Consider the following 55924-nt stretch of genomic DNA (forward strand, 5'->3'; position numbering starts at 1 on the left):
GGCACCCCTTACGATCCCCAAAAACACCCCGCCGCAAACGCCTTGCTCACAACAGGTTGACACAGGAAGTCTCATGCCGCCTGCCTTTCGCGCCGGTTGATGGCTTGGCGAAGCGCCGAGGCCGCCTCGAGCAGTCGTTCGATCAAGCCGGGATCGAGCCCGGCATCGCCGAACGCGGCCTGCCGGAACACGCCATAGCGTGCGCGTTCGGCCTCGGCCAGCAGCCACACGATGCGTACGCCGTTGGGCGTGATCAGCAATTCCTTGGCGCGCCCTTCGGCAAAGATGTCGATGTGGGAGGCGATCAGATCCTGCGGAAAGGCGACGCCTTTGCGGTCCGTCCTGAGCACCGCGTCGGCGGGAAAGCCGAGCACCTTCGGCAGCGTGTGTGGCAGATGGTCGAAATTGGAGAATGTCGTCGCCGAATTTGGCCGCATCATCATGTCGAAGACACCCCGTACCGCGACCGGCTCGGTGACCGAAACGCTGAGCCAGCGCGTCGGCAGCTTTCGCGTGGCCAGCGTGTCAACGATGGTGCGGACCTGAACGCGCTGGCCGTTCCAAGAGCCGGCCCAGGTAACGACGCCGGCGGTGCCGTCGGAGATATCGGCGGCATCGGGAACGACGCTGCGGATACTCGCCATATCGGCGGCCAGGGCCGCCTTCGCCCTGTTGCGGCTGGCGCGCGCCAGCCAGGCGATATGAACAGCGACCGCGAATGCGATCGACCCGGCAAGCAATACTGACGTCAATTCCGACATTTCGACACGCCATGGCCCGCCGGCGACAGGCGGGCCTTCACTCCACTCAATAACCCTGCGGCTTCGGCCACGGCATCGAGAACTGGTCGCCGCGCCGTACGAACTTGTAGCGGTAGAAGTGGAACCACAGCGAGATCAGGAAATAGAAGATAGTCATCGCGATCAGCTGCGAGCCGAAGCCCAGGAAGATGGCGAAGAAAGTGACCATGCACAGGCAGAACAGGACGATCGCCGGCAGCGGATGGAAGGGATGCGTGTAGCCCCGGCGGATCGAGCCCAGGGGCCACTTCTTGCGGAACATCATGATGTTGATGCTCATGAAAGTGTACTGAAGCACGCCCGACAGGATCGAGAAGGTGATCGCCTGGTTGAGGTCGGCGATGAAGGCGAAGGCCAGCGCGATCGGCAGCAGGAACAGGATGGAGCGATAAGGCGTGCGGTATCTCGGATGCACGGCGGAGAACCAGCTCGGCAGGTAACGGTCGCGGCCGAGCGAGAACCAGGCACGCGCCGCGTCGTTGATGCAGCCATTGGCCGAGGCAAGTGCGGCGAGCAGCGTCGCGATGAACAAAAGGTTCTCCAGCAGCGGGCTGCCGGTGAGCTTGCCGGCGTCCCAAAGGGGGTAATAAGTAATCCCGAGATACTCCCAGGGCATCAGCGAGGCGCAGACATACCAGGTCATCGCCGCTGCGATCAGAAGCGTGATCATGCCGGCCATGGTGCCGTAGGGCAGGGAGCGCGCCGGCGAGCGCACTTCCTCGGCCGCCTGGGTGGTGCCCTCGATGCCGAGATAATACCAGATGCCGAACTGGAAGGCAGCGATGACGCCGATCCAGCCATAGGGCAGCGCGTTGCCGGGCGTGACCAACTCGTTGAGCTTCAGCACCGCGCCTTGCGTCCACGGGCTCACCGAGAAGAACAGGATGACGATCGAGATATAGGCGATGGCGGTGATGACGAAATTGACGTTGAGCGTCATCAGCACGCCGCGATAGTTGAGCCACGCCAGCACGACAATGGTCGCCGCTATGAAGGAATTGTGCGTCAGTCCTTCAACCCCGGCCTTGGCGACGATGGTGTCGCCAAGCAGGATCGCGTCCGACACTTCCAGCATCGTGTAGGCAAACACCAGGAACAGCGCGACGTTGAAGGCCATCAGCGGCCCGACAATGTGCTTGGCCTGTGCGTACTGGCCGCCGGCGGCGGCTACGGTGGACGTCACCTCCGAGTCGATCATGGCGACAGAGGTGTAGAGCAGTCCGACGATCCAACAGACGATCAGCGCGGCCAGCGCGCCGCCCTTGTCGGCCGCGAAGTTCCAGCCGGTGAACTCGCCGACCAGCACGATGCCGACGCCGAGTGCCCAGACATGGGCGGGGCCCAGAACCCGAAGCAGCGAGACCCTGTCGCCGTGGATCGTAGTCGTTAGTCCCGTTTCAACCGCAGCGGTCATCGTCAGTCCCCACTCAGATCCGGTGTTTCTCGGATACGGCTTCAAGCTCACCCTCACGCGAGGACGTCAGCACGGCTTCGGAATAGGTCGTGTCGACCTTGAACCAGTCGTAGAGCATCCACGCCGCAAGCACGGCCGCAATTCCCCAGCAAACGTAAGACAATCCCATCCACATGATGTTTTCCCCGAGCTATTTGTCGTCGAACTTCTCGTTGATGACCTCGCGATATTCCTTGTCGGAGGCGCGGAACAGGAAGACGAAATAGGCGATCAGCACGATCGCCATGATGATCAGCGTCGGCCAGTCGATAATGTAGTGGAAGCGGTTCTGGATGATGTCGTGCGCCGTCTCCGGCGTGTAGCCGAGCTTCTCCCAGATCGAGGCCATGGTGGCGTTCTGGCCGAGCGCGTCCCAGGTCTTGGCATCGAGCGGGTCGATCGACTTCGCCGCCCCGGCGAGTCCGAGCTTCAGCGGCAGCCAGAGCGCCACGAAGATGGCGACCACTACGACTGCGATGTCGAAGACCTGTCCGGCCTTGCTCTGCTCCGGCGGGGTATAACGGGCCATGGGTTCTCCCTTCAGGATTGGCGGTTGCGAGCCGCGTCGGCGTTCTTGATGTCGAGGCCGTAGATGAAGTCCTTGTCTTCCTTGTAGTGGTTGAGCATCGCCAGGATGGCGGCGGTGTTGAAGATCAGCACCGCGGCAGCCGCGATCACCACCACGAGCTTGATCCCGCTGTCGGGGATGTAGGCCCAGGTCATCAGGAGGACGAAGAGGATCGTCGCCCACAGGCAAACAATCAGGAGCACGGATCCACGCACGTCGGAGCGGTACAGCGCTTCGATGCGCTGCTGCAGGTCGGACATCGGTTTTTCCCCTTCTGGCGACGTCCGGCCCCGAAATCGACCGGGCGTCCACTCTTTCAACAGAGTGAAATTTTTTTCATAGATTCCGCTCGATTCCCGAAATTGTCAAGCCGGATTTGCGCGCCACAAAGCGTTTGTCCACGGGCAGGAAATTTGCCTGACAATGAAATTATTTGCTTCAAGGGGATTGCAGGGCTTAGCCGTTTGCGGTCAATATTCGAGCAAGCTCCGCCACCAAGCAGGAGCAGGGAACAGCAACCGCTTAAAGCGACCTAATCGCACGGAGGACGATCGGATGACGGCATCCTGGAGATTCTCGACCCTGGCGGATCGCCATCGCGCGCTCGGCTCGAAGCTCGAGGACTGGAGCGGCATGGGCACCGCCTGGACCTATGACAAGGACGCCAACGAGGAATATGTCGCGATCCGCACCAAGGCCGGCCTGATGGATGTCTCCGGCCTGAAGAAGGTCCACATCACCGGGCCGCATGCCTCGCATCTCATCGACCTCGCTACGACGCGCGATGTGGAGAAGATCTATCCCGGCAAGTCGGCCTATGCCTGCATGCTGAACGAAGCGGGAAAATTCACCGACGACTGCATCCTGTACCGCATCAGCCCGAACTCGTGGATGGTCGTGCACGGCTCGGGCACCGGCCATGAGGAGTTGCAGCGCGCTGCCATGGGCCGCGATGTATCGCTGCGCTTTGACGACAATCTGCACGACCTGTCGCTGCAGGGGCCGACCGCCGTCGATTATCTCGCCAAGCACGTGCCCGGCATCCGCGACCTTCCTTACTTCCATCATATGCAGACGCAGCTCTTCGGCTTCCCGGTGATGATCTCGCGCACCGGCTACACCGGCGAGCGCGGCTATGAGATCTTCTGCCGCGGCCAGGATGCCGGCACGATCTGGGATACGATCCTCGAGGAGGGCAAGAGCGCCGGCATCATCCCGTGCCGCTTCACCACGCTCGACATGCTGCGCGTCGAGAGCTACCTGCTCTTCTACCCCTACGACAATTCGCAAAAATATCCGTTTGAGAACGAAGGCCCCGGCGACACGCTGTGGGAGCTCGGCCTCGACTTCACCGTCAGCCCCGGCAAGACCGGTTTCCGCGGCGCTGAGGAGCACTACCGGCTGAAGGGCAAGGAACGCTTCAAGATCTATGGCATGCTGCTCGACGGCAAGGAACCGGCCGATGAAGGCGCGCCTGTTTATCGCGACGGTAAGAAGGTCGGCGTGGTCACCTGCGCCATGTATTCGCCGCTGGTCGAGAAATCGATGGGCATCGCCCGCCTCGACGTCGACTGCGCGGTCAAGGACACCAAGCTCGAGGTGCGCAACAGGAGCGGCTCGATCAAGGCGACGGCGCAGCCCTTGCCGTTCGACGATCCGAAGAAGACCAAGCGCACCGCCAAGGGCTGAGACAGCATCACGGGGAGGGTTTTCGAGGCACTAGAGCATGATCCCGAAAAGTGGGAACCGGTTTTCGGAAAAGATCATGCTCCAACTGATCTAAGGTAGAATGGCAGCTAAGACGATCATCAGCCGGCCCATTTACGGAACGCTCTCTCCGCAGCCCGGCAAGCATCATCTCTTCATCGCCGATGCTGAAGGCGCGCTGGCGATCACTGATATGGCCGGCAAGGCTCCGCCCGGCTTTTTCGACGGCGCGGAAATCGACTTCATTCCAGGCCCGGAAGGTAAGCACATCGCGGCCCTGGAAGCATTGAAGCCGGCGCAACTCCATCTGTCGCCATCCTTCGCCAGCCTCCTGCCGCGTCTTAAGCAGACGCTGACCAACGCCCATATGGGATTGCGTCTCTATCTTGCGGGCACCGAGGGGCTGATCGGCCAGGCCATGCAGGTGGCGCTCGAAGCCGGCATGGACCACACCTCGATGCAGACCGAGCATCGCGGCTCGCTGGCGCGCCGCATGCAATGCGTGCACTGCAAGGGCATCACCGAGAATGTGACGACGCAGCCGGCGCTCTGCTCGCATTGCGGCCTGCTGCTTCTCGTGCGCGATCATTATTCGCGGCGCCTGGCCGCCTTCCAAGGCGTGTGCATCAACGCCGAGGATCGCTCGGAGATTCCTCCGATGGAGGAGACCTTCCCATGAGCACCGGCACCACCAAGCTCGATGTCGTAGTCAGCGATGTCGTCCCCGTCAACGAGCTGGTCACGCGCTTCCATTTCCGTCGCCGCGATGGCGAGTTGCTGCCGACTTTCTCCGGCGGCGCCCATGTCGTGGTCGAGATGCGCGACGGCGACCGCACGAGGCTCAATCCCTATTCGCTGATGGGCTCGCCGCTCGATACGCGCGAATACACGATCTCGGTGCGTCGCGACGATGTCGGCCGCGGCGGCTCGCTGTTCATGCACCGGCAGGTCAAGCCCGGCCTGGAGATGGTGATCAGCTATCCGGTCAACCTGTTCTCTCTGGATCTCAGGGCGAAGAAGCACCTGATGCTGGCCGGCGGCATCGGCATCACGCCGTTCATGGCGCAGACCTCGCAACTGGCGGGTGCCGGCGGCAATTTCGAGCTGCACTACACCTGCCGCACTGCTTCGCTCGGCACCTATGCCGATGTCTTGCAGCAGCGCTATGGCAACCGCGTCCATCTCTATCACGATGACCGGGAAGAGCGCATCGATCTCGACCGGCTCCTGTCCTTGCAGCCGCTCGGCACGCATCTCTATGTCTGCGGCCCGGCCGGCATGATCAACTGGGTGCGCGACCGAGCGGCGGCGCTCGGCTGGCCGCCGGAGACGGTGCATTTCGAGCACTTCGCCGCGCCCCAGCCAGGCGCGCCCTTCGACGTGACCTTGGCAATCAGCGACACGACGATTCGCGTCGGCGAGCAGCAGAGCCTGCTCGAGGCGATCGAGGCGGCCGGCGTCGATCCGCCCTATCTCTGCCGCGGCGGTGTCTGCGGCCAGTGTGAGACCAATGTGATCTCCTACGACGGCAAGTTCATCCATAACGATCACTGGCTGAGCGAGGAAGACCACCGTTCCGGCTGCAAGATCATGCCTTGCGTCTCGCGCTTCGAGGGCAAGTCGCTGGTCCTGGAAAGATAGGAGGCGTCAATGGGCATCACCTTTCGCAAGGAAACCTTTCGCGACGACTACACCTTCAGGAACAGCCCTGAGCACATCAGGCGCTTTCCGTTCCCGTTCAATGAAGACGCCTACATGTACGCGGTCAACATCGAGCCGCATGTCGTCGGCCCGAAAGGCAGCGTGCTGGAAAACCTGATCGATGTCGACGAGCACTATGTCGCCGAGATGCAGGATCGCGCGTTGGTGCTTGCCGAGGACCCGCTGCGCTGCCAGTCGCTGCCGCACATGACTTTAGCCGGTTGGGACCTGCTCGAGCTTCTGATGGAGCAGCAGGCACTCGGCTATCCGGAGCATTTCACGTTGGAGCGAAACGGCGACCGCTGGCGCTGGATCAACCGGCCGCTCGGCATCGACGACACCTTCACCTTCGGCGACACCTCGACGCTGCCCTACGGGCCGATGGAATACATCACCCGCCAGAGTCAGGGCGATTTCTGCATTCTCGACCAGCGCGACGGCAATCTGTGGATGGACGCCGGCATGGTCACCACCCAGGCCGACTGGTCGCTCGATTTCGACATCGGCATGAACTTCTTCGAGTGGCATGCGCCGGTGCCGCTGGCGCACGAGAAGGGCATCTTCACCCGCGCGCTGAAGTTTCTCACGAACATTCAGCAGGGCAAGCCGGCCAGGCGTCTCAACTGGACGATGACCATCAATCCGCGGCTCGACACCAGCCCCGAGAATTATCACAAATGGGGCCCGGACCGCGCCACGATCACGCCCGAGAATGTCGGCCAGAAAGTGCATCTGCGGGTCGAATTGCAAAGCTTCTGGCGGCTGCCGCGCTCCAACGCCATCGTCTTCCCGATCCGCTGCTACCTGATCAAGATGGACGAGCTGGTCACCCAGCCGAAATGGGCGCGCCGACTGCACCGCGTCATCCGCGACCTGCCGGAAGAACTTGCCACCTACAAGGGCCTGACGCGGTACAGGCCGACGTTGGTGGAGTGGCTCTCAAAGCTCGACGACGGCAGTCCGACCAGCCCGGGGTTTGGGCCGGATTGAACCGCTGATTTCCGCCTTGGCGCCCTCGGCGCCGACGTTGGACATTGGCCGAAACCCACGTGACGTCCTCATACTCGGGCTTGACCCGAGTATCCTTGCCGCGACCTCGGGCGCAGGGTGCAACGGCGCGGAATTCCGTAACCATTGCAACGCTTTAGCGTCACGGCATGGATTCTAGGGTCTGCGCGCGTCGCTTCGCTCCTTGCTTCGCCCTAGAACGACGAAGCGCGGTAAGGAGGAGACCAGCCAATCATCCAGCGCTGTTCTGCGGATAGCAGATGATCGACAGATACCGCATCGGCAGCTGCGTCAGCTCTTCCGGCCCGTGCGGCGCGTCGGCATCGAAGAACAGGCTGTCGCCCGGCTTCATCGGGTAGAGGTTGTTGCCGTGCCGGTAAACGACCTCGCCTTCGAGCATGTAGAGGAACTCCATGCCCGCATGCTGGAAGGTCGGGAACACGTCCGAATTCTCGGTCAGCGTGATGAGATAGGGCTCGACCACGACGCCGCTGGTGTTGGCGCCGATATGGCCCAGCAGATTGTACTGGTGGCCGGCGCGCGTGCCGCGACGCTCGACATCGACGCCTTCGCCCGCCTTGACAAAGACGGCGCTGTGCTCTTCCTCGAAACGACGAAAGAAAGCGGTCACCGGAACGCCCAGCGCCCGCGATAGCGCTTGCAGCGTCGTCAGCGACGGCGAGGTGATGCCGTTCTCGATTTTCGACAGCATGCCGAGCGAGATGTCGGTGGCTGCGGCGAGATCGGCGACGGTGATACCGAGCTTCTTGCGGAACGCCCGCACCTCATGGCCGATCGCCACTTCGAGTACCTTTTCGCGCGTGTCGCGGATGGCGTGCGGATCCTGCGTCAGCGGCGTGCGGATCGTGCGCCCGTTCGGGCCAATGCTCTTCAGCGATGGCTTGGTCTTGACCGCCACAGGGCTCCGACTAGGCTTGGGATCGGAAGTCTTTTTTGTCATGTCGTCTCCCGTGAGAATCTGCCTATTATTTCACTCTAGGTGAACATATTCATTGCCGATACAGGAGCGCAACGGGTGCGCCAAGCCCTTGTGGCGGATTAGGGCCGTTTTCTGCCGCGCCTCGCCCCAACCGTTCCTCGCAGAAAGTTACCTCGGCGCAAGGCTGTTTCGGCGCAAGGCCAGTTGACAGCGTAGAAGGGCCAATTACTCTACTGAGAGTGAAATTTGTTTCGCTGGGGAAATGAGAACGGGAGACCCGCCATGAAAAGTCGCGTTGCCGTCATCGGAGCTGGGCCATCCGGCCTGGCGCAGCTTAGGGCCTTCAAGTCGGCTGCCGACAAGGGCGCCGAGATCCCGGAAATCGTCTGCTTCGAGAAGCAGAGCGACTGGGGCGGGCTGTGGAACTACACTTGGCGCACCGGTCTCGACGAGCATGGCGACCCGGTGCATGGCTCGATGTACCGCTATCTGTGGTCGAACGGCCCGAAGGAATGTCTCGAATTCGCCGACTATACCTTTGAGGAGCATTTCGGCCGGCCGATCGCCTCCTATCCGCCGCGCGCCGTTTTGTGGGACTATATCAAGGGCCGCGTCGAGAAATCCGGGGTGCGCAAATGGGTGCGGTTCAACACGCCCGTGCGCATGGTCACCTACTCGGACGAGACCGGGAAGTTCACCGTCACCGCGCATGACCGCACCAATGATGTCACCTACTCGGAAGAGTTCGACAATGTCGTCGTCGCCTCCGGCCATTTCTCCGTGCCCAACGTGCCCTATTTCGAGGGCTTTTCCACCTTCAACGGCCGCATCCTTCACAGCCACGACTTCCGCGATGCCATGGAGTTCAAGGGCAAGGACATCCTGATCATTGGCCGTTCCTATTCGGCCGAGGACATCGGTTCGCAGTGCTACAAATACGGCGCCAAATCGATCACCACCAGCTACCGTTCCAAGCCGATGGGCTTCAAATGGCCGGACAACTGGAAGGAAGTACCGCTGCTGCAGAAGGTCGTCGGCAAGACGGCGCATTTCCAGGACGGCACCACCAAGGATGTCGACGCCATCATCCTGTGCACCGGCTATCTGCACTCCTTCCCCTTCCTTACCGACGACCTAAAGCTGAAGACCACCAACCGCATGTGGCCGCTGGGTCTCTACGAGGGCGTCGTCTGGGAGAAGAATCCGAAACTGTTCTACATCGGCATGCAGGACCAGTTCTACACCTTCAACATGTTCGACGCTCAGGCCTGGTACGCGCGCGACGTCATGATGGGCCGCATCAAGCTGCCGTCGCCAGAGGCGATGGCCGAGCACAGCGCCAAGTGGCGGGCCCGCGAGGAGACGCTGGAAGACGCCGAGCAGATGATCTGGTTTCAGGGCGACTACACCAAGGAGCTGATGGACCAGACCGACTATCCGGGCTTCGACGTCGAGGCGGTCAACCACACCTTCATGGAGTGGGAGCACCACAAGATGGAAAACATCATGACCTTCCGCGACAACGCCTACCGCTCGCTGATGACCGGCACCATGGCGCCGCTGCACCACACCCCGTGGCTGCAGGCGCTGGACGATTCAATGGAGAGCTATCTCGAAGTGAAAGGCGTCGCGGCCGAGTAGGACGGCGCGCCTCCGCTCACATTCGTCAAGTCGGCAAGATGGGTGTCCCGCGGGGCACCCCATCGGTCTACCAGCAGACGTAGCCGCCATCGACGATCAGGTCGAGGCCGGTGACGAAGCTGGACGCGCGGCTGGCCAGGAACACGGTCGGACCGACCATCTCCTCCGGCGCCGCCATGCGCCCCATCGGCGTGTCGCGCTTGAAGATCTTTATTTCCTCCGCTACTTCGGGCCGCTTGTTCATCGGCGTCAGCGTGTAGCCCGGACTGACGACATTGACGCGCAGGCCACGGTCCGCCCATTCCATGGCAAGGCTCTTCGACATGTGGATGACGGCGGCTTTTGAGGAGTTGTAATGCGCCTGCGTCAGCCCCCGGTTGACGATGGTGCCCGACATCGAGGCGATGTTGATGATGGAGCCCGCTCGTCGAGGAAGCATGACGCGCGCCTCAGCCTGACAGGACAGGAACACGCCCGCGACATTGACCTCGTGCACCTTGCGCCATTTTTCCAACGGCATGGTCTCGGCCGGTTCCGATCCGGCAATGCCGGCATTGTTGACGGCGACGGTCAGCGCGCCGAGTTCGGCTTCGAGCCGATCGATAGCCGTGGCCAGGTCGGCTTCGGACGTCACGCTGCCCGTTAGCACCAGCGCCTTGCGGCCGAGTGTCTTGATCTTGTCGGCAGTCTGCTCCAGGCCGCCGTTCGAGGTATGACCGAAACAGGCGACATCGGCGCCGGCCTCGGCTAGCCCGATCGCGATCGCCTGGCCAATGCCGCTGCCGGCGCCCGTCACCAGCGCCACGCCGCCGTCCAGTTTAAAAAGATCCATCGCACCCTCCCTGATTGCGGGAAGGTATGCGCTGAATGGCGCGTCGATCAAGCGGCCTGATCTGGCAGCCGGAGGCATCGAGGTTCAGAAATATCCGTCCGATGCCGCCGTCGCTTTCTTCGGGATATCCACGCCGTCGACCAGGACCTTGTCGACCAACTCGTGATGAAAGCACACGAGGCCCTTGATGCGCTCGGCGTCATCAGCGCCCGATCTATCTTGCTTACCCGGAAAACCCTGTATCTTCCGATGCTATCGACGTTGCGCTCACGGGCCTGCGTATGCTCGCCAGGAACCTGTCGAACGACCAAGCCTTCGCGGAGAGCCATGCGTAATCAAGAATCTAAAGCGCATAGAGCGATCTGACAGATCGCGTCGCGCTTTAGCGAGGCGGCGTTCTGACCAGGCTCACGCCGGCTCCATTGTCTTTGGCTTTTGCAGCCTTGCCAGCTCCGCGTAGGGGATGTGGCAGCGGATCGTGTGTCCGGGTTCGGCCTCGGAAAGCTCCGGCTCCTGCGTCTCGCAGATGGCGCCGATCTTGCGTGGGCATCTGGTGTGGAAGACGCAGCCCGTCGGCGGGTTGGCCGCGCTCGGGATTTCGCCGTCGAGGCGGATGCGCGAGCTCTCCGTCCGGTCGAGTTTTGGAACGGCCGACAGCAGCGCTTCCGTATAGGGATGATGCGGGCCGGAGAAGACCGCTTCCGATGGCCCGAACTCCATGATGCGGCCGAGATAGAGCACGGCGATCTTGTCGGAGAGATAGCGCACCACTCCAAGGTCGTGCGAGATGAAGATGTAGCTCACATCCTGCTTCGACTGCAGGTCGGCCAAGAGGTTGAGGATCGCCGCCTGCACCGAAACGTCGAGCGCCGAGGTCGGCTCGTCGCAGACCACGATGCGTGGATCGCCGGCGAAGGCGCGCGCGATCGCAACGCGCTGCTTCAAACCGCCGGATAGCTGGCGCGGCTTGACCGCCAGATGCCGGTCGGTGAGCCGGACAGAACGGACCAGCTCTTCAAGCCTCGTGTCCAGCGCCTTGCCACTGAGGCCGCCCAGACGCTTCAGGGCGCGGCTGAGGATATGCCGGATCGAATGCGAGCGGTTGAGCGCGGAGTCCGGATTCTGGAAGACGATCTGCACCGCCTTGACCTGGTCCTCCGAGCGGCTGGCAAGCCGTGGCGCCAGCTTCTTGCCATCGAGCTCGATCGAGCCGCCTTCGTCGGGCGGGACAAGGCCGAGCAGGAGCCTGGCGAAGGTCGTCTTGCCGCTGCCGGATTCGCCGACCAGGCCGAGCGTCTCGCCGGGCCGCAGGCTGACCGAGACATCCTTCACCGCCCTCAGCGGACGGCCGTGGCTGGCATAGGTCTTGTTCAGCCCTTCGACCTGCAGCACCGGCGGCGCCCGCTTCGGTGCGACGGCAGGGATCTCGGCAGGCGTGGCGCGCGGCAGCGACTGCGCCTTGTCGTGGTAGTGGCAGCGCGACAGCCGCCCGTCGCCAAGTTCATAGAGCGGTGGCGGCTCGGCGCGGCAGCGTTCGGTAGCCAAAGCGCAGCGTTCGGCGAAGGCGCAGCCGACAATAGTGGCGCCGATGCCGGGCAGGAAGCCGGGGATGGTGTCGAGCCGGTCCTGGTCCTTGCGCTGGCCGCCGCGCGGCAGGCAGCGCAATAGCGCCACCGTGTAAGGATGGCGCGGGTCGTTGAAGACGTCCTTGGTCGAGCCTTCCTCGACCAGCATGCCGGCATAGAGCACGCCGACGCGGTCGCACATGTTGGAGACCACGGCGAGGTTGTGGCTGATGAACAGGATCGAGGCCGACAGCTCGCGCCGCAACTGGCCGATCAGATCGAGCACCTCGGCTTCCACCGTGGCATCGAGGCCGGTCGTCGGCTCGTCCAGGATCAGCATCGAAGGGTCATTGGCGAGCGCCATGGCGATCGCCACACGCTGCTGCATGCCGCCGGAGAGCTGATGCGGATAGCGCTGCATGACGCTGGCTGGATCGGAGATGCGCACCCGGTTCAGCATGGCGAGCGCCTTGTCTTCGGCCGCCTGCCCGGTGGTGCCCGCAAGCTCGAAGATCTCCGTCAGCTGGCGGCCGATGCGCAGCGATGGGTTCAGCGCCTTGCCGGGATCCTGATACACCATCGACACGCTGTCCGCGCGAGCGCGCCGCAGCGCTTCCGCGTCGAGCTTCATGACGTCCTTGCCGTCGAGCGCGATCGACCCGCCGGTGATGGAACCATTGCGCGGCAAATAGCGCACCACCGAGAGCGCCACCGTGGATTTGCCGCAGCCGGATTCGCCGACCAGCCCATAGGCTTCGCCAGCCTTGATGGTCAGGTTGAGATTGCGCAGCACCGCGCGGTCGCGGCGGCCGACCCGATAGGCGACCGAAAGGTCCTTCAGCTCAAGGGCGTTGGTTGCTTGCCCGGGGTCAGTCATTGAACGCTCCGTGGACGCCGTCGGCCACCAGATTGACGCCGATCACCAGCGAGGCGATGGCCAACGCGTCGAACAGCACCGTCCACCAGAAGCCGCCCCCGATCATGCCGTAATTGGAGGAGATCGACAGGCCCCAGTCGGGCGAGGGCGGCTGGATGCCGAAACCCATGAAGGAGAGTGTTGCCACCGCGAAGATGGCATAGCCAAGCCGCACCGTGGTCTCCACCAGGATCGGCGGAATGACGTTGGGCAGGATTTCGACGAACATGGTATGCAGCGCGCCTTCGTGGCGCAGCTTGGCCGCCGCGACATAGTCGAGCTCGCGTTCGGCCAGCACCGCAGAGCGCACCGTGCGCGCGATGATCGGCGCGAAGCTCAGGCCGATGACGACGATAACGGTGATCTTGGACGTGCCGAGCGCGACGATCGCAAGCAGCGCGATGATGACCACCGGGATCGCCATGAAGGCTTCGAGCACCCGGCTGACGATGTCGTCGACGATGCCGCGGAAATAACCGATAACGAGGCCGAGCGCCGTCCCGGCGATGGTTGCCAGGATCGTCGCCAGCGGCGCCACCGTCAGGATGTCGCGCGAGCCGACGATGACGCGCGAGAAGACGTCGCGGCCGAGCTGGTCGGTGCCGAACCAGTGGTCGGCCGATGGTGGCGCAAGCGTGTTGATGATGTCCGCGTCGAGAGGATCGTAGGGCACGAAATGTTCGCCCAACAGTGCGCAGATGACCCAGAACAGCAGTATGCCCAGGCCGGTCAGGAACGTGGGGGATCTCAGGAGTGTATGCAGCACCTCGCCCCAGGGGCTGCGCTGGGCAACAGCATCGGGGACGGCGGGGAGGGGTGGGCTGTCCGTTGCGCTCATTGTTCTGCCCCCAGGCGGATGCGCGGATTGAGCACGGAATAAAGGAAGTCGGCGACCAGGGTCGCCACCGCATAGACGATGCCGATGGTGAGGATTCCGGCCTCCAGCATCGGGAAATCCTTGCCGCGCGCGGCGGTGAAGATCAGCGAGCCGATGCCCTGGTAGCGGAACAGCGTCTCGATCACGACCAGTCCGCCGATGAGATAGCCCGTCTGGGTGGCGATCACAGTGATGGTTGGCAACAGCGCGTTGCGCAGCACGTGCCGCCAGATCACCGTGCGCCATGGCAGGCCCTTGAGCACGGCGGTGCGCGTATAGTCGGAATCGAGCGCCTCGATCATGCCGGACCGCGCCATGCGGGCAATGTAGCCGAACAGCACCAGGAACAGCGGCAGTGAAGGCAGGATAAGGTAATAGATCTGAGTGAAGAAGCCGGCCCCTTTCGGCCACGCAGCGGCGATCGGCAGCCAGCGCAGCCACACCCCGAAGATCAGGATCAGGATGATGCCGGTGACGAATTCGGGCAGCACCGTGACCGACAGGCCGCCAAGGCTGATGATGCGGTCGAGCGGCCGGTTGAGGTTGAGCGCGGCGATGACGCCGCCCAGGATGCCGATCGGCACCACCAGCACAAAGGCGATCAATGCCAGCTTCAGCGAATTGCCCAACGCATCGATGACGAAGGGGGCGACCGGCGCGCGGAAAATGTAGGACGTGCCCATGTCGCCATGCAGGAAATTCCAGATCCAGGTGCCGTACTGGACGAGCAGCGGGCGGTCGACACCGAGCGAATGGTTGAGCGCATCTACCGCGCGCTGGTCGGCGAACGGCCCCAATATGGCCCGCCCGACATTGCCGGGCAGCACCTGGCCGCCGAGGAACACCATGACGCTGAGCAGGAACAGCGTGACGAGCGACAGGGCCAGGCGCCGGACGAGGAAGACGAGGATGGCGAATACTCCTATTGGAGCCGGCTCCCCGTGGAGAGCCGGCTGTCGCGGATATGCTTGTTCGCTCTCGTCAGGCCTTCGACGCCTTGTCGAGGAAAAGCTGCGACATGGCGGTGGGCTGCACGCCCGTAACGCCTTTCGCCGTCGCCGTCAGGTAATCGTAGAAATAGCCGAAGACCACCGGCGTTTCCTCGAGCAGCAGCTTCTGGATCTTACCGGCGGTGGCCTTTTGCGCCTCGAGGTCGAGGGCCGCGATATAGCTCGCCGCCATCTGATCGTAGTCCTTGTTTTTGAAGTGGGCGGCATTCCAGGTGCCGTCGCTCTTCAAGGGTGCCGCCAGATAGACATTGGGAACGCCGCGGTGGCCGTAGTCGGTGATGCCCATCGCCGAATCCAGCCAGTTCGACTTGCCGAACACGGCGTCGCCGTAATATGCGCCCTGGTCGAGGATGTTGAGCTCGAGCTCGATGCCGATTTCCTTGACCCAGTTCTGGATAAGCTGGGCGTATTCCGGGATTTCGAGATAGCGCTCGGTGGTGAGGGTCATCTTGAAGCCCTGGGCGAGCCCGGCCGCTTCCATCAGCTGCTTGGCCTGGGCGATGTCCTGCTTGCGCTGCGGCACGCTGGTGTCGGTCGAGGGGTAGACGGGGGCGAACGGGCTGTCGTTGCCGAGCGCCGAGCGTCCCTTCATCAGGCCGGCGGCGAGTTTCTCGCGGTCGAGGCAGAGCGCGATGGCGCGGCGAACACGCGCGTCCTTCGTCGGGCCCTCATCGCAGTGCATATGCAGCTGCTGATGCGCGGACGATTTCAGGCTGATGATCGCGAAATTCGGATCGTTGAGGAGGGCAACGCCCGCCAGCACGGGCATCTGGTTGATGATGTCGATCTGGCCGCCCTGCAGCGCCAGGATCTGCGGCTGGATGTCGGTGAAGAAGGTGAACTCGGTGCGGTCCGGCAGGGCCTTGTCGCCCCAATAGTCGTCATTGCGAACGAAAGAGGCGCCGACCTTGGGTGTGTACTTCTCCAGCTTGAACGGTCCGGTGCCGTCGAAGCTCTGTTCGTAACCGCCCTTGTAGCTCGCCGGGATGATGACTGCGTTGTAGTTGTCCGAAGACACCATGTAGGGGAAATTGCCGTTCGGCGCGTCGAGATGGAATTCGACCGTGTAGTCGTCGACCTTCCTGGTGTTTCCCTTCTGAAGAATGCCGGTGAACACCGACAGCGCGTTGGAAGAGTTCGCCGGGTCGGCGAGCCTGTCGATGCTGGCCACCACGTCCTCGGCCTTCATCTCGCCGCCGGAATGGAATTTCACGCCCTTGCGCAGCTTGAAGGTCCACACCGTGCCGTCCTTGTTTGGCGCCCAGCTTTCCGCCAGCGCCGGCTTCAGCACGAGGTCCGGGCCGTCGACGCACAGAAATTCGGCCACCTGCTGCATCACGACAAGGCCACCGGCATCGGCGATGGTGACAGGGTCGATCGCCGCGGCCGGCACGCTGCTGCCGACGCGGATGGTGCCGCCGGCAGCACCTGCGGCGCGCGCGAGCGAGGGCGCGGCGCCGAAGCCGGCCGCCATGCCGATGCGGCCGAGCAGCGGCAGCGACAGGCCGAGCAGGCTGCCGTGGCGCACGAATTCGCGGCGACTGATGCGGCCGTCGACAAGGCCGTCGATCAGATGGTTTTCGAGGGGCGTGCGGCCACGCCGCAGCAGATCGAGAATGCGATAGTTCTTGCTCATGGGTCTATGCCCTTTCCCCAGTTGTTGTGGTTGGCGAGTGCATTCCAAATGATGAGTTCCGTGGAGTTCTCCTGTCCCGGCACACATCAGTATCGGTCGATATACAGTAGCATGCGGCTCCGACCGATCCATCCGCTGGTTGTGACGGAAAAGTCAGATTTTCTTGATGAATTGTCTGTCGGTCAGGCGACTTGTGGCCGCCTTTTTCCGGATAAGTCCTGCTAGCTTTTCGACATCCTCCTAATTCAGCGGCAGTCTGCGGTAGGTCCCGGGCTTTTCCGGGTCGTGATATTTGTTGCAGGGGCCGTTTTCGACGAAATCGCGATGGCAGGCGGCAAGCCGTTGCTGAGAAAGCGTGACCCCGAGGCCGTGGCCTTCCGGCACCGGCACAACATTGTTCCTCGGCGAAAACGGGCCTTCCTCGATGATGTCCATCGGCTGCATGCGAAACAGCGACTGGTTGGGCTCCCTGATCCAGCCGAGCGCGGCGCAAAGATGCAGGTAGCAGGCGCTGCCGATGCCGGTGTCGCCGCTGTAGCACCAGTAGTCGATGCCGGCATGCTCGCAGGCGCCGACGAAGCGCAGCATGCGGTTGATGCCGCCATGCGCCGTCGGGTTGCCGACGAAGGCATCCGGCACCTTCAGCTCCATGGCCCGCCCAATGTCGATGTTATGGGTCGAGAATGGGATCGAGCTATGCCGGCGCAATTCGCGCATTTCCTCGATGGTCGCTACCGGATCCTCCCAGTTGCGGACGCCGAGTTCTTCCAGCGGCCGTGCCAATTGGCGGGCGGTGGCCAGCGAGTAGGCCTGGTTGGAATCGACGCGGATCATCACGTCCTCGCCGAGCTTCCTGCGGATCAGCTCGACTATCTTCATCGAGACCTTCGGGTCCTGCGTCGAGAACTTGCCTTCGAAGAAGCTCGTGCCGTGCCGCTCGCTGAGCTCGACGCAGTAGTCGGCGACTTCTTCCGGCGTCTTCTCGCCTTTCACCTTGGCTCCATCGCCCCGCAGCGAGAAATAATCGGTGAAGGGGATGTCCTTGCGCACCGCGCCGCCAAGCAACTGATAGAGCGGCTGCTTCCAGGCCTTCCCACGAAGGTCCCACAACGCCATCTCGATGGCGCCGAAGGCCATGATGCGGGTGCGGTCGTTGATCGACTGCACGCCGCTCCAGAACGGCAGGCAGACTTCCTCCGCGCCGGCGATGTCGAAGGCATCACGCCCAATGAGTCTCGGAGCCAGCACGTCGTTGATGACGGCCGCCGCGCCCGGCGTCGGCGCCTCGCCGATGCCGACAAGCCCGTCCTCGGTCTCCACCTCGACGATGGTCGGCGAGAAGCCGTCGAGCTCGCCGAAGACCCAGACATAAGGGGCCTCAAGCCTGTAGTTGATCGGAGTTGCCTTGACGCGCCTGATCTTCATGTCAACCGATCTCGAAGAAGGGTTCGCCGAGCAGGCCGGGGTCCACGTCGATGCCGAGGCCGGGGCCGTCGGGAACGCCCATATGGCTGCCGGTCACCGGTGGCGCGTTCTTTGCGGTGCGCACCGTGACCCATTCGTGGAAGGCGATGGCGTGCAGCCGTCGCTCCGCCGGCGTCGACAGCGACAGATGCGCCATTGCGGCGGTGTCGATCTCGGCGCCTCCGGTGTCTTCCACCGTAATCACGAAGCCGAGATCAACGGCGACGTCGCGGATCAGCCGTGTCTGCGTCACGCCGCCCAGCCGCGAGATCTTCAGCGTCAGGCCGTCGGCGGCCCCGCGACGGTGGATTTCCAGCGTTTCGCTCAGCGACGTGACGGATTCGTCGAGTACCATCGGCTTGTCGAGCATGCGGCGCACCGACATGTTCTCATCCAGTGTCGTGCAGGGCTGCTCGAACGTGTAGTCGATGGACCGCGTGGCGTCGGCGAACTGACGCGCCTGGTACGGCGTCCAGCCGGCATTGGCGTCGCAGAAGATCACCGTGCCTTTAGGAACCGCCGAGGCCACGGCCGTTACCCGCTCGATGTCGTCATGCACATTGCCGCCGACCTTGACCTGCAGGCGCCGGCAGCCTTCGGAAATGATCCGCTTGGCCAATGCCGCCATCTGATCGGGCGTGCCGTGGGTGACGACCCGGTAGGTCTCCGCCATATCGCTCTCGCGGCCGCCGAGCATGGTCACCAGCGGCAGGTCGGCTGCGCGTGCGGCGAGATCCCAGCACGCCATGTCGAGCGCGGATTTGATGTAGGGGTGGCCTTTGAACACCGTGTCCATCAGCCGGCCGATGCTGGCCAGCCCGCGCGGATCCTGGCCGATGAGATGCGGCGCGATCTCCGGCACGCCCGCACGCGCTCCCGCCGGGAACGCGGCTGAATAGAAATTGCCGAGCGGTGCCATCTCGCCCCAGCCGGTCACGCCGCTGTCGGAGGTGATGGCGACGATCACCGCTTCGAAGCAGTCCGCGACGCGTCCCTTGGACATGCGGTAAGGCCCATCCACAAAGGGCTGGACGACGTGATAGGCCTTGATGCTCTCGATCTTCACTTCGCTGTCCGTCTGTCAGTTCTTCGATGCGCGCTTTTCGAGGCCGCGCGCGTAGGAAAGCAGCTCCTCGAAATCGAGGTCGATATGCTCGCGCGCATGGCGCTGGGCGGCTCGCATGTCGGCGCCTTTAAGCAGCGCCACATAGGTTTCGTGCACGTCCTCGGCCGGCACCGGTTCGTTGCGCGCCCGCTGATGCAGGGCGAAGTACATCTGCAGCCGGTTCGTCAGCCGCTGCCAGGTCTCGAGCAGCACCGAATTGTCGGCCCACTCGTAGATCAGCCCATGCAGCTGCAGCGCCGTCTCGATCTGGCGCGTGGTGTCCACCGCGCGCGTTGCCTGCTTCACCGCCCCGTGGCGGCGGTCCAGTTCGTCGAAGAAGCGTGGGTCGCGCTGCGGCCAGGCAAGCTCGATGGCAAATTCATCGAGGACTTTGTTGAACGAATAGGCGTCGATGATGTCCTTGGCGGTGACGTCGATGACGAAGGTCCCGGCATAGGGAATGCTGGTCAGGATGCCTTCCTGCACCAGCTCGCGCATGGCCTCCCGCAGCGGCGCGCGGCTTACCCGCATCTGCTCGGAAATCCTGAGCTCGTTAAGCTTCTGCCCCGGTTCCAGCTGTCCCGTCAGGATGGCGCGCCTGAGCAGGGCGACGATCTCCGCCCTGCGCGTCGTATCCGCAATCGGACGGAAATCCAGCTTTGCCATAGGTCGACTCCCAGCAGGAAACCCTGCAAGACAAGCAGATTGTCGACAATCTAGCAACAGCCGAATCCCACGAGCATTTGGATAGGTCGTCCTCAGGCGGCGCGGCCGTAGAAGCCGATCCTCTCTTCGTCGGTGAACATCACGCCGGGACGTTCGTAGTAGGAGAACACCGCGATCATGCGCTCGCGATTGCCCTCGACCGTGGTAACGCGATGCGCGGTGTTCTTGCCGCGGAAGACGTTCAACGTGCCGGCCTTGATGCGTAGGATTTTTGCCTCGGGATCGCGCCCTTCGAGCAGCTTGGCGACGCCATCATAATTCGGATCGTCATCCGAGCGCAGGTCGGTGCGGTATTCGAAGTCGCCGCCGCGCTCGGGCGCCTGCAGCAAAAGCGTCGTGGTGAATTCGGAGCGGTCGAAATGCCAGTTGAGCGCTTCGCCGGCGCGGTAGCCCATGACATTGGCGCGGGCGAGCGGATCCTGCATGACATGCAACTGCGGCTTGTCCATCGCCGCTGCCAGGAACCGCGCCAGCGGCTCGTATTCGTAGATCGACAAAATCGTGCTGCCGGGCATCTGATCGGCGCAGACCGTATGGCTGATCGTCTCGACCTTGCGCAGCGCCGGATGGTCGGGGGCGAGTTCCGGGATCGACGGCTTGAAGTAGATATTATGCATGCGCTTGTGGACATGCGAGCGCGTGTCCATCACCGGGCGGATTTCCGCGACGGCCTTCTCGGCGACGCCGGGGCGCAGGAACCCTTCGAGATTGAACATGCCGTTTGCCGCTAGCGCGGCCTTCGAATCGTCAACCAGCCGCTGCCATTCGGCACTGGCTTCGCGGTTCAGCGGGTAGCGGTCCAGGTCGAGAATGGTTTCGATCATAGCGTCCTCCAAAATCCGAGGTCACTACACCGCAAGGAAATCTTTGCGGCAACCTGGAAAATTGTTAGGCTCTCTCAAGAAAATCTTTCGAGGACAACAGCGCGTGGAAAAGCTTCCGCCATTGAATGCGATGCGGGCCTTCGAGGTGGCGGCGCGCGCCGGTTCCTTCACGCTTGCCGCGAGCGAGCTCGGCGTCTCCTCGGCTGCGGTCAGCCAGCAGATCCGCAACCTGGAGGACTGGTTCGGCAAGCAGCTCTTCGTGCGCAACGGAAACCGCATCGCGCTGACCGATGCCGGCCACGCCATCTATCCGCAGACGGCACATGCGCTGGGCGAGATCGCGGCGGTCGGCCGGCGCATGCTGGAGGGCGGCCTGCGCACGCGCCTCGTGGTGAGCGTGCCGTTCTCGCTGGCCGAGCTTTGGCTCGCGCCGCGATTGGCCGTGCTGCTCGACGGCTTTCCGCAAATGTCGATCGATGTCCGGGTCGAGGACGATCCTGTCGATGTCGTGCGCCAGAACATCGACCTTCGCATCTCCTATGGCGATTATCACTATCCCGCGCTGAAGATGGTCAGGCTCGTTCATGACGAGGTGCTGCCGGTCGCATCGCCTGATTTCTGGCAGCGCTACGGGAACGGGTCGTCCGGCCTCGCCGATGTGCATGAGAGCCATTTCATCCACACCAACTGGGGGCCTAACTATGCCTCGCATCCCAGCTGGGCGGACTGGTTCGCCGCCGCCGGCGGCAACCGCGCGCCCGATCCTTCCCATGGCCGCCGCGTCGGTCTCTCCAGCCTGGCGATCGCCGGCGCGCGGCTGGGGCTGGGGATAGCTTTGGGACAGAAGGTGATGGCGAACGCCGATCTCGAAGCGGGCCGATTGATCGCGCTGTCTTCCGTCTCGGTCCGCCTCGGTCAGCCCTATTGCGCCTTCATGCTGCCGGCCAAGGCCGAGCGCGCCGACATCGCCGGCCTGGTCGCGCTGCTTGCAGGCAATGCGGCGAAGCCAGGCATAGAGTCGCCGGGAGCCGTCTGACACTTCATAACAAAACGGCGCCCACGACGTGGGAGTCGAGGGCGCCGTCGGACCGGAAACTGATGGCGGTTATCAGCTGGCCGGTTTCGGTTGCGGCAAGGGAGAAACCGGCATTCCGGGTCCGATCTTCTGCAGATTGCCCGTGATCACCTGGTCGGTCTCGGAGATGCCCGAGGTCACGGAAATCAGGTCGCCGTCGGTCGGTCCAAGCGACACCAGCTTCTGGTCGACGGTGTTGCCCTTGCCGATGACATAGAGGTACTTGCCAAGCTGGCTGGAACCGAGCGCCACCTGGGGCACCATCAGCGTGTTGGGCTGCTCCTTCACATGCAGGCGCACCCGCACATACTGTCCGGGCAGCAGCGTGAACTTGGCGTTGCCGATCGTGGCGCGCGCCGTGATTGTGCCGGTCGAGTGGTCGATCGTGTTGTCGATGAAGGTCAGCTCGCCCTTCTGGCTCGGCTGCGTCTCGCCGGGCAGGAGCACGTCGACGGCGATCGGACCGGCCGCCTTCGCCTGCTCGATCTGCACCAGGTCGGTCTCGCTCGGATTGAAGGTCACATAGATCGGGTCGAGCTGCACCAGCGTATTGAGCACCGTGTCGGCGACACTGACCAGCGTGCCGACCGAAGCCTGGTTGCGGCCGATGCGGCCTGAGAACGGCGCCTTGATCTCGGCATAGCCGAGGTTGAGCTCGGCCGTCCGCACCGCCGCCTGGTCGACGGCAAGGGCGGCCTGGGCTGTGCGGAGATTGCTGGTGCGCTGGTCGAAGCTGTCCTTGTCGAGATAGCCGGCCTTGGCGAGGTCGGTGCCGCGGCCGAGATTGGACTTTGCATATTCAAGTGTTGCGGTATCGCGCTGCACCTGCGCCTTCGCTTGGTCGAGCGCGGCCTGATAGTCGTCCGGCGCGATACGGTAGAGCATGTCGCCCTGCTTGACGTCGCTGCCGTCGGCCGCAGTCTGCTCCTGCAGATAGCCCGGCACGCGCGCCTGCAGCGTGATGCTGCGAATCGACTCAACCCTCGCGGCGTAGTCGAGATAGATCGGCAGAGTCTTCTTGACGACATTCACTACCGGCACCGGCATGACGAAGGCCGCCGGCGCGGGCGCTGCGCCTGCCGTGCCGCCGCCGAGATAGCCGAGGTTCAGCAGGTGAACACTTGCCACCGAAACCGCGCCGATCGCGACGGCGGCTCCTAGAGCGATTTTCCATCTACGCATGATCGATCTCCAATCCTATTCGGCCGCCTGGGCGAGCGCCTGAAGCGCCGGCTCGGCGGTCGGTTCAATGTCTTGCTGAGGGGCGTCGTGGTGTCCCTTGGCTGGTTCCTTTTCGCCGCGCTCGCGCAGTTGTTCGATCACCGCGTAGAAGACGGGCACGAAGACCAGCGACAGGATGGTCGCCGCCACCATGCCGCCGAAGACGGTGGTGCCGATCGATTGCCGGCTGGCGGCGCCCGCACCCGTCGCGAACATCAGCGGCAGCACGCCGAGGATGAAGGCGAAGGCGGTCATCAGGATCGGCCGCAGCCTCAGCCGCGCGGCCTCCATCGAGGCCTCCACGATGGTGAGACCCTCCTCGCGCCGGCGTCTGGCGAACTCGACGATCAGGATCGCGTTCTTAGCCGCCAGGCCGATCAGCATGACGAAGCCGATCTGCGAGTAGACGTCGATCTGCATGCCGCGCAGCAAAAGCACCACGAAGGCGCCGAACAGAGCGAGCGGCACGGCGAGCAGCACCATGAAGGGCATCGCCCAGCTTTCATACTGCGCCGCCAGGATCAGGAAGACGAAGACGATCGCCAGCCCGAACACGACCGATGCGATCGATCCGGCCTTGAGCTCCTGGAACGTGATGCCGGTCCATTCATAGCCGAAGTCGCGCGGTAGCACATTGGCCGCCGCCCGCTCCATGGCCGCCACCGCCTGTCCGGACGAGAAGCCGGGGGCGGCGCCGCCATTTATCAGGGCCGAGGCATTGTTGTTGTAATGCGGCACGGTCTCGGGTCCGACGATCGGCACCAGCTTGCCCAGCGTGCTCAACGGCACCATGCCGCCCGACGGGTTGCGCACATAGAGCCTGGAGATGTCGGTGGCGTCGGCGCGCGCGTCCTTGTCGGCCTGGATGGTCACCCGGAAGGTGCGGCCGAACAGGTTGAAGTCGTTGACGTAGAGCGAGCCGAGATAGATCTGCAGCGTGTTGAAGACGTCCGGCAGGTTGAGGCCGAGAAGCTTCGCCTTGCTGCGGTCGAGGTCGTAGTTGAACTGCGGCGTCGAGGTCGAGAAGGACGAGAACAGCTGCTGCGGGTTGAGCTCCGGCTGCTTGCGCGCCTCGGCGAGAAGCGCCTGCGTGACATCGTTCAGCGCCGCACTGCCGCGGCCCGACAGATCCTCCACCTGGAACTCGAAGCCACCGGTGGTGCCGAGGCCCGGAATCGAGGGCGGATCGAAGGACAGCGCGAAGGCTTCCGGAATCTGCAGCAGCTTGTTGCGCACCTCAGCGACAAGCTTAGAGGCATTCTGGTCGGGTCCGCGCTCGTCCCACGGCTTCAGGATGGCGAATTCCACGGCCGAGTTCGACTGCGCGGCGCTGGTGAGGAAGTTCAGGCCGCTGATCGAGCCGACGATGTCGACGCCGGGCGTGTTCTGCAGGATGTCACGCGCCTTCTGCGCCACCGCGTCGGTGCGCTCCAGCGAGGCGCCGTCCGGCAGCTGGATGACGACGAAGAAATAACCCTGGTCCTCCACGGGGAGGAAGGTTGAGGGCAATTTCTGCCACACGAAATAGGTGGCGACGAGACCGGCCGCAAACAGGCCGAGCATGATCCAGCGCAGCTTGATCAGAATGCGCACGCCATGCGCATAGGCATGCGACAGCCAGTCGAAGCCGGCATTGAACCAGCGGAACAGCACGAACTGCGTCTCGCCGCGATGGCGCAGGAAGGCGGCGCTTAGGGCCGGGGAGAGCGTCAGCGAGTTGAAGGCCGAGATGCCGACCGAGATCGCCACGGTGAGCGCGAACTGGTTGTAGAGCCGGCCGGAGACGCCCGGAATGAAGGCGACCGGGACGAACACCGCCATCAGCACAGCCGTGGTGGCGATGATCGGTCCCGTTACTTCGGCCATTGCCGCGCGCGTCGCGGCAAGCGGCTTGAGCCCGGCCTCCAACTGTCGTTCGACATTTTCGACGACGACGATAGCATCGTCGACGACGAGGCCGATCGCCAGCACCATGCCAAGCAGCGAAAGCATGTTGAGCGAGAAGCCCAGCATATACATGATCGCCAGCGTCGCGATCAGCGACACGGGAATGGCGATGGTCGGGATGATGGTGGTGCGCCAGCTCTGCAGGAAGATGAACACCACCGCCACGACCAGCACCAGCGCTTCGCCGAGCGTGATCAGCACGTCATGCATCGAGGCCGACACGAAACGCGTCGTGTCGTAATGCATGGCATAGTGGACACCCTTCGGGAACCGCTGCGACAGCTCCTGCATCTTGTCCTTGACCCGCTGCTGCAGGTCGAGGGCGTTGGAGCCGGGCATCTGGTAGACGGCCAAAACCACGGTCGGGTCCTTGCCGAAAAAGGCGGATGACGAATATTGCAGCGCGCCGAGTTCGATGCGGGCGACATCGCGCAGCCGCACAAGCGACCCGTTCTGCGAATTCGCGCGCACGACGATGTCGCCGAATTCCTTGGGGTCGCTCAAGCGTCCCACCGCATTCACCTGCATCTCGAACGCGGTGCCGGCAGGCGCCGGCGACTGGCCGATCTTGCCGGCGGCGACCTGCACGTTCTGCTCGGCGATGGCGTTCTGCACGTCGACGGCGGTGATGCCGAGATTGGCCAGCTTGTCTGGGTCGAGCCAGACGCGCATCGAGTAGCGGCGCTCGCCGAAGATCTGCACGTCGCCGACGCCGGGCAGGCGCTTCAGCGGATCGACCACTTGCAGATAGGCAAGGTTGCTCAAAGCCACCGGATCGACCGAGCCGTCCGGCGAGGTCAGGTCGACGATCAGCACGAAATTGGGGTTCTGCTTCTTGATCGTCACGCCGCCCTGATTGACAATTGCCGGCAGGGACGACGCCGCTTGGCTGACGCGATTCTGCACGTCGACGGCCGCCGTGCTCAGCGGATAGCCAACGTCGAAGGTGATGGTGATGGTCGAGGAGCCGTCATTCGAGCTCGTCGACGACATGTAGGTCATGCCCTGGACGCCGTTGATCTGCTGCTCGAGCGGCGTGGTGACCGTATCGGCCACGACCTGCGCGCTGGCGCCGGGATAGTGGGCGCTGACCACGACCTGCGGCGGCGTGATGTCGGGGAATTGCGAGACCGGCAGCAGAAAATAGGCGATCGCGCCGGCGAGCACCATGATGATGGCGATCGCCGACGCAAAGATCGGACGGTGGACGAAGAAATTTACCATGATGCTGACGCCTCGCCGAACGGCTTTGCGAAATGGCGCAGGCGCCGGGTCCGGCCGGAACCGGAATCCTGCAGGAAGGAAGGCAGGATTTCATCGTCCGGCGCCTGTTCCGCCGCGCGCTGGCGCAGCAGCCGTTCGAAGGCTTTGGGGTCGATTCCGTCAGCCTTCATCACTAGCCGGATCATCGGATCCCGGACGGCTTCGTCGATCGTCAGGTCTTTGCGCTTTTGCATAGGAGTGGCTCCTTGCTCGGTCCGCATCGATTGATCACGGACCGCTTTCTCGTTTTTCACCGGCCGGAGCCGCATGACAGGCTGTTTTTTCGCCCTATCTCACTCTGGCAGGCTATCGGTGGGCCTTGTCGTTTGACGGAGAGTGGTATAGGTGTTACCAGTAAGTAACGTCTGAAAGTTACAGACCGGTAACACCCTAGTCAAGAGGTGGCGACGGTTTTTTTGGAAACGACGAAAGGAGATCATCATGACCGACGGCGTCGCGGAGCGTTCCCGTCCCCGGGATCGAATCCTGGAGACGGCGCAGGACATGTTCCACAAGCACGGCATCAAGGGCGTGGGCGTCGACGCCATCACCGAAGCTGCCGGCACCAACAAGATGACGCTTTACCGCCATTTCGAGTCCAAGGACGAGTTGGTCGTTGAATGCCTGCGAGCCACGGCGGCTAAGGCTTCAAGGATCTGGGACGAGTTCGAGGCCAGGCATCCCGGCGACAAGCTCGCCCAGTTGCATGCCTGGGTCCAGAAGGCTTCGGAACTGCTCAGCGCCGACACCCGTGGCTGCGACATGGCCAATGCCGCCGTCGAGCTCACCGAGACCGACCATCCGGCAAGGCGCGTCATCAAGGAACTGAAGGAAGCCCAGCGCGAAAAGCTGGTTGCGCTTTGCCGCGATGCCGGCATCGGCCAGGCGGAGCTGCTTGCCGACACGCTGTCGCTGCTGCTCGAAGGCGCCCGCGTCTCGATGCAGAGCGTGGGTGCCGAAGGCCCGAGCGCGCAATTCGTGCGGATGGCCGAAAGCCTGATTGCTTCCTTCCGAGCGCGCTGAGCGCGGCTTACCGGAATCTTCCTCATCCGGCCGCTTCTAGGCCGCCTTCTCCACGAGGGGAGAATGGATTGCATCGGCACGGATCTCTCCCTCGGGAAGAGGCCGGATTGCCCGAATTGCAAGGCAATTGGACTCGGCAATTCGGGTGAGGGGGGCACTGCGGGCAAAGAAAAAGCCCGCTGCCGGGAGGAGGTGGCAGCGGGCTTGATTTCGAATACGGCACGGGAGGAGGTGTACCGCACTCAGCGCCAGTGTCTGGGAGGAGGAAGACATCCGACAGGTTCATAAATACGAGCTGCCCAACGATTCGGCAATTGCGAAACGTGCATAGCTGCTGTGCAGAATCGCGGGATCAATCGTCAGACAAATCCGAAGAGGCACTCGCCGGGGTCCGTCGCCGGTCTACTGCACCGGCACGTTTTCCTTGAGGATCAGCCGCGGCTCGATGAATTTCTTGGTCAGGTAGGGCACCGACGAAGCGATCGAGCCGAGCAGGCGGATCACCGACTGCTCGGCGATCAGCCGCGCATTCTGGTCGATGACGACGTCGGCGAGGTCATCGACGAGATAGCGCCGTGTCTCCTTGGTCAGGTCGTGGCAGATGAAGACCGGCTTCCTGCGCGGTTTGACCTCGAGCAGGGCCTTGGCCACGCCGGAGCGTCCGGCGCCGACGCAATAGATGCCGAGCAGCTCCGGTTCGTCGTGCAGCGCCTTGATCGTGGCACGGTAGCTGGCGTCCGGCTCGTCGTTGCTCTCGACGGCGCTGGACACGGTGAGGTTGGGGAACTCCTCGCTCAGCACCGAGCGAAAACCCATCTCGCGCTCCTCATGGCCACGATAGGAGCGCGAGCCGACCACCATCGCCAGATGCCCGGTACGGCCGCCGAGGAAGCGGCCCATCAACAGCGCCGCCGTGCGGCCCGCCACGCGGTTGTCGATGCCGACATAGGCCGAGCGCGGCGCTGCCGGCACGTCCGAGACCAGCGTGACCAGCCTGATTCCCGCCTCGACCAGCTCGCGCAGGATGTTGCGCGTGCGCGGATGGTCCACGGCAATCACCCCGACACCATTGGCCTTGAGCGACAGATTCTCCACCGCGCCCTGCAGCGCGCCCGGCGAAATGCCGGCAAGGTTGTGGATGCGGCACGACGCGACCAGCGGCAGGCGCGCCGCATAGTCCTCGATGTGGTGGGCAAGGTCGGCCATGAAGGCGTTGGAGCCGATCGGCAGGAAGAATTCGAGATTCGCCGGCTTCGACGGCAGCACGACCTGGTCGAGCGTCGGCAGGTAGCCGAGCTGCTTGGCCGCTTCCATCACCCGCTGCCGGTTGGCGGCGCTCGCGCCCGGACGGTTGTTCAGCACCCGGTCGACGGTCGCGGTCGACAGGCCGCAGCTCCTGGCGATGTCGGCTACGGTGGCTTTCATGGGTCCAGTCATAGGATCGGATACGAGTCCGTGTTACCCGAAATCAGCCATGCGACTCCCGGCCGTCGGCGATCGCGTCGCGGATTTCCTTGTCCGACATGCCGGTGATGACGCGCTCGACCTCGGCCACCGTGGTCTTTTTCGGATCGATGTCGTCGGCCACCACCTTGCCGCGGCGCATCACCACGATGCGGTCGACCACCTGGAAGACGTGGTGGATGTTATGCGCGATGAAGATGCAGGAATGACCGGAATCGCGGGCGCTGCGCACGAAGCTCAAGACACCTTGCGTCTCGGCGACGCCCAGATTGTTGGTCGGCTCGTCGAGGATGATCAGGTCGCTGTCGAAATGCATGGCGCGCGCGATCGCCACCGCCTGCCGCTCGCCGCCCGACAGCGAGCCGATCGGCGTCGTCGGCGGGATGTTCTTGGTGATGCCGACTTGCCGCAGAAGGTCGCGCGCCACCGCGTTCATCGCCTCCTGGTCCATGCGGTTCAGGAAGCGCGGCGGCTTGATCGGCTCGCGGCCGAGGAACAGGTTGCGCGCGATCGACAGCTGCGTGACCAGCGCCGAGTCCTGGTAGATCGTCTCGATGCCCTCAGCGATTGCGTCGCTGGTGCTGCGAAAATTGACCTTCTTGCCGCGCACGAAGATGTCGCCGCTGGTCAGCGGCACGGCGCCGGACAGCACCTTGATCAGCGTCGACTTGCCGGCGCCGTTGTCGCCAAGCAGGCCGACGATCTCCTTTTCGTTGACGTGGAAATTGGCGTCCACCAGCGCCTGCACGCGCCCGTAGGACTTGCGGATGTTTGCCATGCGGATCAGAGGCTCGGCCATCGTCTTAAGTCCCTGCCTGGTGCCGGCGTTCGAGCCACGAATGCAGCGCCATCATGCCGAGGATGATCGCGCCGATGAAGATGTTGTAGGCAAGCCCCGGCACCCCGATCAGCACGATGCCGTTGCGCATGACGCGCAGGATCAGGATGCCGAGCACGGTGCCGATGATGGTGCCACGCCCGCCGGTCAGCGCCGTGCCGCCGATCACCACCATCGCGATGACCTCGAGTTCGTAGCCGGTGCCGCTGTTAGGGTTGGCTGCGGAGGTGCGCAGCGACGAGATCACGCCGGCGAGCGAGGCCATCACCGCCGAGAGGACGAACAGGCCGACCTTGACGCCGTTGACGTTGACGCCGCGTGCACGCGCCGCGTTGGGATTGCCGCCGGCGGCCTGGATCCAGTTGCCGGTGCGGCTTTGCGTCAGCACATAGCCCAGCACGATCGCGGCGCCGATGAACCAGAACAGCGAGGCATAGATGCGGAACGGGCCGACATAGAAGTCGCCGACCAGGATGTTCGCCAGCCAGCTGCCTTCCGCGCTCCAGGTGCGCTGCGGGAAGCCGTCGGTGACGAACAATGCGGTGCCGCGCACGACCAGCAGCATGCCGAGCGTCACCAGGAAGGACGGGATCTTGAGCTGGGTCACGAACCAGCCATTCACCAGGCCGATCAGCGCAGCAACGACCAGCGCGATCAGCAGCCCTACTTCCAGCGAGGTGACGCCGCTGTTGTAGAGCGTCCACATCAAGACCGGCGAGAAGCCGAACAGCGAGCCGACGGAAAGATCGAATTCACCTGATGTCATCAGCAGCGTCATCGCCAGCGCGATCAGGCCGAGCTCGACGGTGAAGGCCAGGATGTTGGAGATGTTCTGCGGCGACAGGAAGTCGGGATTGATGCTCCAGAAGACGGCGAGCTCGACCATGAGCAGAACCAGCGGACCGAATTCGGGCCGCGCGATCAGGCGTTGGACGAAGGAACGGTTTTCCATTGAACCCGCGACGTGGAGGCCGGCCTGCCTGCGAAGGCGGGCGCGGCGGGACAGGAAAAGGGCGGTCGCGGCGTTGCCGTCGCGACCGCTCTGATCAGGGGCTATTTGCCGGACAGGATCTTGTCGTAGACGCCGGCCGTGTCCTTCTCATAGAGCGCGCCGGTGATGACGTTGAAGCCCGGAGGGATGCCGCTCGCGGCCATGTTGGCCAGCGACAGCGCCACATAGCTGGTCGCCTGCGGGTCCTGCCACTGCGCGGCGTTGACATAGCCGTTCAGCACTTCCTGCGTGGTGTCGAGCGAGTTGCCCCAGCCGACGACCGGGATCTCGCCGGCCTTGACGCCGACCTGGTCGAACACCCGCTTGATCGAGCCGGTGACGAGGTCGCCGAGGCCAATGATCGCCTTCACCTTGCCTTTGTGAGCGGTGAGATAGTCGACCATGCGGTTGATCACTTCGGCCTGGTCGAGCGTGGCTTCGGTCACCTCATAGGTGATGCCGGCCGGCCCGAACACGCTCTTGATGCCTTCCTCTTCCTGCACGCCATAGGTGGCGCCGGGCACCTCGACAGGCATCCAGACGAAGTCGCCCTTCTTCACCAGGCCCTTGTCGACCAGGTACTGCGCCCAGTGCTTGCCGAAGGTGACGTTGTCGCCGCCGACATAGGCGTTGAAGTTGGCCTTCGGATCGGGCGTGTTGAAGTTGATGATCGGGATGTTGGCCGCCCGCGCTTCCTTGGCGAGCTCGATCAGGCTGCCCGGATCTGGGCTGGTGGTGACGATGCCGTCGGCCTTGGCCGAGATGGCGGCGCGGATCGCCTCCTGCTGCGAGGCAACGTCGCCATTGTGGAAGGACGTGTTGACCTTGTTGCCGGTGTCGCTTGCCCATTGCTTGGCGCCGGCCAGGAAGTACGTCCAGACCGGGTCGGCCGGGCCGCCATGCGAAATCCAGTAGAACGTCTTGGCCTCAGCCATCGCCGGAATGGCGATGAGCGCGATCAAGCCAAGCACGAGCAGTCTTAGCCGCGAAAGCATTCGATTTCCTCCCATGTTGAAACTCTCCCTCCACATCAAGCGCGGTGCGGCTTTGGACCGCACCTCCTGCCGGCGCCGCGCGGTACGTCCAGAGCATTCCCTTTTTTCGGGTGGTGGCAAGCCTCCATCGCCAATGGATGTCGGGTGAGGCGCGCACGCCATCAGCAATCCCATCAGATTGCATCAGTTCAGGCGCTATTTTCTCGGGCAGGCGACGCCGTTAGCGCTCGCTCTCTGCGACGGCTTGGTCAACGCCGCGTCGGTTGGACGCTAGAGAAGATTGGCCTTTGCCAAGTCGCGCATCAGATGGCTGGCGCCATAGGTCCAGTGCGGACAGTCCGGCGACATCCGCACGCGGTTGGTGAGCGCGCCGAGCTTTTCCGACGAGATGGTTACGATGTCGCCGACCTTGTGGGTGAAGCCCTTGCCCTTTTCGCCGCGATCCTTCGACGGCACGAACATGGTGCCGAGATAGAGCGCCAGCCCGTCCGGATATTGGTGATGCGGCCCCATCGCCGCCTTGACCAGTTCTTCCGGCGAACGGCTGATTTCCGCCATCGAGCTCGCGCCTTCCAGCGCGAAGCCGTCCTCGCCCTCGACGCTGAGCCGCACCGTGGCGCGCTTGACGTCAGCGATGGAAAAGGTCTCGTCGAACAGCCGGATGAATGGCCCGAGTGACGCAGAAGCGTTGTTGTCCTTCGCCTTGCCCAGAAGCAGCGCCGAGCGCCCCTCGACATCGCGCAGGTTGACATCGTTGCCGAGCGTAGCGCCGACGATGCGGCCCGAGCTGTCGGCGATCATGGCGATCTCCGGCTCCGGATTGTTCCAGGTGGAGACGGGATGCAGGCCGACATCGGCGCCGAAGCCGACGGACGCCATCGGCTGGCATTTGGTGAAGATCTCGGCATCCGGGCCGATACCCACCTCCAGATATTGCGACCATGCCCCGCGCGAGATCAGCTTGGCCTTGATCTCCATCGCTTCCGGCGAGCCGGGCCTGAGCTTCGACAAATCGTGGCCGATCAGCCCGGCGATGTCGGCGCGGATGGCTTCGGCCTTTTCTGCTGAGCCGCGAGCCTGCTCCTCGATGACGCGCTCGAGCAGGCTGACCACGAAGGTAACGCCCGAGGCCTTTACCGCCTGCAGGTCGACTGGCGACAGAAGGATGGGCTTCCCCGCGTCACGTTTGGCCTCGAAGCTGTTTGCCGCGATGTCGGCGAGCGCGCCGATCGCCTTGCCCTTGGCTGAGCGCAGATAATCAGCCGGATCGTCTAGTTCGCAAAGATCGCGCACCGTCGGCGCCGCGCTTGAGGTGATATCGATGACCTCGCCGTCCCGTACCGTCACCACCAACGGATGGGAAGCGGCGCTGGTCCTGGCGCGGCCAACGAAAAGTCCGTCGGCGGGCAGGCGAGTCGGATCGGTCATGGCGTCATTCCTCTCGATTGTTGCGCGGCACTTTCCCCGGATTTATCGCAAACGTCTATCCCACCGAGCCAAGGTTTGTGGGCCATGGCTGTGCTGTCACATAGCCAGGACTTGCCTGGCCCATCCAGGCGCTCTTTCAAATTTATGAAATCGACAGCAGGATTTTCACGAAGTCTCAGCGCCGAGGTGATCTTTGTCCGCAGCCTTTTCCGATCCGGTCTGGCAGAAACCACAGACGGCGCCGGCATTCCGGTTCGGATTTTCGGCCGGCGGTGCTTTCGACGTGATCATTGTCGGCGGCGGCATCATGGGCCTGTCGACGGCGCTTCATGCGGCGCGCGCCGGACTGTCGGTTCAGGTGCTGGATGCCGGCGCGATCGGGCAGGGCGCTTCGGGCCTCAATGGCGGCCAGGTCATTCCCGGCCTCAAATACGACCCGGAATGGCTGCTTAGGCATTTCGGCAAGGAGCGCGGCGAGGCCCTGGTCGAGTTCGCCGCTTCGACAGCCGACGCCGTGTTCGATGTGATCCGCGACGAGAAGCTTGCCGTGCCGTTCACGCGCAATGGGTGGATCCAGGCCGCGCACACCGAGACCGCGCTGAAGGCGGCGGCGAAACGCGATCGCCAATGGCGCTCGCGCGGCGCCGACGTCAAGCTGCTCGATCATGCCGAGATCGCGGCGATGACCGGCGCCAGAGGTTATCTCGGCGGCTGGCTCGACCGCCGCGCCGGCGTCATCAATCCGTTATCCTACACATCCGAACTGGCCCGCGTCGCTTCGGCGACCGGCGCTGGCATCGCCGAGCAGCAGCGGGTGGTGAAGCTCGCCAAGGAGGCCGGCGTCTGGCGGGTTTCGACGCAAGGCGGAGTCGAATTGCGCGCCAAATCGGTGGTGCTCGCCACCAATGCCTATACGGATGGCCTGCTGCCGGGCCTCGCGCAAACGATCGTGCCGCTGCACTCGTTCCAGATCGCGACCGCGCCGCTGCCGGCGGATCTTGCCGCAAGCATCCTGCCAGGTGGCCAAGCGGTTTCCGATTCCCGTCGCATCCTGGTCTACTACCGCCGGAGTCCCGATGGTCGCATGGTGCTGGGCGGACGCGGCCGTATGGCGCTGCCTTCGAGCCCCAGCGATTGGGCGCATCTCGAACGGGCATTGCTTCGTCTCTATCCGGCGCTTGCCGGCATCGCCATCGAAAAGCGTTGGTTCGGTCGCGTGGCGCTGACGCCGGACCACCTGCCGCATCTGCACGAACCGGAAAAGGGCCTGCTCGCGGTCGTGGGTTGCCAGGGCAGGGGCGTCGGCCTGATGAGCGCGCTAGGCAAGCGCATGGCGAACTACCTTGCGAGCGGCGATACCAGGCAATTGCCATTTCCCTTGTCGCCGATCCGGCCGATCCCGTTCCACGCTTTCCGCCAGGTCGGTGTCGCCGCCGCCATCACCTGGTACCGCATGCTAGACGCGTTTGAGCACTGACGTCGAACGCGTGCAGCGCACAAGCGATTTAGCTTGACAGTTTCACAAATATGAAAAATCATTAAGAGATTTCAGAATTCCGATGGGCAGTTCGATGTCGTCGACCATCGTTGCAGCACGGCCCTTGCCGGAAAACCGCATCTCGCCGGTGTTCCGCTTCGCCATGCTGCTGCCGGGCGGGTTGGTCACATTCTTTCTCATCCTGTTCGCGCTCGGCCTTGTGGTCTTCCTCGCCTTCAGGGGCAATGACGGCTCGCTGCTCGGCGCCGGCTTGACGGCGGAGAATTTCCTCACCGTCGCCACCGATCCGCTCTACTGGACGGTGACGCTGCGCTCGCTGGTCATTGCCGGCCTGGTGACGCTTGCGACGGTCGTTACCGCCTATCCGGTCGCCTATTACCTCGCCTTCCATGCCGGCCGCCGCCGCAACCTGCTGCTCTTCCTGGTCACGCTGCCCTTCTGGACCAGCTACCTCTTGCGTGTCTTCGCCTGGAAGATCGTGCTCGCCTATAATGGCGTGCTGAATTCCGCTTTCATCGAGACCGGCCTCTGGTCGCAGCCGACGCTCGCCTTCCTCAACACGCCGGCGGCGGTGGTGGTGACGCTCGCCCATGCGTACGCGCCCTTCGCCATCCTGCCGATCTATGTGGCGCTGGACACGATCCCGAAATCGCTGCTCGAAGCCGCCTCCGATCTCGGTGCGCGGCCCTTCACCAGCTTTCGCCGCGTCGTGCTGCCCAATTCCATGCCGGGCGTTCTGGCCGCTGCCCTCGTCGTCTTCGTGCCGACGGTCGGCGACTATGTCACGCCGGCCATGGTCGGCGGCCCGGCCAGCACCATGATCGGCACGCTGATCCAGTCGCAATTCGGCAAGGCCAATGACTGGCCGTTCGGCGCCGCCCTTTCGGTCTGCGTCATGCTGGTCATCCTGTGCGTGGTGCTGGTGGCGCGCGGCGCCGACCGCAGATTCGGCAGCCGCACATGAGCGCCCGGAGAGATACCAACGCAGGCGGCGGCTGGCTCGGCCTTTACGTGCTTGGTTATCTCGTCTTCCTCTATCTGCCGGTGCTGTTGATCCCGCTGTTTTCCTTCAACAACTCCATCCAGGCGGCGTTCCCGCTGCAAGGCTTCACGCTTGACTGGTATCGCACGCTCTATGGCAATCAGGCGCTCTCCGGCGCCTTGGCCAACAGCCTGGTCATCGGCGTTATCGCGGCCTCCGGCGCGACGCTCTGCGGCATCACCGTTTCCTATATGGACCTCTACGGCCGCTCGCCGCTCGCCGCCGCCATCAGCGCCATCGCCCGGCTGCCGATCCTGATCCCCGGCGTCATCGTCGGCATTTCGCTCTTGATCCTGGTCAACCTCATCGGCCTCGGCCCGTCGCGCATTTCGATCGTGCTTGGTCATATCCTCGTCGCGCTGCCGACGACGGTGGTGGTGATGCGCAGCCGCTTCGCCGCCATCCCGAAGACGATCCGCGAAGCCGCGCTCGATCTCGGCGCTTCTGACTGGACGACGTTCCGGCGCGTCATGCTGCCGCTGAGCGCGCCCGCCGTGCTGTCGGCCTTCATGCTTTCTTTCCTGATTTCCCTCGACGAGTTCATCGTCGTCTTCTTTCTCGCCGGCACCGAGCCGACGCTGCCGCTCTACATCTGGAGCCAGCTGCGTTTCCCGCGCTCGCTGCCGACCGTGATGGCGCTGGGAACGGTGATCCTCACCGTGTCCTTCATCATCGCCGGAACCGCCGAAATCCTGCGCCATCGCGGCGTCGGAGCCGCGGGCCGCAATCCAGCCTGAAGCACAACAAAGAAGAGGAGAACGAAAATGACTGTACACCTGAAATCAATCGCCGGCCGCAGGGCCTTGGCGGGTCTCGCTGCCCTGGCCATGGCGCTGTCGTCGACGGTCGCTTTTGCCGCCGACAAGCTGCAATACTTCACCTGGTCGGGCTACGAATTGCCGGACTTCAACAAGAGCTTCCTTGCCGCGCATCCCGATGGCGTCGAGGCGACGATCTTCGGCGACGACGATGACGCCTTCACCAAGGTCAAGGCCGGCTTCCGGCCCGACATCGCGCATCCCTGCTACGACAAGGTGGCGCGCTGGAACAAGGAAGGCCTGCTGCAGCCGATCGACACCAAGCGCATCAAGAATTGGGATTCGATCTTCCCGGTGTTCAAGAACCTGCCCGACCTGCAGGCCGGCGACGGCAAGGTCTGGATGGTGCCGTGGGATTGGGGCAACACCTCGATCCTCTACCGCACCGATCTGGTGAAGAACCCCGAGGCGAGCTGGAAACTCCTGTGGGACAAGCAATATGCCGGCCGCATGGCGACTATCGATGCCGTGCACGACACGCCGATCGTCGCCGCACTTCTCGCTGGCGTGAACCCCTTCGACATGACGCCGGACCAGATGGAGAAGGTCGCCGCGAAGCTGCGCGAGCAGCGGCCGCTGATGTCGAGCTACACCACCGACATGACCTCGGTCGAGCAGGCGCTTGCAAGCGGCCAGCTGGTCGCGGCGATGACGTGGAACGCGTCGGCCACCTCGCTGAAGAAGCAGGGCGTGCCGGTCGAGTTCATGAAGCCGAAGGAAGGCATGCTGACCTGGGCCTGCGGCTTCGTCATGCTCAAGGACGCCAAGAACGTCGATCTCGCCTATGACTTCATCAACAGCCGTCTCGACGCCGACTCCGGCAAGTTCCTGATCCAGTCGTATGGCTATGGCAGCTCGCTCTCGACCGCCTTCGCCGGCGTGTCGAAGGACGAACTCGACAAGCTGCAGCTGCCGGCGGACCCGGACGTGATGCTGAAGAGCACCATCTTCACCGGCCCGATGAAGCAGAATGACGACATGGCGAAGATGTTCGAGAAGGTGAAGGCTGGGGGATGAGTGGCGCAGCTTCCCCTTCTCCCCCTTGTGGGAGAAGGGGGAGCCCGGCGGCGCTGCGCCGCGTCGGTGGAGAGACAACGAGGACCATTGCATGGATGTTCTTGACGAAGCGGCAACAAAATCGAAGGACGATGCCGACATCCGCGTCGGCCGGCGCGTGCGGGCATTGCGCCTCGAGCGTAACCTCTCGCTCGCCGACCTGGCCGCCAAGGCCGGCATCTCCATCGGCGCGCTCAGCCAGATCGAGCGCGGCATGTCCTCGCTGCGCGTCAAGGTGATCTGGCCGCTGGCCGCCGCCCTCGACATTGAACCGTCGGCGCTGATCGCCGACGGCAGTGAGTCGGTCAACGACCTTTATTGCGTGCGTGCCGACAAGCGCCGGCAGATCCCGGTGAAATCCGAAGGCATCGCCAAGGCGCTGCTGTCGCCGCCTGCCGCCACGCTCACCGGCATGCTGGTGACGGTCGAGGCCGGTGGAGGTACGGCGGAAGCCTACGCCCATGCCGGCCACGAATTCGGCTTCGTGATGGCGGGAGAGGTCGAGCTGGTGGTGGACGCTACGACCTATGTGCTGAAGGCCGGCGACAGCTTTGCCTTCAAGAGCACGCTGCTGCATGCCTTCCGCAACCCTGGCGCCGAGCGCTGCCAGATCCTGTGGGTCAATACGACTAAACCGTCCGAGGTGCGCGATGGCGCCTGATGCGCTCGTTCGCTTGCAGAAGGTTTCGAAAGTTTTTCCGGGTGGCATTGTCGGCCTCGACGCCGTCGACCTCGATATTGCGGCGGGCGAATTCCTGACGCTGCTTGGCCCCTCCGGCTGCGGCAAGACCACGAGCCTGCGCGTCATCGCTGGCTTTGAGAGTCCTTCGAGCGGCAATGTGCTGCTCGAAGACCGCGACATTACAGGCCTGCGGCCCTTCGACCGACCGGTCAATACTGTCTTCCAGGATTACGCCCTGTTCCCGCATATGGATGTAGCGGCCAATGTCGGATTCGGCCTGTCGCTGCGCAAAATATCCGGCGCCGAGCAGGCAAAACGCGTTGGCGACGCGCTCGACATGGTCGGTTTGGCCGACAAGCTGCGCGCCCGCGTCTCGGAACTCTCGGGCGGCCAGCGCCAGCGCGTCGCGCTTGCTCGCGCCATCGTCTGCGAACCGCGCGTGCTTTTGCTAGACGAGCCGCTGTCGGCGCTCGACGCGCATCTGCGCGAGCAGATGCAGGTCGAATTGAAGCGGCTGCAGTCGCGGCTCGGCACCACCTTCGTCATGGTCACCCACGACCAGACCGAGGCGCTGTCGATCTCCGACCGCATCGTCGTCATGAACAAAGGGCGCATCGAGCAGATCGCGCCGCCGGCCACGCTCTACGACCGGCCCGCGACACGCTTCGTCGCCTCCTTCATCGGCACGATGAACCTGTTGGAGTCGCGCTTCCTGGGCCGCGACGGCGAGCGCCTGCGCTTCGCCGCCGGCGATCTGCCGCTGGAGGCTGCCTCAGACAGCGGCGAGACGCCGGCCGCGGGCGACACACGCACCATCGGCGTGCGCCCGGAAGATCTTCTGGCTGCCGGTGAAGCCGGCGAAGGCACCGCTTCGGCGCGGATCAGCGGCGTCGTTTTCCACGGCCGCACGCTGCGCCTGCACGCTGAGTTGGGGCAGGGAACTGCGATCGTCATCGACGCGCCGCGGCGCGCCGACGGCTCGCAATTCAGCGTCGGCGACGTGGCGCATGTCAGCCTACGGCGCGGCGCCACCTGCCCTATGCTTTCAAGCTGATCCCAATAGGGTCGCTCACGAGGCTTTGGCAAAGAATCCCTGATAGTCGGACTTGGCTTGCAGCAGCCGCAGGATGTTCTCGCGCGAGCCGCGCACATGCGCGCGTGCGCGCTCGCCGGCCAGAGCGACAGCGCCGGCGCAGATCGCGTCGACGATGCCGGCATGCTCCTCGCGGGTAAGCTTCCATTCGTCCAGCCACAGAAGCTCGGTCCAGACATATTGCTGGCATTTGTCGAGGATGCCGCAGAGCATTCCGTGGAGCATCTCGTTGCCGCTGATCTCCGCGATCACCCGATGCAGGTCGATGCCCACCTGCAGCTCCTCGAATTTTTCGCGCGTGCTGCGATCCGGGATCGCCGCCAGCCTTTCGCATTCGGCAAGCATGCTACGCAGCCGGGCCTTGTCGGCGGCGCTCGCCTTGGCCGCGGCCAGCTCGGTCGCGCGGCCATCAAGCAGTTCGCGGATGTCGAAGGCCTCGCGGAACATGGTCAGGTTGAACTCGGCCACGACATAGCCCTGGCCCGGGCGACCGATCACCAGGCCGTCGCGCTCCAGCCGGTTGAAGGCTTCACGGACCGGCGTGCGGCTGACCTTCAGGCGCTCGGCGATCTCGTTTTCCATCACGCGGCCGCCCGGCGGAATCTGGCCGGTGATGATCAACGCCTTCAGTTAGCCTACGGCATGACCGAAGCCGCCCATCAGATGGCGTCCAACCGTTTGCCGCCCGGACTGCGCAAGCCCGGCAGCGTCGGCGCCGCCGCCGGACCGGAAGTCGCTGTCATGGCGCCGGACGGGCGGCTGCTCAAACCCGGCGAGATCGGCGAGATCGTCATTCGCGGTCCGAACGTCACCGCCGGCATGAGAAGAACCCGCAGGCCAATGCCAGCGCCTTCGCGCATGGCTGGTTCCACACCGGCGACCAGGGCGTGCTCGACGAGGACAATTACCTGCGCGTCACCGGCCGGCTGAAGGAGATCATCAATCGCGGCGGCGAAAAGATCTCACCGCTCGAGGTCGACGACGTGCTGATGGATCATCCGGCGGTGGCACAGGTCGTCACCTTCGCCATGCCGCATGACAAGCTGGGCGAAGAGGTGGCGTCGGCTGTCGTGCTGCGCGAAGGTCAGAGCGCCAGCGAGGCGGACATCCGCGGTTTCGCCGCGACCCGGCTCGCCGACTTCAAGGTGCCGCGCAAGGTGCTGATCCTCGATGAGATACCCAAGGGCGCCACCGGCAAATTGCAGCGCATTGGGCTCGCGGCCAAACTTGGGCTCGGTTGATGCGTATTACTGTCTTTGGTGCCGGTGCCATCGGCGGCTACCTCGCCGCCAAGCTCGCGATCGCGGGTAATGTCGATCTGTCGATCGTGGCGCGTGGCGCGCATCTGGAGGCCATCAGGGCCGATGGGCTTCGCCTGATCGAGAACGGCACCGAGACAGTCGCGCGGGTGAGGGCGGCTGCGCGCGCCGAGCACCTCGGCGCGCAGGATTATGTCGTGCTGGCGCTGAAGGCGCATTCGCTGGCGCCAGCGCTCGATCAGATCGCGCCGCTGCTGGGCGAAGGGACCGCCGTCGTCACCATGCAGAACGGCGTGCCCTGGTGGTATTTCCACAAGGCGGGCGGCGCGCTCGAAGGCACCCGGCTCCACGCGGTCGATCCCGGAGGGGTGATCTGGCAGCGCATCGGACCGCAGCGCGTCGTCGGTTCCGTCGTCTATCCGGCCGTCGAGGTGGATGCTCCAGGCCTCGTCCGCCACGTCGAAGGCACGCGCTTCTCGCTGGGCGAGCCATCGGGCGAGAAGAGCGGGCGGGTAGCCGCGCTTGCCCAAGAAATGGTTAAGGCCGGCCTGCAGGCACCGGTGCGCGAGGACATCCGCTCGGAGATATGGGTGAAGCTGTGGGGCAATCTCTCCTTCAACCGATCTCGGCGCTGACCGGCAGCACGCTTGCGGCGATCGTCGCCGACGAAGCCACGCGCGCCGTTGCCCGCGCAATGATGCTGGAGGCGCAGGCGATCGGCGACCGGCTCGGTGTGCGCTTCCCCATCTCCGTCGACCGTCGCATCAAGGGCGCCGTCGATGTCGGCGAGCACAAGACCTCGATGCTGCAGGACCTAGAGCGCGGCCGTCCGATGGAGATCGACGCGCTGGTTACGGCCGTGCAGGAACTCGGGCGCCTCATCGGCCAGCCGACGCCGACCATCGACATCGTTCTGGCGCTGGTGCGGCGGCTGGCAATCGAGCGCGGGTGTTATTGACTTCATAAACGTGACAGTCGGGTAGCGGGTCAGTTTGAAATTATGGACTGCCAATCAGGTCCGACCCTGAACCTTCCGGGCATCTTTGAGCCAGGGCCGATTTGGCCGGCCAGGTCTATCAATCTGCGCCTTGGTTAAGGCCAGCAACTCCCTTGAGCGCGCTATGCATTCGGTACATCCAGCAAGGATTTGGCCATGAGCGCGCTCGTACTCGAGCCTGCGGACAACGACATTTCGTAGTATGGCGAGACGCACTCGATTCATAACCGGCTCCGGTCTCTGTTCAGACGGGAGCGCGGTTGCTGTCTCTCAGCCGCCGACGTCCTTTGTTAGTGCCGACGATGAAATGACCATACGTTTTTGAAGGGCCGACGCAACAGCTTTCCTAACCCTGCGCGGCCTGACGATCTACAGGCATCTGAGCCGCTGGCCGTTGATGGCCGCCTCATAGTTCAAGGCGCGACCATCCTGACATGAAATGTCACCTGCGAAGCAGCCCCGTGCTGGCAGGTGAACGATAGATCCCTACTTGACGTCTTGTCCAAACCGGGAGGAAATCATGACCACTGCCGAAATTGCCAAGGATTTCACGGGACTCCTTAAGAAGGGCGATAGCCACAGCGCCGCCGCGAAATACAATGCCGACGACATCGTCAGCTACGAAGCGATGGAAGGCCCAATGGCCGTGTGCAATGGCAAGGAAGCCGTCAAGCAGAAGGGCGAGTGGTGGGAAGCGAACCATGAGGTTCACGGCGGTTCAGTCGAGGGGCCGTACGTCAATGGCGACCAGTTCGCCTTGCGCTTCAGCTTCGACGTGACCCCCAAGTCAACCGGCCAGCGCGTCAAGATGGATGAGGTTGGCCTCTACACCGTCAGGAACGGCAAGATCAGCGAAGAGCGCTTCTACTACTGAGGCTTGCTGGGCTTGGGCTGCGAACGGCCTGCGATCTAAAGAGTGAGGCATGGCGGCTCGGATGATACCCGAGCCGCCTGCCAGCTTTTCAAATCGTCTTCACATAATCCGCCAGTTGGTCTGCCACCGTGCCCCAGCCATCGAAGAACCCCATCTCCTCGTGATTGTTGCGCGTCGCCTCGTCGCGGTGGATGGCGGTTGCGGTGTAGCGCGTGCCCTTGCCTTCGGACGTCAGCGCGATGACCGCTGTGATGAAGGGCTCGCCGGACGGCCGGTAGCCCGGCAGCAGCGCGTCGGTCCACACCAGCCGCTCGTTCGGCAAGATCTCTAGATAGCAGCAGTGGCGGTCGCTGACCTCCTTGCCGTCGGGCGACTGCATGCGCGTGCGGAACAGGCCTCCCGGCTGAAGGTCGATCTCGCAGTCGGTGACGACCCACGGCTTCGGTGTGAACCACTGTTTGACGTGCTCAGGTGTCGTCAAGGCACGCCACAGCAACTCGCGCGGTGCGTCGAGAAAGCGCTCCAGCGTCAGGTCCAGTTTCGGATTCGGCTTGAACGGATAGCTCACTTTTCACTCTCCTTGAGGCTCATCACATAGGCGTCGAACTGGTCGAGGCGGCGCTCCCACAGCGCGCGCTGTTCGGCGAGCCAATTCTCCGCAAGCTTCAGGGGCTCGGGCGAAAGACTGTAAGTCCTGACCCGGCCGGCTTTTTGCGACTGCACCAGCCCGCAACCTTCCAGCACCTTCAGGTGCTCGATGAAGGAGGGCAGCGCCATCTCGAAAGGCTCGGCCAATTCGCTGACCGAGGCAGGGCTTCTGTTCAGCCGCTCCACCACGCGCCGTCGTGTCGGATCGGCCAGCGCGCGGAAGATGCCGTCGATAGGCGGTGTCACGCCGTGGGTGGCGCTTTGCAGGCCCATCGTCAGATCTCCTCGCCGCGAAGCACTTGATAGGTGAGCTCGACCGCGCCGTTTGCGAAGGAATGCGTGGCGGTCAGTCTCAGATTCGTCGCGTCCTCGGTCCGGTCGAAGAACTGTGCGCCGCTGCCCAGGATGACCGGAAACACCATCAGCCGGTATTCATCGACAAACCCGTGCCGGCGAAGCGCGTTGGCCAATGTGCGGCTGCCTTCGACGAGAATGTCGCCCTCGAGGCTTTGTTTTAGCCTGCCGACGGCCGTCATCGGCTCGCCATGCAGCACGGTCGTGTTGTTCCAGGTCGGGTTCTTCAGCACGGACGAGACCACATATTTGAGCATGCTGTTCATGCGGTCGGCGAATGGACCCTTATAAGTCGGCCAGCCACCCGCGAAGCTTTCATAAGTCACCCTGCCGAGCAGCAGCGCCTCGTGATCGAGCACTTCCTTGAACTTGTGCTCGATCTGCTTGGCTTCGTGACGCTTGCCGACCCAGTTGGTGTGGCGATAGCCCGGCTCGCCGCCAGGCGCTTCGCTCACACCGTCGATCGACATCAGTTCGGCAACGACAAGCCTGCCCACGATTTTCCCTTTCGCGATCGCTCGATTCAAGTCGATGCATTACTTAGGTAAAAGCCTTAGTATTGGCAAGGGCGAAAATCGAATGAGGCAATTGGCGCAAAGCGGGTTGGAATAAGTCCCAACCAGAGAGATCGAGCACTATGTCGCTGGAAAATTGCTCACGCTTGTCAGCATCATGCTCTACCGTTAGGCCGCATTTATCACTCGATCCGACAGAGGCCCGCCTTGACCATAACCATGTACGGCATCACCACCTGCGACACGATCAAGAAGGCGCGCGTTTGGCTGGAAAGCCATCACGTACCGTATCGTTTTCATGACTATCGGGCAGAGGGGATCGAGGCCGACAAACTCAGCGGCTGGATCGGCAAGGTCGGCTGGGAAAAGCTGCTCAACAAGGGCAGCACCACTTTTCGCGAGCTGCCGGATAAGGACAAGGAAGCGCTCGACGAGAAGAAGGCGAAGAAGCTGATGCTCGCCAAGCCGACGATGATCAAGCGGCCGGTGCTGGAGGTGGGGGAGCGGGTGCTGGTGGGGTTCAAGCCTGAGGTTTATGGCGAGGCGGTGAAATAGGGGGCGCGACCGCGATACTGCCAATCTCCCTCGCAAGGGGGGAGGTCAGACGTCGCGTCGGCCTTCGCCGATCGCCAACGCAGTGAGGTTCGTCAACCTTCCCGCAGATAGGCCGCCAACGCCACCGCATTGTTGTGCGCCTCGTCATGCGCGCCGTAGAGCAGTGTCAGCTTGCCCTCGCGCAGCAGGCCGCGCAGTTGCGCCACCGCTTCGCCATTCGCGTCGAGCTCGGCCCGATATCGCTTCTGGAATTCTGCCCAGCGCTCTGGCTCGTGCCCGAACCATTTGCGCAACTCGTCGCTCGGCGCGATCTCTTTGAGCCACAGCGCCAGTTCGGCGTCCTTCTTGCTGACGCCGCGCGGCCAGATGCGGTCGACCAGCACGCGCTGGCCGTCCGCCTTATCATGCGTCTCGTAAACGCGCTTTACCGCAACCTCGAAGGCCATCACGCCTCCATAAGGGGCTGTTACGCCCACTCGCCCTTGCGCATCACCGGCACGCGGCTGCCGTCCTTGGCGACGCCGTCTATGTCGATCTTGTCGGAGCCGATCATCCAGTCGATGTGGATGAAACTCTTGTTGCCGCCGCGCGTCGAGATCTCGTCCTGGCTGAGCGAGGCGCCGTTGACGAAGCATTTCGAATAGCACTGACCGAGCGCGATGTGGCAGGCGGCGTTCTCGTCGAACAGCGTGTTGAAGAACAGCAGCCCGCTCTTCGAGATCGGCGAGGAATGCGGCACAAGCGCCACTTCGCCGAGGCGGCGCGCGCCCTTGTCGGTCTCGAGCACCTTCTTCAGCACGTCCTCGCCCTTCGAGGCCTTGGCCTCGACGATCCGCCCGCCTTCGAAACGTACCGAGATCTCGTCGATCAGCGTACCCTGGTAGGAGAGTGGCTTGGTCGAGCAGACATGGCCCTCGACGCGCCTTGCATGCGGCGTGGTGAAGACCTCCTCGGTCGGGATATTGGGATTGCAGGTGATGCCGTTCTTCGCCGTCGAGGCGCCGCCCATCCATTCATGGCCATCCGCCAGACCGACGGTCAGGTCGGTGCCCGGGCCGGTGAAATGCAGGGAATGGAAATTGTGCTCATTCAGCCATTTCGTGCGCTCCGCCAGTGCCGCGTTGTGCGCCTTCCAGTTGCCGATCGGGTCCTCGACATCGACGCGCGAGGCGGAGAAGATCGCGTCGGCGAGCTTCACGACCGCGACGTCGTCCGGCTCGCCGGAAAACACCTGCCTGGCCCAGGCGAGATCGGGATAGGCGACGATGTTCCAGTTGATGTCGAAGCCGGTGATCTTCTCCAGCGCCGGCTGGTAGGCCATCGAGTTCGCCTTGTTGGCGCGCGCCACCTTGGCCGGATCCTGCGCCGAGAGCAGCGACGGATCCTCGCCGCGCACCGCGAGCCGCGCGGCGTTGTTCGAGAAGGCTTTTGCCATGCCTTCATAGAGCCAGCCGGCGGCGCGGTCGAAGCCGGCATCGGCGCCGAAGCGGAAGCGCGCCAGCGTGATCTCGTCGTCGTTGAAGATCGGCGTCACCAGGCCGGCGCCGGCCTTGTAGGCATGCTCGACGATGCGGCGGGTCAGCGGCAGTGCCGCGATGGACGAGGTCAGCACCAAGTCCTGCCCGGGCTGCAGCTGCAGCCCGACCTTGACGGCGACTTCGGCCAGCCTGTCGAGCTTCACCGGGTCGATGCTTGCCGAAACGCCGCGCGAATGTGTGGTCATGATCCTGCCTGCTGTTATGTTTGGGTTCTCATCCTTACATAGACCGCTGCGATTGACCTTTCCACCGCGATCGGCTGGGCCTGCTCACAAGCATGGCGGTTGCCCGAAGTGCGCAGCGGTTATGCGGCGCTGTCCAGTGCCCGGAACTGCGCCATGGTGGCCTCGATCTCCTCGCGGATCCAGACCTTGAAGTCGCGCACCTTGCGGCTTTCGCTCTTTGTGGCCGAGGTCACCAGCCAGTAGCCTAGCCCGCTGTGCGCCCGCACGCCGAACGGCGCGACCAGCCGCCCGTCGGCCAGCGCGTCGGCGGTCAGCAACTGCCAAGCGAGCATCACGCCGTGGCCGGCGATCGCCGATTCCAGGCAAAGCATCGGATCGGTGAAGCGCGCCCCCTTCTGGAAGGTGACCGGCTCGACGCCGGCCGCCTCGAACCAGCCGTCCCAGCTGAACATTGCCCGCTCGTCGGTGATGGCGCAGGTCTGCGCCAGATCGCCGATCGACTTCAGCCTGGCCGCGATCGACGGAGCGCAGACCGGAAACACTTCCTGGGCAAGCAGAAGCTCGGCGCGGCCGCCGGGCCATTTGCCGTCGCCAAGCCGGATGGCGATATCGATGTCGGAGCGGTCGAGATCGGCCACCCTGGCCGAGGCGTCGATGCGCAAAAGCACGTTCGGATGCCGCGCGAAGTGCCGCGACAGCCGGGGCAACAACCATTTCGAGGCGAAGGCCGGCGCCACCGACACGACCAGCGTGCACTCGTTGGCCTCGTCGACCAGCGCCACCGCTTGCGCGATCTCACGGAAGCCTGCGCTGAGCCGCGCCGTGAAGGCGACGCCGAATTCGGTCGGCACCAGCCCGCCTGTCGTGCGTTCGAACAGCGCCTGCCCCAGCTGCTTTTCCGTGCGCTTGACCTGTTGGCTGACGGCGCTGACCGAGACGTTCAGCTCTCCCGCCGCTGCTGCCAGCGATCCCAGCCGGGCGACGGTTTCCACGGCGCGCAGGCCGTTGAGATGGACACGGTTCAGGATAGCCATTCAGTTTTTCTAAAGCGCCTGGGCCAAAATCTCAATTGAAACCTGTCGAGAAAGGGCAGAATTTAGGTGGGCTGACCTTGAGGCAGGAGGTTGCCCCATGAAGATTTTATCTTTGCTGAAAGGGCTTTCCGGGATCGAGGCGAGGCAGCGCGACGATGGCCAGATCGCCCGCTGGATCATGGATCCACTGTCGCATCCCGTGCTCGACACCATGTCGGAGCGCGAACTCGGCGACATGCCGTTCCGGCTGACGGCTCGCCGGACGACTTATGAGACGAGGGGAGTGGTTGGCCGCTGAAAGATCGAACAGAAGCGGCAAGTCAAGCGATGCCGTCGCAGATCTTGTAAGCTGTTCTGCCGGTGTCGGCGCCGCCCCTGATCTGCCTGCCGCCGTCAGGGCGATGAAAGGCATCGCAAACGCTGAGAGGCGTTTCGATTGCAGAGGTGTTTAAACGGCAGGCGCCTCGTCCCCACACTGGCCCAACGCAAGCGCATTGTTTCGCGAGCGCGCATTCTTATTGTGCGCCGCAATGAACGCCTTGCCATCCCCCGTGCGTCTTGCCTTTGCCGGCATGATAGCGCTTGCCGTCGCCATGGGCATCGGTCGCTTCGTCTACACGCCGATCCTTCCCGGCATGATGGAGGCGTTGCATCTGACGCCGGCCGATGCCGGCTGGATCGCCTCCGCCAACTACCTCGGCTATCTCGTCGGCGCGATGGCTGCCGCGGGCGGCTGGGCGCATGGCCGCGAGCCCATGCTGATGTTCGCCAGCCTCATTGCCAGCGCCTTGCTTGCCGGTCTGATGGGCCTGAACGAGACGGTGGCAGCCTTTCTCGTCATCCGTTTTCTCGCCGGCCTCGCCAGCGCTTTCGTCATGGTGTTCATGTCTTCGATCGTCTTCAGCCACCTGGCGGAAGCCGACCGCGGCGATCTGCAGGCGCTGCATTTCGGCGGCGTTGGCCTGGGCATCGCGGCGTCCTCGGCGCTGCTGGCCGTCCTGGTAACCGAGCATGCCGATTGGAGCGCGGGCTGGCTCTGGTCGGGAGGGATCTCGCTGGCCGGCCTGCTTCTGGTCGCGCTGCTTGCCGGCTCCGCCAGGCCAGCCAATGGCGTTGCCGGTCGCGAGCCGGCGCTGCCCGGAGACAGGTCCCTGACCAAAATGATCGTCGCCTACGGGTTGTTCGGCTTCGGCTATGTGGTGACCGCGACGTTTCTGATCGCCATTGTTCGGCAGGGCGGCGGCGGCCGCGTCTTCGAGGCCACCGTCTGGATGGTCGCCGGCCTTGCCGGCTTTCCCTCGACCTGGTTGTGGCAGAAGCTGGCCGGGCGGATCGGGCTCTATGCCGCCTATGCGGTCACCTGCCTGATCGAGGTGGTCGGCGTGACCGCCAGCGTCGTCGTCAAGGGCGCTGCCGGACCGCTGATCGCCGGCGTCCTGCTCGGCGGCACCTTCATCGCCATCACGGCGCTGGGCATCCAGATGGGCAGGCAACTCGCGCCGCGGGCGCCGCGCCGTGTCTTCGCGGTGATGACGGCTGCCTTCGGCGTTGGCCAGATCGTCGGCCCGGTCGCTGCGGGCCTGCTCGCCCAGGCTTCGGGAAATTATACCCTTGCCTCCTTCATGGCGGCGGCCGCGCTGCTCGCCTCCGGCGTCATTGCCTGGTCGGCCGCGCCAAAATCGCCATGATTTGCGGCCTTGTTCGATGCCGGGCATCGGGCAGGGCATTTTCTTTCCCCCTGATGTGTGACCTTATGCCCGCCGAACAGCAACGCCGCTGATTTGCGGTCAGACCGAGGAAACCCGCCACAGTGTTCGTATCCTTCTTCCCGCAGCCGAAGCTCTTCTTCACCTCGGCCGCCGTCTGGAGCCTTGCGGCGATCCTGTTCTGGTTCTTCGGTGGTGAGCAACTGGGCGCCGTTGTCGGCCTGCCGGCGGCAGCGGCCGGCACGCCGCCCATAATTGGCATCGCGGTGCTGTGGTCGAAGCCGTTCCTGTGGTTCTACATCTACTTCGTGGCCTGCGTGGTGATCTTCTACGCGTTCTGGAACTGGTACGCTCCGCACCCGTGGCAGAACTGGTCGATCCTGATGACCGCCGTCATCCTGTTCTTCATCTACTTCAACGTTCAGATCTCGGTCGCGGTCAACAATTGGTATGGCCCGTTCTTCGACTACGTCCAAGGCTTGATGTCGGGAACGACTCCCTCGACCAACATAGAATTCTACAAAGGGCTGGCCGATTTCTCCTGGCTGGCGCTGGTCGGCATGAATGTGCAGGTGGTCAACGCCTTCATCGTTAGCCACTGGATCTTCCGTTGGCGCACCGCGATGAACGATTACTTCATGGCCAATTGGGGCCGGCTGCGCCACATCGAGGGCGCCTCGCAGCGTATCCAGGAAGACACGATGCGTTTCTCGCAGATCATGGAAGATCTCGGCTCGACCTTCGTTCAGTCGATCATGACCCTGATCGCCTTTCTGCCGGTCTTGATTCAGCTACAGGCTCACATCACCGAATTGCCGATCATCGGCGCCGTCCCCCAACCACTGGTCATTGCCGCATTGGGCTGGTGCCTGTTCGGAACGGTCTCAGTGATGGTGGCGGGTCTTAAGCTGCCGGGCCTGCAGTTCCGCAACCAGCGTGTCGAGGCAGCCTATCGCAAGGAGCTTGTCTACGGCGAAGATCATCCCGACCGGGCTCAGCCGGCGACGACGACACAATTGTTCAACAACGTCCGCCGCAATTATTTCAAGCTCTATTTCCACTACATCTATTTCAACGTTGTTCGTTACACCTACCTGCAGGCCGACAACATCTTCTCGCTGCTGATCCTCGGGCCTTCGCTGGTCGCGCATAAGATCACGTTTGGCGCGCTGAACCAGATCTCGAACGCGTTCGGCAAGGTGACGAATTCGCTGCAGTTCCTGTTGAATTCTTGGTCGACGATTGTCGAACTGCAGTCTGTGCACAAACGTTTGCGGGCCTTCGAGGCGACGCTGCAAGGCGAACAGCTGCCGGTTATCGATCAGCATTATCTGGAACGCGAGCGGGCTGGCATGCGTCCCGAAGATCAGCCGGTAAGTTAAATCATGTTCCCCGAAAGCGGGAACCGGTTTCGGGATCGAGACATGCGTAAGATCAAAGACCCTAAAGCTCATGAAGCGAATCTGAAAGATCGTGCCGCGCTTTAGGGCGCGGCTGGTCCAGTCAGCCGCCCACGCTCGCCTGCGCCTGGCCGGCGCGCTGGCGTGCGACATAATCGCGAAAGCTGATGCACTCGACGTCAGCCCTCACGCAGACCTCGCTGGCGAACCGGTCCAGCGTGTCCCAATAGGCGCCGCCGTTCATCAGGGTGAAGTGGAAGCCAAGCTCCAGCGGCAGGCGCTTGCCGTTGTACTCGGCATCGAAGGCGGCGTGGAATGCCTGATAGGCGCGCTCGGTGAATTCGCCCGCCATCGCCGGTTTCTCGGTACCGTCTGAATGGCGGACATAAAGATTGTAGTCCATGGCGACCACCGGCTTTGCCTTCGGTCCTTCCGGGATAAGAGGCAGGGCAAAGCGGGTCGTGCTATTGAGGGTTGGCGGAACGGTCGGACCGTTCGAAACGCCGCTCGCGTCATATTGGAAGCCGGCCTGCGGCAGTGCTTCGTAAAGCGCCTTGTCGGCCGAGAGATAGGGCGCGCGGAACCCGACCAGGGCATGATGCGCGAAATCGCGCCAGTCGGCCGGCTCGGGGATGCCGTTGATGGCATAAGCGTTTTCGAAGATGCGCCGCACGGAAGCGAATTCGGTCAGCCAGTCGGCCTTGCTCCACGCCTTGCCGTCGAAATGGCCGCAGGCGTGGCTGCCGATGTCATGGCCCTCGGCCGCCGCCAGCCTGACCTGCTCTAGCCGATCCGCGACATCTTGTTTCGAGGCGCCGAAGCCGACATTGGATTTGCCGGCGGCCTTGCCGGGGCCGGTATACTCCTGCCGCGTTTCCGGCGAGAGCAGGAAGACGCAGGACAGGAAATAGGTGAAATGGGCGCCAGTGCGCTTTGCCAGCGCGCGGCTGCGCTGCCATTGCGAGACCTCGCGCGCAGCGTCGAACGAGATCAGCACGACCTGCTTGGGCCTGGCCGGCGAAACGGCTGGCGGTTTCGGCGGATCGGCGAGGGTGGCATTGACTGAGGCGAGCGAGGCGAGACTGTATGCAAGGACGCGGTACGAACGAAGCATTGGCAACTTTCTGGCGGGACCCTTCCGGCCGATCGGAAGCCGGCTATCGCGCAAATGTGGCGTCGATGCGTTCGGGCAGGTCCTGTGGGGCAACTGCCGGTCTCCGCCGATTTTCCGGCCCGCCCCCTTCCATGCCGACAAAATTTCGCTAAAACGCGGGCTCAAGAAGCGCCGCGAAGGTTTGTGGCCGCAATGGTTTTTGATTGAATGTCGGACGACAGTTTTATCCGCGAAGTGAACGAAGAGATTCGTCGCGAGCAGGCGCAGGCGCTGTGGGACCGTTTTGGCCCCGCCATTCTGGGCATCGCCATCCTGATCGTGCTGGCGACCGCCGCCGTCGTGGGTTACCGCTACTGGGACGAGACCCGCGCAAACCGCTCGGGCGACGCCTTCTCGGCGGCCCTCAAGCTCGCCAATGACGGCAAGAACGATGAAGCGATCGCCGCTCTCGATCAGCTGGAGAAGGACGGCTATGGTGCCTATCCGCTGCTCGCCCGCATGCGCGCCGCGACCGTCAAGGCCGACAAGGGCGACGTCGACGGCGCGGTCAAGGATTTCGACGCCGTCGCGGCCGATGGCGCCATTCCCGCCGGTATCCGCGACATGGCGCGGCTGAGGGCAGCTCTGCTGCTCGTCGACCACGGCTCCTTCGCCGATGTCTCCAGCCGGGTCGAGGCACTCACGGCCGACACCAATCCGCTGCGCCATTCGGCGCGCGAGGCGCTTGGCCTTGCCGCCTGGAAGGATGGCAAGTCGGCGGACGCGCTCAAACTGTTCGACCAGATCTCTTCGGATGACGGCGCCCCGCGCAATGTGCGCCAGCGGGCGCAGTTGATGTCCGAGCTGATCCGCGGGTCGGGCAACGCGTCGTGATCCCGGATGGGCTTCAAAGTCGCCATCATCGGCCGGCCTAACGTCGGCAAATCGACTCTTTTCAATCGGCTGGTCGGAAAGAAGCTGGCGCTTGTCGACGACACGCCAGGCGTCACGCGCGACCGCCGCGTTCATGCGGCAAAGCTCTACGATCTTCATTTCGATGTCATCGACACCGCGGGCTTCGAGGATGCGGCCGCCTCGACGCTGCCCGGGCGCATGCGCCAGCAGACCGAGATCGCCATTCGCGAGGCCGACCTCATTTTCTTCACCGTCGATGCCAAGTCAGGCCTGATGCCGGACGACCGCACCTTCGCCGATGTGGTGCGCAAATCGGGCAAACCGGTGGTTCTCGTTGCCAACAAGGCAGAGGCGCGCGGCGCGCAAGGCGGCATGCTGGAGGCCTGGGAGCTTGGCCTCGGCGAGCCGATCCCGGTCTCGGCCGAGCACGGCCAGGGCATGCCCGACCTGCGCGACGCGGTGGTCGAAGCACTTGGCGAAGAGCGCGCGCTCGGCGAGGACGACGAGGAAGACAGCGGCGAAATCGCCGCCAGCGAGGTGCTGATCGGCGAGGACATCGCCGACCCGGATGCCGAAGCACCCTATGACGACACCAAGCCTCTGCGCATCGCGGTCGTCGGCCGCCCCAATGCCGGCAAGTCGACGCTGATCAACGCGTTGATCGGCGAGGAGCGGCTGCTCACCGGCCCGGAAGCCGGCATCACCCGCGATTCGATCTCGGTCGACTGGGACTGGCGCGGCCGCCGCATCAAGCTGTTCGACACTGCCGGCATGCGGCGCAAGTCGAAGGTGCAGGAGAAGCTCGAGAAGCTTTCTGTGCAGGATGGCCTGCGCGCCATCCGTTTTGCCGAGATCGTCATCATCGTGCTCGACGCCACCATCCCGTTCGAGAAGCAGGACCTGCAGATCGCCGACCTGATCATCCGCGAGGGTCGGGCGCCGGTGATCGCCTTCAACAAATGGGACCTGATCGACAACCCGCAGGAGCTTTTGGCCGAGCTGCGCGAAAAGACGGAGCGGCTCTTGCCGCAGGTGCGCGGAATCCAGGCGGTGCCGGTCTCGGCCGAGACCGGGCGTGGCCTCGACAAGCTTATGGAAAGCGTCATCAAGACGCACAAGGTCTGGAACAGCCGCGTCTCCACCGGCAAGCTCAACCGCTGGCTGGAAGGCATCCTGGCGCATCACCCGCCGCCCGCCGTCGCCGGCCGCCGGCTGAAGATCAAATATGTCACCCAGGCAAAAACCCGGCCGCCGGGCTTCGTCGTCTCCTGCTCGCGGCCCGACGCGATGCCGCAATCCTATGTCCGTTACTTGACCAACAGCCTGCGCGAGGCCTTCGACATGCCCGGCGTGCCGATCCGCATGGCGCTGCGGACGTCGGACAATCCTTTCGCGGGCCGCGCGAAGAAGCGGTAAGGCATTAGGGCGGCGACGCCTCTCCAGTCCTCAACCACGGGCGGAGCAAGGAAGCGAAGCGACGCGCGCAGACCCTGTTGAGGAATGCGGCCACGCAGCGGATAAGCTGTGATCCTTCGCGCCCCCCAAAACTTAGGCGACCTTTAGCAAGCCCTCCTTGGTCCGCGCTCCCTCCGGCAGCGTCTCCAGTGCCGCCTGCAAAAGAATCTCCGCCAGCCGCGCCGCGACCGGATCGAGCTCGGCGTCCTTCTGGTGCAGATGCAGTGCCATCATCGGCAGGGCAGGGAGCCCTAACACGCCCGGCGCGATCGCCCTGACATTGGCGGGCAGGCCGATATCGGTTCGGATCGTCAGGCCGAGGCCGGCCGCCACCGCCGCCCAGATGCCGCCGAGACTTGGGCTGGAGAACGCCATGCGCCAGGGCATGCCGGCGCGGTCGAGCGTTTCCGTGGCGACAGTGCGCAACAGGCACGGCGCTTCGAACACCACCAGCGGCAGCGGCTCGCCTCTGCGCGGACCGGCCTCGATCGACTTCGCCGGACCGATCCAGCGCGACTGCACATCGGCGACATGGCGGCTGTAGGGCAGGGTGGTGCCGTCATGCCAGGCGAGCGCGATGTCGAGATTGCCGGACAGAACACGTTCGGCCAGGTCGTGGCTGCGTCCGATGCGCGCCTCGATCCGCACCTTGGGATGGGCGCGGGCGAAGCGGCCAAGCACGTCGGGCAGCACGGCCTCGCCGAAATCCTCCTGCAGGCCAAGCCGCACCCAGCCTTCCAGCTCGACGTCGCGAATGGCGGAGGCCGCCTCGTCGTTGAGCTCGATCAGCCGCCGCGCATAGCCGAGCATGGTTTCGCCGGCTTCGGTCAGCGCCAGGCCACGCCCGGCCTTCCGGAAGATCGGCGTATCCGCCTGCTCTTCGAGCTTCTTCAATTGCGCGCTGACCGCGGACGTTGAGCGTCCCAGCCGTTCGGCCGCCTTGGCGAAGCTGCCCAGCTCCATGCCGGTAACGAAGGTTCTGAGGACGTCGAGGTCGAAAGTGACGCGGCGCATGAGATCGTCCTGGTTTTCAGGAATATTGATCAAGAATTTCCTGATTTTATGGATGACGCTATGGCGCTACATCCCGTCCGTCAAGCCGTCAGCCGGCCTTATCGGGAAAGGGATCATGTCCGCCATCGTCACACGCAGCGACTGCCAACAGCCTGATGTCGCCGCCGTCACCTCCGCGCGCCGCTCCTTCGGTCCCAATCATCGCTGGAAGGTGCTGGGCATCGGCGTCGCCGCCAATGCCGGCTTCTCCGCCACCTTCTCCGGCATTCCGGCGAGCGCCGTGGCGATGCGCCAGGGCTACCATCTCGACAATGCCTCGCTCGGCCTCGCGCTTGGGCTTCTCGGCCTCGGCGTGGCGCTGAGCGAACTGCCCTGGGGCGTGCTCACCGACCGCTGGGGCGACCGCCGCGTGCTGTTGACCGGGCTCGGCGCGACGGCGGCATGGCTTTTCATCATGGCGCTGCTCGTGGTGCCGACAAAAGCCGCCATCCCAGGCGTCGCGCTGCTGTCGGCAAGCCTGCTTGTCGCCGGCCTGCTCGGCGGCAGCGTCAACGGCTCCAGCGGGCGCGCCATCATGGGCTGGTTCGGCGAGGGCGAGCGCGGCTTCGCCATGAGCATCAGGCAGACGGCGGTGCCGCTCGGCGGCGGGCTGGGCGCGCTCGTCCTGCCTTCGCTGGCGCTGGGTCTGGGCTTCACCGCGGTCTTCGGCCTGCTTGCGGCCGTCTCCGCGCTCTCGGCCGGTTTCGCCTGGCGCTGGCTGCACGAGCCGCCGGTCGGAAGCGGCGGCCACGCCGCCACCATCACAAGCGGTCCGGCGCCCTTGCGCAACATCGAGGTGTGGCGCATCTCGACCGCCATCGGTCTGCTCTGCTTTCCGCAGGTCGCGGTGCTGACCTTCGCCTCGGTCTTCCTGCACGACTTTGCCGGCATGGGCACCTTTGTGACCAGCGCAACCCTTGCTGCCGTGCAGACCGGAGCCATGGCGATGCGCGTCTGGAGCGGCCGTTTCACCGACCGTCATGGCAACCGCCGTCCGTTCCTGAAATTCTGCAGTGCGTTGAGCGCGTTGGCCTTCCTGGTGCTGTGGCTGCTGGTGATCGGCGCCGCCGGAGCACCACTGCTGCTGCAGCTGCTTCCGCTGATGGTCGTCGTTGCCGGCATATTCGTCTCCGCCT

General features: G+C 63.8%; 53 protein-coding genes and 3 pseudogenes (1 of these 56 cut by a window edge). 24 read left to right on the forward strand and 32 right to left on the reverse strand.

The window, feature by feature from the left end:
• Positions 1 to 71: 71 nt before the first annotated feature.
• The 5 genes from P9272_RS08770 to P9272_RS08790 are packed head-to-tail and all read right to left on the reverse strand — an operon-like array spanning position 72 to position 3081.
• Entirely contained in the window at positions 72 to 761 is a 690-nt protein-coding gene (locus P9272_RS08770; protein ID WP_278160228.1) for a hypothetical protein, read from the reverse strand.
• A gap of 46 nt (positions 762 to 807) precedes the next feature.
• Complete coding sequence (locus P9272_RS08775; protein WP_278160229.1) at positions 808 to 2214, reverse strand: amino acid permease; 1407 nt, start codon at positions 2212 to 2214, stop codon at positions 808 to 810.
• A 13-nt stretch (positions 2215 to 2227) separates the two neighbouring features.
• Positions 2228 to 2389, reverse strand: a complete 162-nt coding sequence (locus tag P9272_RS08780) for a hypothetical protein (RefSeq protein ID WP_128258956.1) — start codon at positions 2387 to 2389, stop codon at positions 2228 to 2230.
• Positions 2390 to 2404: 15 nt separating this feature from the next.
• On the reverse strand, positions 2405 to 2782 hold the full coding sequence (locus P9272_RS08785; protein WP_112095210.1) for a hypothetical protein: 378 nt from the start codon (positions 2780 to 2782) through the stop codon (positions 2405 to 2407).
• Positions 2783 to 2793: 11 nt separating this feature from the next.
• Positions 2794 to 3081: a hypothetical protein gene (locus P9272_RS08790; RefSeq protein WP_112126004.1), complete on the reverse strand. Its 288-nt coding sequence runs from the start codon at positions 3079 to 3081 to the stop codon at positions 2794 to 2796.
• Positions 3082 to 3376: 295 nt separating this feature from the next.
• Between P9272_RS08790 and P9272_RS08795 the strand changes: the two genes are divergently transcribed.
• The 4 genes from P9272_RS08795 to P9272_RS08810 all read left to right on the forward strand — a co-directional run bounded on the left by P9272_RS08795 (position 3377) and on the right by P9272_RS08810 (position 7219).
• The gene (locus P9272_RS08795) at positions 3377 to 4510 is read left to right on the forward strand and encodes an aminomethyltransferase family protein (RefSeq protein ID WP_278160230.1); all 1134 of its coding nucleotides are present in this window, start codon (positions 3377 to 3379) and stop codon (positions 4508 to 4510) included.
• Between the two features lie 100 nt (positions 4511 to 4610).
• Positions 4611 to 5207 carry a dimethylamine monooxygenase subunit DmmA family protein gene (locus P9272_RS08800; protein ID WP_128258954.1) on the forward strand — a complete coding sequence of 199 codons (597 nt, stop codon included), beginning with the start codon at positions 4611 to 4613 and terminating at the stop codon, positions 5205 to 5207.
• Complete coding sequence (locus P9272_RS08805) at positions 5204 to 6169, forward strand: PDR/VanB family oxidoreductase (protein WP_278160231.1); 966 nt, start codon at positions 5204 to 5206, stop codon at positions 6167 to 6169. The genes P9272_RS08800 and P9272_RS08805 overlap by 4 nt, the downstream gene beginning before the upstream one ends.
• A 9-nt stretch (positions 6170 to 6178) precedes the next feature.
• Positions 6179 to 7219, forward strand: a complete 1041-nt coding sequence (locus tag P9272_RS08810; RefSeq protein WP_278160232.1) for a DUF3445 domain-containing protein — start codon at positions 6179 to 6181, stop codon at positions 7217 to 7219.
• A 250-nt stretch (positions 7220 to 7469) separates the two neighbouring features.
• Here P9272_RS08810 and P9272_RS08815 read toward each other — a convergent pair whose 3' ends face one another.
• A complete protein-coding gene (locus P9272_RS08815; protein WP_278160233.1) occupies positions 7470 to 8198 on the reverse strand; it encodes an XRE family transcriptional regulator in 729 nt (242 codons plus the stop codon).
• Between the two features lie 261 nt (positions 8199 to 8459).
• Between P9272_RS08815 and P9272_RS08820 the strand changes: the two genes are divergently transcribed.
• Positions 8460 to 9818 carry an NAD(P)/FAD-dependent oxidoreductase gene (locus P9272_RS08820; RefSeq protein ID WP_278160234.1) on the forward strand — a complete coding sequence of 453 codons (1359 nt, stop codon included), beginning with the start codon at positions 8460 to 8462 and terminating at the stop codon, positions 9816 to 9818.
• A gap of 67 nt (positions 9819 to 9885) precedes the next feature.
• Here P9272_RS08820 and P9272_RS08825 read toward each other — a convergent pair whose 3' ends face one another.
• On the reverse strand, positions 9886 to 10650 hold the full coding sequence (locus tag P9272_RS08825) for an SDR family oxidoreductase (RefSeq protein ID WP_278160235.1): 765 nt from the start codon (positions 10648 to 10650) through the stop codon (positions 9886 to 9888).
• A gap of 203 nt (positions 10651 to 10853) precedes the next feature.
• On the opposite strand from P9272_RS08825, the pseudogene P9272_RS08830 reads away from it, so the two are divergent.
• Positions 10854 to 10985, forward strand: a pseudogene (locus P9272_RS08830) (LysR family transcriptional regulator); the annotation flags it as partial.
• Positions 10986 to 11058: 73 nt separating this feature from the next.
• Here the strand turns inward: P9272_RS08830 and P9272_RS08835 are convergent.
• From P9272_RS08835 to P9272_RS08870, 8 genes are all read right to left on the reverse strand, one after another.
• Positions 11059 to 13092, reverse strand: coding sequence for an ABC transporter ATP-binding protein (locus P9272_RS08835; protein ID WP_278160236.1), 2034 nt, complete (start codon positions 13090 to 13092; stop codon positions 11059 to 11061).
• A complete protein-coding gene (locus tag P9272_RS08840) occupies positions 13085 to 13969 on the reverse strand; it encodes an ABC transporter permease (protein WP_128258947.1) in 885 nt (294 codons plus the stop codon). The genes P9272_RS08835 and P9272_RS08840 overlap by 8 nt, the downstream gene beginning before the upstream one ends.
• Positions 13966 to 14919 (reverse strand): ABC transporter permease, encoded by a 954-nt coding sequence (locus tag P9272_RS08845; protein ID WP_126078654.1) that lies wholly within the window; start codon positions 14917 to 14919, stop codon positions 13966 to 13968. The genes P9272_RS08840 and P9272_RS08845 overlap by 4 nt, the downstream gene beginning before the upstream one ends.
• Before the next feature lie 70 nt (positions 14920 to 14989).
• A complete protein-coding gene (locus P9272_RS08850) occupies positions 14990 to 16654 on the reverse strand; it encodes an ABC transporter substrate-binding protein (RefSeq protein ID WP_128258946.1) in 1665 nt (554 codons plus the stop codon).
• A 240-nt stretch (positions 16655 to 16894) separates the two neighbouring features.
• A complete protein-coding gene (locus P9272_RS08855; protein WP_278160237.1) occupies positions 16895 to 18079 on the reverse strand; it encodes a mandelate racemase/muconate lactonizing enzyme family protein in 1185 nt (394 codons plus the stop codon).
• 1 nt (position 18080) lies between these two features.
• Complete coding sequence (locus P9272_RS08860; RefSeq protein ID WP_278160238.1) at positions 18081 to 19184, reverse strand: mandelate racemase/muconate lactonizing enzyme family protein; 1104 nt, start codon at positions 19182 to 19184, stop codon at positions 18081 to 18083.
• A 15-nt stretch (positions 19185 to 19199) separates the two neighbouring features.
• On the reverse strand, positions 19200 to 19889 hold the full coding sequence (locus P9272_RS08865; RefSeq protein ID WP_128258943.1) for a GntR family transcriptional regulator: 690 nt from the start codon (positions 19887 to 19889) through the stop codon (positions 19200 to 19202).
• 92 nt (positions 19890 to 19981) lie between these two features.
• Positions 19982 to 20773: a 2OG-Fe(II) oxygenase gene (locus P9272_RS08870; protein WP_278160239.1), complete on the reverse strand. Its 792-nt coding sequence runs from the start codon at positions 20771 to 20773 to the stop codon at positions 19982 to 19984.
• Between the two features lie 103 nt (positions 20774 to 20876).
• Between P9272_RS08870 and P9272_RS08875 the strand changes: the two genes are divergently transcribed.
• On the forward strand, positions 20877 to 21809 hold the full coding sequence (locus P9272_RS08875) for a LysR substrate-binding domain-containing protein (RefSeq protein WP_278160240.1): 933 nt from the start codon (positions 20877 to 20879) through the stop codon (positions 21807 to 21809).
• A 72-nt stretch (positions 21810 to 21881) separates the two neighbouring features.
• On the opposite strand, the gene P9272_RS08880 is transcribed toward P9272_RS08875, so the two are convergent.
• Genes P9272_RS08880 through P9272_RS08890 form a run of 3 tightly spaced genes read right to left on the reverse strand, consistent with a single transcriptional unit; the run spans position 21882 to position 26533 of the window.
• Complete coding sequence (locus P9272_RS08880) at positions 21882 to 23030, reverse strand: efflux RND transporter periplasmic adaptor subunit (protein WP_278160241.1); 1149 nt, start codon at positions 23028 to 23030, stop codon at positions 21882 to 21884.
• 15 nt (positions 23031 to 23045) lie between these two features.
• Entirely contained in the window at positions 23046 to 26240 is a 3195-nt protein-coding gene (locus P9272_RS08885; protein ID WP_278160242.1) for a multidrug efflux RND transporter permease subunit, read from the reverse strand.
• Positions 26234 to 26533, reverse strand: a complete 300-nt coding sequence (locus tag P9272_RS08890; RefSeq protein ID WP_278160243.1) for a hypothetical protein — start codon at positions 26531 to 26533, stop codon at positions 26234 to 26236. The genes P9272_RS08885 and P9272_RS08890 overlap by 7 nt, the downstream gene beginning before the upstream one ends.
• Before the next feature lie 187 nt (positions 26534 to 26720).
• On the opposite strand from P9272_RS08890, the gene P9272_RS08895 reads away from it, so the two are divergent.
• On the forward strand, positions 26721 to 27302 hold the full coding sequence (locus P9272_RS08895) for a TetR/AcrR family transcriptional regulator (protein WP_128258939.1): 582 nt from the start codon (positions 26721 to 26723) through the stop codon (positions 27300 to 27302).
• Positions 27303 to 27704: 402 nt separating this feature from the next.
• On the opposite strand, the gene P9272_RS08900 is transcribed toward P9272_RS08895, so the two are convergent.
• The 5 genes from P9272_RS08900 to P9272_RS08920 form a co-directional block, all read right to left on the reverse strand.
• On the reverse strand, positions 27705 to 28727 hold the full coding sequence (locus tag P9272_RS08900; protein WP_128258938.1) for a LacI family DNA-binding transcriptional regulator: 1023 nt from the start codon (positions 28725 to 28727) through the stop codon (positions 27705 to 27707).
• A gap of 43 nt (positions 28728 to 28770) precedes the next feature.
• Entirely contained in the window at positions 28771 to 29565 is a 795-nt protein-coding gene (locus P9272_RS08905) for an ATP-binding cassette domain-containing protein (RefSeq protein WP_128258937.1), read from the reverse strand.
• A gap of 4 nt (positions 29566 to 29569) precedes the next feature.
• Positions 29570 to 30556 carry an ABC transporter permease gene (locus P9272_RS08910; protein WP_278160244.1) on the reverse strand — a complete coding sequence of 329 codons (987 nt, stop codon included), beginning with the start codon at positions 30554 to 30556 and terminating at the stop codon, positions 29570 to 29572.
• 101 nt (positions 30557 to 30657) lie between these two features.
• Complete coding sequence (locus P9272_RS08915) at positions 30658 to 31590, reverse strand: substrate-binding domain-containing protein (protein ID WP_278160245.1); 933 nt, start codon at positions 31588 to 31590, stop codon at positions 30658 to 30660.
• A gap of 270 nt (positions 31591 to 31860) precedes the next feature.
• Positions 31861 to 33018, reverse strand: coding sequence for a fumarylacetoacetate hydrolase family protein (locus tag P9272_RS08920; protein ID WP_278160246.1), 1158 nt, complete (start codon positions 33016 to 33018; stop codon positions 31861 to 31863).
• A gap of 193 nt (positions 33019 to 33211) precedes the next feature.
• Here P9272_RS08920 and P9272_RS08925 point away from each other — a divergent pair, with 193 nt between their 5' ends.
• From P9272_RS08925 to P9272_RS08950, 6 genes are all read left to right on the forward strand, one after another.
• A complete protein-coding gene (locus P9272_RS08925; protein WP_278160247.1) occupies positions 33212 to 34495 on the forward strand; it encodes an FAD-dependent oxidoreductase in 1284 nt (427 codons plus the stop codon).
• 94 nt (positions 34496 to 34589) lie between these two features.
• On the forward strand, positions 34590 to 35480 hold the full coding sequence (locus tag P9272_RS08930; protein WP_128258932.1) for an ABC transporter permease: 891 nt from the start codon (positions 34590 to 34592) through the stop codon (positions 35478 to 35480).
• On the forward strand, positions 35477 to 36295 hold the full coding sequence (locus P9272_RS08935; RefSeq protein ID WP_278160248.1) for an ABC transporter permease: 819 nt from the start codon (positions 35477 to 35479) through the stop codon (positions 36293 to 36295). Before P9272_RS08930 ends, P9272_RS08935 begins: the two co-directional genes overlap by 4 nt.
• Before the next feature lie 27 nt (positions 36296 to 36322).
• The gene (locus P9272_RS08940) at positions 36323 to 37393 is read left to right on the forward strand and encodes an ABC transporter substrate-binding protein (protein WP_128258930.1); all 1071 of its coding nucleotides are present in this window, start codon (positions 36323 to 36325) and stop codon (positions 37391 to 37393) included.
• 91 nt (positions 37394 to 37484) lie between these two features.
• Positions 37485 to 38093, forward strand: coding sequence for a cupin domain-containing protein (locus P9272_RS08945; RefSeq protein WP_128258929.1), 609 nt, complete (start codon positions 37485 to 37487; stop codon positions 38091 to 38093).
• Positions 38083 to 39168, forward strand: coding sequence for an ABC transporter ATP-binding protein (locus P9272_RS08950; protein ID WP_278160249.1), 1086 nt, complete (start codon positions 38083 to 38085; stop codon positions 39166 to 39168). Before P9272_RS08945 ends, P9272_RS08950 begins: the two co-directional genes overlap by 11 nt.
• 15 nt (positions 39169 to 39183) lie before the next feature.
• Here the strand turns inward: P9272_RS08950 and P9272_RS08955 are convergent, their stop codons facing one another.
• Positions 39184 to 39828, reverse strand: coding sequence for a GntR family transcriptional regulator (locus P9272_RS08955; protein ID WP_278160435.1), 645 nt, complete (start codon positions 39826 to 39828; stop codon positions 39184 to 39186).
• Between the two features lie 12 nt (positions 39829 to 39840).
• On the opposite strand from P9272_RS08955, the pseudogene P9272_RS08960 reads away from it, so the two are divergent.
• The 3 genes and pseudogenes from P9272_RS08960 to P9272_RS08970 form a co-directional block, all read left to right on the forward strand.
• Positions 39841 to 40448: pseudogene (locus tag P9272_RS08960) on the forward strand (AMP-binding protein); the annotation flags it as partial.
• A pseudogene (locus P9272_RS08965) lies at positions 40448 to 41424 on the forward strand (2-dehydropantoate 2-reductase). The pseudogenes P9272_RS08960 and P9272_RS08965, both read left to right, overlap by 1 nt.
• 559 nt (positions 41425 to 41983) lie before the next feature.
• On the forward strand, positions 41984 to 42337 hold the full coding sequence (locus P9272_RS08970; protein WP_278160250.1) for a SnoaL-like domain-containing protein: 354 nt from the start codon (positions 41984 to 41986) through the stop codon (positions 42335 to 42337).
• 88 nt (positions 42338 to 42425) lie between these two features.
• On the opposite strand, the gene P9272_RS08975 is transcribed toward P9272_RS08970, so the two are convergent.
• From P9272_RS08975 to P9272_RS08985, 3 genes are read right to left on the reverse strand one after another with little or no spacing between them, the layout of a single operon-like run.
• On the reverse strand, positions 42426 to 42905 hold the full coding sequence (locus P9272_RS08975) for an SRPBCC family protein (protein WP_278160251.1): 480 nt from the start codon (positions 42903 to 42905) through the stop codon (positions 42426 to 42428).
• Positions 42902 to 43258, reverse strand: coding sequence for a metalloregulator ArsR/SmtB family transcription factor (locus tag P9272_RS08980; RefSeq protein WP_128258918.1), 357 nt, complete (start codon positions 43256 to 43258; stop codon positions 42902 to 42904). Before P9272_RS08980 ends, P9272_RS08975 begins: the two co-directional genes overlap by 4 nt.
• 2 nt (positions 43259 to 43260) lie before the next feature.
• Positions 43261 to 43836, reverse strand: coding sequence for a dihydrofolate reductase family protein (locus P9272_RS08985; RefSeq protein ID WP_278160252.1), 576 nt, complete (start codon positions 43834 to 43836; stop codon positions 43261 to 43263).
• A 225-nt stretch (positions 43837 to 44061) separates the two neighbouring features.
• Here P9272_RS08985 and P9272_RS08990 point away from each other — a divergent pair, with 225 nt between their 5' ends.
• On the forward strand, positions 44062 to 44409 hold the full coding sequence (locus P9272_RS08990) for an ArsC family reductase (RefSeq protein ID WP_278160253.1): 348 nt from the start codon (positions 44062 to 44064) through the stop codon (positions 44407 to 44409).
• Between the two features lie 92 nt (positions 44410 to 44501).
• Here the strand turns inward: P9272_RS08990 and P9272_RS08995 are convergent, their stop codons facing one another.
• From P9272_RS08995 to P9272_RS09005, 3 genes are all read right to left on the reverse strand, one after another.
• Positions 44502 to 44855 carry a DUF488 domain-containing protein gene (locus tag P9272_RS08995; RefSeq protein ID WP_278160254.1) on the reverse strand — a complete coding sequence of 118 codons (354 nt, stop codon included), beginning with the start codon at positions 44853 to 44855 and terminating at the stop codon, positions 44502 to 44504.
• A gap of 20 nt (positions 44856 to 44875) precedes the next feature.
• On the reverse strand, positions 44876 to 46132 hold the full coding sequence (locus P9272_RS09000; protein ID WP_278160255.1) for an aminopeptidase: 1257 nt from the start codon (positions 46130 to 46132) through the stop codon (positions 44876 to 44878).
• A gap of 119 nt (positions 46133 to 46251) precedes the next feature.
• Positions 46252 to 47166: a LysR substrate-binding domain-containing protein gene (locus P9272_RS09005; protein ID WP_278160256.1), complete on the reverse strand. Its 915-nt coding sequence runs from the start codon at positions 47164 to 47166 to the stop codon at positions 46252 to 46254.
• A 97-nt stretch (positions 47167 to 47263) separates the two neighbouring features.
• Between P9272_RS09005 and P9272_RS09010 the strand changes: the two genes are divergently transcribed.
• From P9272_RS09010 to sbmA, 3 genes are all read left to right on the forward strand, one after another.
• Positions 47264 to 47464: a hypothetical protein gene (locus tag P9272_RS09010; protein ID WP_128258912.1), complete on the forward strand. Its 201-nt coding sequence runs from the start codon at positions 47264 to 47266 to the stop codon at positions 47462 to 47464.
• Between the two features lie 232 nt (positions 47465 to 47696).
• Positions 47697 to 48854 carry a YbfB/YjiJ family MFS transporter gene (locus tag P9272_RS09015; protein ID WP_278160257.1) on the forward strand — a complete coding sequence of 386 codons (1158 nt, stop codon included), beginning with the start codon at positions 47697 to 47699 and terminating at the stop codon, positions 48852 to 48854.
• A gap of 122 nt (positions 48855 to 48976) precedes the next feature.
• Positions 48977 to 50254, forward strand: coding sequence for a peptide antibiotic transporter SbmA (gene sbmA, locus P9272_RS09020; protein WP_128258911.1), 1278 nt, complete (start codon positions 48977 to 48979; stop codon positions 50252 to 50254).
• A 121-nt stretch (positions 50255 to 50375) separates the two neighbouring features.
• On the opposite strand, the gene P9272_RS09025 is transcribed toward sbmA, so the two are convergent.
• A complete protein-coding gene (locus tag P9272_RS09025; RefSeq protein ID WP_278160258.1) occupies positions 50376 to 51386 on the reverse strand; it encodes a polysaccharide deacetylase family protein in 1011 nt (336 codons plus the stop codon).
• Between the two features lie 207 nt (positions 51387 to 51593).
• On the opposite strand from P9272_RS09025, the gene P9272_RS09030 reads away from it, so the two are divergent.
• Positions 51594 to 52259, forward strand: a complete 666-nt coding sequence (locus P9272_RS09030; protein ID WP_128258909.1) for a tetratricopeptide repeat protein — start codon at positions 51594 to 51596, stop codon at positions 52257 to 52259.
• A gap of 6 nt (positions 52260 to 52265) precedes the next feature.
• Positions 52266 to 53696, forward strand: a complete 1431-nt coding sequence (gene der / locus P9272_RS09035; protein ID WP_278160259.1) for a ribosome biogenesis GTPase Der — start codon at positions 52266 to 52268, stop codon at positions 53694 to 53696.
• Positions 53697 to 53828: 132 nt separating this feature from the next.
• Here der and P9272_RS09040 read toward each other — a convergent pair whose 3' ends face one another.
• Positions 53829 to 54749: a LysR substrate-binding domain-containing protein gene (locus tag P9272_RS09040; protein ID WP_278160436.1), complete on the reverse strand. Its 921-nt coding sequence runs from the start codon at positions 54747 to 54749 to the stop codon at positions 53829 to 53831.
• Between the two features lie 115 nt (positions 54750 to 54864).
• Between P9272_RS09040 and P9272_RS09045 the strand changes: the two genes are divergently transcribed.
• A protein-coding gene (locus P9272_RS09045) for an MFS transporter (protein WP_278160260.1) crosses the window boundary here: on the forward strand, positions 54865 to 55924 show its 5' portion. 215 nt of this gene lie beyond the right edge of the window; the window shows 1060 of its 1275 coding nt (coding positions 1-1060); the start codon lies at positions 54865 to 54867; its stop codon lies beyond the right edge, outside the window.

This window comes from Mesorhizobium sp. WSM4976 (genome assembly GCF_029625685.1).
In the GTDB taxonomy this organism is placed as follows: domain Bacteria; phylum Pseudomonadota; class Alphaproteobacteria; order Rhizobiales; family Rhizobiaceae; genus Mesorhizobium.

What these genes read in the sequence shown, in the direction of transcription:
- P9272_RS08880 (WP_278160241.1), bottom strand. Translation starts at nt 23,030, where the DNA reads ATGCGTAGATGGAAAATCGCTCTAGGAGCCGCCGTCGCGATCGGCGCG.
- P9272_RS08910 (WP_278160244.1), bottom strand. Translation starts at nt 30,556, where the DNA reads ATGGAAAACCGTTCCTTCGTCCAACGCCTGATCGCGCGGCCCGAATTC.
- P9272_RS08810 (WP_278160232.1), top strand. Translation starts at nt 6,179, where the DNA reads ATGGGCATCACCTTTCGCAAGGAAACCTTTCGCGACGACTACACCTTC.
- P9272_RS08825 (WP_278160235.1), bottom strand. Translation starts at nt 10,650, where the DNA reads ATGGATCTTTTTAAACTGGACGGCGGCGTGGCGCTGGTGACGGGCGCC.
- P9272_RS08855 (WP_278160237.1), bottom strand. Translation starts at nt 18,079, where the DNA reads ATGAAGATCAGGCGCGTCAAGGCAACTCCGATCAACTACAGGCTTGAG.
- P9272_RS08935 (WP_278160248.1), top strand. Translation starts at nt 35,477, where the DNA reads ATGAGCGCCCGGAGAGATACCAACGCAGGCGGCGGCTGGCTCGGCCTT.
- P9272_RS08905 (WP_128258937.1), bottom strand. Translation starts at nt 29,565, where the DNA reads ATGGCCGAGCCTCTGATCCGCATGGCAAACATCCGCAAGTCCTACGGG.
- P9272_RS08770 (WP_278160228.1), bottom strand. Translation starts at nt 761, where the DNA reads ATGTCGGAATTGACGTCAGTATTGCTTGCCGGGTCGATCGCATTCGCG.
- P9272_RS08995 (WP_278160254.1), bottom strand. Translation starts at nt 44,855, where the DNA reads ATGGCCTTCGAGGTTGCGGTAAAGCGCGTTTACGAGACGCATGATAAG.
- P9272_RS08915 (WP_278160245.1), bottom strand. Translation starts at nt 31,590, where the DNA reads ATGCTTTCGCGGCTAAGACTGCTCGTGCTTGGCTTGATCGCGCTCATC.
- P9272_RS09030 (WP_128258909.1), top strand. Translation starts at nt 51,594, where the DNA reads ATGTCGGACGACAGTTTTATCCGCGAAGTGAACGAAGAGATTCGTCGC.
- P9272_RS08940 (WP_128258930.1), top strand. Translation starts at nt 36,323, where the DNA reads ATGACTGTACACCTGAAATCAATCGCCGGCCGCAGGGCCTTGGCGGGT.
- P9272_RS08850 (WP_128258946.1), bottom strand. Translation starts at nt 16,654, where the DNA reads ATGAGCAAGAACTATCGCATTCTCGATCTGCTGCGGCGTGGCCGCACG.
- P9272_RS08920 (WP_278160246.1), bottom strand. Translation starts at nt 33,018, where the DNA reads ATGACCGATCCGACTCGCCTGCCCGCCGACGGACTTTTCGTTGGCCGC.
- P9272_RS08775 (WP_278160229.1), bottom strand. Translation starts at nt 2,214, where the DNA reads ATGACCGCTGCGGTTGAAACGGGACTAACGACTACGATCCACGGCGAC.
- P9272_RS09010 (WP_128258912.1), top strand. Translation starts at nt 47,264, where the DNA reads ATGAAGATTTTATCTTTGCTGAAAGGGCTTTCCGGGATCGAGGCGAGG.
- P9272_RS08895 (WP_128258939.1), top strand. Translation starts at nt 26,721, where the DNA reads ATGACCGACGGCGTCGCGGAGCGTTCCCGTCCCCGGGATCGAATCCTG.
- P9272_RS08865 (WP_128258943.1), bottom strand. Translation starts at nt 19,889, where the DNA reads ATGGCAAAGCTGGATTTCCGTCCGATTGCGGATACGACGCGCAGGGCG.
- P9272_RS08795 (WP_278160230.1), top strand. Translation starts at nt 3,377, where the DNA reads ATGACGGCATCCTGGAGATTCTCGACCCTGGCGGATCGCCATCGCGCG.
- P9272_RS08980 (WP_128258918.1), bottom strand. Translation starts at nt 43,258, where the DNA reads ATGGGCCTGCAAAGCGCCACCCACGGCGTGACACCGCCTATCGACGGC.
- P9272_RS08800 (WP_128258954.1), top strand. Translation starts at nt 4,611, where the DNA reads ATGGCAGCTAAGACGATCATCAGCCGGCCCATTTACGGAACGCTCTCT.
- P9272_RS08950 (WP_278160249.1), top strand. Translation starts at nt 38,083, where the DNA reads ATGGCGCCTGATGCGCTCGTTCGCTTGCAGAAGGTTTCGAAAGTTTTT.
- P9272_RS08835 (WP_278160236.1), bottom strand. Translation starts at nt 13,092, where the DNA reads ATGACTGACCCCGGGCAAGCAACCAACGCCCTTGAGCTGAAGGACCTT.
- P9272_RS08930 (WP_128258932.1), top strand. Translation starts at nt 34,590, where the DNA reads ATGTCGTCGACCATCGTTGCAGCACGGCCCTTGCCGGAAAACCGCATC.
- P9272_RS09015 (WP_278160257.1), top strand. Translation starts at nt 47,697, where the DNA reads ATGAACGCCTTGCCATCCCCCGTGCGTCTTGCCTTTGCCGGCATGATA.
- P9272_RS09040 (WP_278160436.1), bottom strand. Translation starts at nt 54,749, where the DNA reads ATGCGCCGCGTCACTTTCGACCTCGACGTCCTCAGAACCTTCGTTACC.
- P9272_RS09000 (WP_278160255.1), bottom strand. Translation starts at nt 46,132, where the DNA reads ATGACCACACATTCGCGCGGCGTTTCGGCAAGCATCGACCCGGTGAAG.
- P9272_RS08970 (WP_278160250.1), top strand. Translation starts at nt 41,984, where the DNA reads ATGACCACTGCCGAAATTGCCAAGGATTTCACGGGACTCCTTAAGAAG.
- P9272_RS08790 (WP_112126004.1), bottom strand. Translation starts at nt 3,081, where the DNA reads ATGTCCGACCTGCAGCAGCGCATCGAAGCGCTGTACCGCTCCGACGTG.
- P9272_RS09025 (WP_278160258.1), bottom strand. Translation starts at nt 51,386, where the DNA reads ATGCTTCGTTCGTACCGCGTCCTTGCATACAGTCTCGCCTCGCTCGCC.
- P9272_RS08885 (WP_278160242.1), bottom strand. Translation starts at nt 26,240, where the DNA reads ATGGTAAATTTCTTCGTCCACCGTCCGATCTTTGCGTCGGCGATCGCC.
- P9272_RS08815 (WP_278160233.1), bottom strand. Translation starts at nt 8,198, where the DNA reads ATGACAAAAAAGACTTCCGATCCCAAGCCTAGTCGGAGCCCTGTGGCG.
- P9272_RS08785 (WP_112095210.1), bottom strand. Translation starts at nt 2,782, where the DNA reads ATGGCCCGTTATACCCCGCCGGAGCAGAGCAAGGCCGGACAGGTCTTC.
- P9272_RS08820 (WP_278160234.1), top strand. Translation starts at nt 8,460, where the DNA reads ATGAAAAGTCGCGTTGCCGTCATCGGAGCTGGGCCATCCGGCCTGGCG.
- P9272_RS08805 (WP_278160231.1), top strand. Translation starts at nt 5,204, where the DNA reads ATGAGCACCGGCACCACCAAGCTCGATGTCGTAGTCAGCGATGTCGTC.
- P9272_RS08870 (WP_278160239.1), bottom strand. Translation starts at nt 20,773, where the DNA reads ATGATCGAAACCATTCTCGACCTGGACCGCTACCCGCTGAACCGCGAA.
- P9272_RS08780 (WP_128258956.1), bottom strand. Translation starts at nt 2,389, where the DNA reads ATGTGGATGGGATTGTCTTACGTTTGCTGGGGAATTGCGGCCGTGCTT.
- der (WP_278160259.1), top strand. Translation starts at nt 52,266, where the DNA reads ATGGGCTTCAAAGTCGCCATCATCGGCCGGCCTAACGTCGGCAAATCG.
- P9272_RS09005 (WP_278160256.1), bottom strand. Translation starts at nt 47,166, where the DNA reads ATGGCTATCCTGAACCGTGTCCATCTCAACGGCCTGCGCGCCGTGGAA.
- P9272_RS08840 (WP_128258947.1), bottom strand. Translation starts at nt 13,969, where the DNA reads ATGAGCGCAACGGACAGCCCACCCCTCCCCGCCGTCCCCGATGCTGTT.
- P9272_RS08945 (WP_128258929.1), top strand. Translation starts at nt 37,485, where the DNA reads ATGGATGTTCTTGACGAAGCGGCAACAAAATCGAAGGACGATGCCGAC.
- P9272_RS08900 (WP_128258938.1), bottom strand. Translation starts at nt 28,727, where the DNA reads ATGAAAGCCACCGTAGCCGACATCGCCAGGAGCTGCGGCCTGTCGACC.